The sequence below is a fragment of the Proteus cibi genome (genome assembly GCF_003144405.1).
Lineage (GTDB): Bacteria > Pseudomonadota > Gammaproteobacteria > Enterobacterales > Enterobacteriaceae > Proteus > Proteus cibi.
In genome coordinates, this window is sequence record NZ_PENW01000007.1 from 1 (window position 1) to 56,476 (window position 56,476).

General features: G+C 39.6%; 67 protein-coding genes, 1 tRNA gene and 1 pseudogene. 37 read left to right on the forward strand and 32 right to left on the reverse strand.

What is annotated here, in order from left to right; translation table 11 throughout:
* The 18 genes and pseudogenes from DK865_RS01880 to DK865_RS01965 form a co-directional block, all read right to left on the reverse strand.
* Positions 1–501: tail assembly protein (locus DK865_RS01880; protein ID WP_228407711.1), on the reverse strand; the 501-nt coding region annotated here is incomplete at its 3' end.
* Positions 405–1,133, reverse strand: coding sequence for a C40 family peptidase (locus tag DK865_RS01885; RefSeq protein WP_109391036.1), 729 nt, complete (start codon positions 1,131–1,133; stop codon positions 405–407). The genes DK865_RS01880 and DK865_RS01885, both read right to left, overlap by 97 nt.
* Before the next feature lie 21 nt (positions 1,134–1,154).
* Positions 1,155–1,859 carry a phage minor tail protein L gene (locus DK865_RS01890; RefSeq protein WP_109391037.1) on the reverse strand — a complete coding sequence of 235 codons (705 nt, stop codon included), beginning with the start codon at positions 1,857–1,859 and terminating at the stop codon, positions 1,155–1,157.
* Between the two features lie 53 nt (positions 1,860–1,912).
* Positions 1,913–2,284: a superinfection immunity protein gene (locus tag DK865_RS01895; protein ID WP_109391038.1), complete on the reverse strand. Its 372-nt coding sequence runs from the start codon at positions 2,282–2,284 to the stop codon at positions 1,913–1,915.
* A 98-nt stretch (positions 2,285–2,382) separates the two neighbouring features.
* On the reverse strand, positions 2,383–2,712 hold the full coding sequence (locus tag DK865_RS01900; RefSeq protein WP_109391039.1) for a phage tail protein: 330 nt from the start codon (positions 2,710–2,712) through the stop codon (positions 2,383–2,385).
* Complete coding sequence (locus tag DK865_RS01905; RefSeq protein WP_109391040.1) at positions 2,713–5,727, reverse strand: phage tail tape measure protein; 3,015 nt, start codon at positions 5,725–5,727, stop codon at positions 2,713–2,715. It abuts the gene before it with no gap.
* Complete coding sequence (locus DK865_RS01910; RefSeq protein ID WP_267128406.1) at positions 5,696–5,971, reverse strand: phage tail assembly protein T; 276 nt, start codon at positions 5,969–5,971, stop codon at positions 5,696–5,698. The genes DK865_RS01905 and DK865_RS01910 overlap by 32 nt, the downstream gene beginning before the upstream one ends.
* 65 nt (positions 5,972–6,036) lie before the next feature.
* Entirely contained in the window at positions 6,037–6,426 is a 390-nt protein-coding gene (gene gpG / locus DK865_RS01915) for a phage tail assembly chaperone G (protein ID WP_109391042.1), read from the reverse strand.
* Positions 6,427–6,497: 71 nt separating this feature from the next.
* Positions 6,498–6,959, reverse strand: a pseudogene (locus tag DK865_RS01920) (phage tail tube protein); the annotation flags it as partial.
* An 11-nt stretch (positions 6,960–6,970) separates the two neighbouring features.
* Positions 6,971–7,366: a phage tail terminator protein gene (gene gpU / locus DK865_RS01925; protein ID WP_194295170.1), complete on the reverse strand. Its 396-nt coding sequence runs from the start codon at positions 7,364–7,366 to the stop codon at positions 6,971–6,973.
* Positions 7,366–7,929: a phage tail protein gene (locus DK865_RS01930; protein WP_109391107.1), complete on the reverse strand. Its 564-nt coding sequence runs from the start codon at positions 7,927–7,929 to the stop codon at positions 7,366–7,368. The genes gpU and DK865_RS01930 overlap by 1 nt, the downstream gene beginning before the upstream one ends.
* Positions 7,930–7,938: 9 nt before the next feature.
* Positions 7,939–8,211 (reverse strand): ATP-binding protein, encoded by a 273-nt coding sequence (locus tag DK865_RS01935; RefSeq protein WP_109391045.1) that lies wholly within the window; start codon positions 8,209–8,211, stop codon positions 7,939–7,941.
* 11 nt (positions 8,212–8,222) lie between these two features.
* Entirely contained in the window at positions 8,223–8,573 is a 351-nt protein-coding gene (locus DK865_RS01940) for a DUF2190 family protein (protein ID WP_109391046.1), read from the reverse strand.
* An 88-nt stretch (positions 8,574–8,661) separates the two neighbouring features.
* Positions 8,662–10,653, reverse strand: coding sequence for a ClpP-like prohead protease/major capsid protein fusion protein (locus tag DK865_RS01945; protein ID WP_109391047.1), 1,992 nt, complete (start codon positions 10,651–10,653; stop codon positions 8,662–8,664).
* Positions 10,619–12,109 carry a phage portal protein gene (locus DK865_RS01950; RefSeq protein ID WP_109391048.1) on the reverse strand — a complete coding sequence of 497 codons (1,491 nt, stop codon included), beginning with the start codon at positions 12,107–12,109 and terminating at the stop codon, positions 10,619–10,621. The genes DK865_RS01945 and DK865_RS01950 overlap by 35 nt, the downstream gene beginning before the upstream one ends.
* On the reverse strand, positions 12,106–12,321 hold the full coding sequence (locus tag DK865_RS01955) for a hypothetical protein (RefSeq protein ID WP_004247869.1): 216 nt from the start codon (positions 12,319–12,321) through the stop codon (positions 12,106–12,108). The genes DK865_RS01950 and DK865_RS01955 overlap by 4 nt, the downstream gene beginning before the upstream one ends.
* Positions 12,318–14,423 (reverse strand): phage terminase large subunit family protein, encoded by a 2,106-nt coding sequence (locus DK865_RS01960; RefSeq protein ID WP_109391049.1) that lies wholly within the window; start codon positions 14,421–14,423, stop codon positions 12,318–12,320. Before DK865_RS01960 ends, DK865_RS01955 begins: the two co-directional genes overlap by 4 nt.
* Positions 14,423–14,923 carry a DUF1441 family protein gene (locus DK865_RS01965; protein ID WP_109391050.1) on the reverse strand — a complete coding sequence of 167 codons (501 nt, stop codon included), beginning with the start codon at positions 14,921–14,923 and terminating at the stop codon, positions 14,423–14,425. Before DK865_RS01965 ends, DK865_RS01960 begins: the two co-directional genes overlap by 1 nt.
* Before the next feature lie 283 nt (positions 14,924–15,206).
* On the opposite strand from DK865_RS01965, the gene DK865_RS01970 reads away from it, so the two are divergent.
* Entirely contained in the window at positions 15,207–15,701 is a 495-nt protein-coding gene (locus DK865_RS01970) for an ECs1072 family phage-associated protein (protein ID WP_049202027.1), read from the forward strand.
* Positions 15,702–15,737: 36 nt separating this feature from the next.
* On the opposite strand, the gene DK865_RS01975 is transcribed toward DK865_RS01970, so the two are convergent.
* The 9 genes from DK865_RS01975 to DK865_RS02020 all read right to left on the reverse strand — a co-directional run bounded on the left by DK865_RS01975 (position 15,738) and on the right by DK865_RS02020 (position 22,902).
* Entirely contained in the window at positions 15,738–16,115 is a 378-nt protein-coding gene (locus DK865_RS01975; protein ID WP_109391051.1) for a hypothetical protein, read from the reverse strand.
* Between the two features lie 806 nt (positions 16,116–16,921).
* Entirely contained in the window at positions 16,922–17,374 is a 453-nt protein-coding gene (locus DK865_RS01980) for a lysis protein (protein ID WP_109391052.1), read from the reverse strand.
* Positions 17,371–17,763, reverse strand: a complete 393-nt coding sequence (locus DK865_RS01985) for a M15 family metallopeptidase (RefSeq protein ID WP_109391053.1) — start codon at positions 17,761–17,763, stop codon at positions 17,371–17,373. Before DK865_RS01985 ends, DK865_RS01980 begins: the two co-directional genes overlap by 4 nt.
* Entirely contained in the window at positions 17,756–18,073 is a 318-nt protein-coding gene (locus tag DK865_RS01990; protein WP_109391054.1) for a phage holin, lambda family, read from the reverse strand. The genes DK865_RS01985 and DK865_RS01990 overlap by 8 nt, the downstream gene beginning before the upstream one ends.
* 784 nt (positions 18,074–18,857) lie before the next feature.
* Complete coding sequence (locus DK865_RS02000; protein WP_109391056.1) at positions 18,858–19,640, reverse strand: antitermination protein; 783 nt, start codon at positions 19,638–19,640, stop codon at positions 18,858–18,860.
* Positions 19,640–20,614, reverse strand: coding sequence for a DUF7146 domain-containing protein (locus tag DK865_RS02005; RefSeq protein WP_109391057.1), 975 nt, complete (start codon positions 20,612–20,614; stop codon positions 19,640–19,642). The genes DK865_RS02000 and DK865_RS02005 overlap by 1 nt, the downstream gene beginning before the upstream one ends.
* The gene (locus DK865_RS02010) at positions 20,611–22,176 is read right to left on the reverse strand and encodes a DEAD/DEAH box helicase family protein (protein WP_109391058.1); all 1,566 of its coding nucleotides are present in this window, start codon (positions 22,174–22,176) and stop codon (positions 20,611–20,613) included. The genes DK865_RS02005 and DK865_RS02010 overlap by 4 nt, the downstream gene beginning before the upstream one ends.
* A 260-nt stretch (positions 22,177–22,436) precedes the next feature.
* Positions 22,437–22,685, reverse strand: coding sequence for a hypothetical protein (locus tag DK865_RS02015; protein ID WP_083629123.1), 249 nt, complete (start codon positions 22,683–22,685; stop codon positions 22,437–22,439).
* Positions 22,678–22,902, reverse strand: a complete 225-nt coding sequence (locus DK865_RS02020; RefSeq protein ID WP_020946099.1) for a Cro/CI family transcriptional regulator — start codon at positions 22,900–22,902, stop codon at positions 22,678–22,680. Before DK865_RS02020 ends, DK865_RS02015 begins: the two co-directional genes overlap by 8 nt.
* A 95-nt stretch (positions 22,903–22,997) precedes the next feature.
* On the opposite strand from DK865_RS02020, the gene DK865_RS02025 reads away from it, so the two are divergent.
* The 18 genes from DK865_RS02025 (at position 22,998) to DK865_RS02110 (ending at position 31,081) form a co-directional block, all read left to right on the forward strand.
* Entirely contained in the window at positions 22,998–23,705 is a 708-nt protein-coding gene (locus tag DK865_RS02025; RefSeq protein ID WP_109391059.1) for a LexA family protein, read from the forward strand.
* Positions 23,706–24,012: 307 nt separating this feature from the next.
* Entirely contained in the window at positions 24,013–24,972 is a 960-nt protein-coding gene (locus DK865_RS02030; protein WP_109391060.1) for a hypothetical protein, read from the forward strand.
* 14 nt (positions 24,973–24,986) lie between these two features.
* A complete protein-coding gene (locus DK865_RS02035; protein ID WP_109391061.1) occupies positions 24,987–25,574 on the forward strand; it encodes a hypothetical protein in 588 nt (195 codons plus the stop codon).
* A gap of 223 nt (positions 25,575–25,797) precedes the next feature.
* Entirely contained in the window at positions 25,798–26,004 is a 207-nt protein-coding gene (locus tag DK865_RS02040) for a hypothetical protein (protein WP_109391062.1), read from the forward strand.
* Between the two features lie 2 nt (positions 26,005–26,006).
* Positions 26,007–26,204 (forward strand): hypothetical protein, encoded by a 198-nt coding sequence (locus DK865_RS02045; protein WP_109391063.1) that lies wholly within the window; start codon positions 26,007–26,009, stop codon positions 26,202–26,204.
* Entirely contained in the window at positions 26,191–26,595 is a 405-nt protein-coding gene (locus tag DK865_RS02050; protein WP_109391064.1) for a hypothetical protein, read from the forward strand. Before DK865_RS02045 ends, DK865_RS02050 begins: the two co-directional genes overlap by 14 nt.
* Positions 26,595–26,894: a hypothetical protein gene (locus DK865_RS02055; RefSeq protein ID WP_109391065.1), complete on the forward strand. Its 300-nt coding sequence runs from the start codon at positions 26,595–26,597 to the stop codon at positions 26,892–26,894. Before DK865_RS02050 ends, DK865_RS02055 begins: the two co-directional genes overlap by 1 nt.
* Positions 26,891–27,313 (forward strand): hypothetical protein, encoded by a 423-nt coding sequence (locus tag DK865_RS02060; protein ID WP_072070106.1) that lies wholly within the window; start codon positions 26,891–26,893, stop codon positions 27,311–27,313. Before DK865_RS02055 ends, DK865_RS02060 begins: the two co-directional genes overlap by 4 nt.
* A gap of 74 nt (positions 27,314–27,387) precedes the next feature.
* Positions 27,388–27,741, forward strand: a complete 354-nt coding sequence (locus DK865_RS02065; RefSeq protein ID WP_109391066.1) for a hypothetical protein — start codon at positions 27,388–27,390, stop codon at positions 27,739–27,741.
* A complete protein-coding gene (locus tag DK865_RS02070; protein WP_109391067.1) occupies positions 27,728–27,934 on the forward strand; it encodes a hypothetical protein in 207 nt (68 codons plus the stop codon). The genes DK865_RS02065 and DK865_RS02070 overlap by 14 nt, the downstream gene beginning before the upstream one ends.
* The gene (locus DK865_RS02075; protein ID WP_109391068.1) at positions 27,931–28,413 is read left to right on the forward strand and encodes a hypothetical protein; all 483 of its coding nucleotides are present in this window, start codon (positions 27,931–27,933) and stop codon (positions 28,411–28,413) included. Before DK865_RS02070 ends, DK865_RS02075 begins: the two co-directional genes overlap by 4 nt.
* A gap of 9 nt (positions 28,414–28,422) precedes the next feature.
* Positions 28,423–29,124, forward strand: a complete 702-nt coding sequence (locus DK865_RS02080) for a hypothetical protein (protein ID WP_228407712.1) — start codon at positions 28,423–28,425, stop codon at positions 29,122–29,124.
* Positions 29,124–29,732, forward strand: coding sequence for a hypothetical protein (locus DK865_RS02085; protein ID WP_094959992.1), 609 nt, complete (start codon positions 29,124–29,126; stop codon positions 29,730–29,732). The genes DK865_RS02080 and DK865_RS02085 overlap by 1 nt, the downstream gene beginning before the upstream one ends.
* Positions 29,732–29,959, forward strand: coding sequence for a hypothetical protein (locus DK865_RS02090; protein WP_109391069.1), 228 nt, complete (start codon positions 29,732–29,734; stop codon positions 29,957–29,959). The genes DK865_RS02085 and DK865_RS02090 overlap by 1 nt, the downstream gene beginning before the upstream one ends.
* Entirely contained in the window at positions 29,956–30,207 is a 252-nt protein-coding gene (locus DK865_RS02095) for a hypothetical protein (RefSeq protein ID WP_109391070.1), read from the forward strand. The genes DK865_RS02090 and DK865_RS02095 overlap by 4 nt, the downstream gene beginning before the upstream one ends.
* Positions 30,194–30,592, forward strand: coding sequence for a hypothetical protein (locus tag DK865_RS02100; RefSeq protein WP_080047932.1), 399 nt, complete (start codon positions 30,194–30,196; stop codon positions 30,590–30,592). The genes DK865_RS02095 and DK865_RS02100 overlap by 14 nt, the downstream gene beginning before the upstream one ends.
* The gene (locus DK865_RS02105) at positions 30,579–30,896 is read left to right on the forward strand and encodes a hypothetical protein (RefSeq protein WP_109391071.1); all 318 of its coding nucleotides are present in this window, start codon (positions 30,579–30,581) and stop codon (positions 30,894–30,896) included. The genes DK865_RS02100 and DK865_RS02105 overlap by 14 nt, the downstream gene beginning before the upstream one ends.
* A 32-nt stretch (positions 30,897–30,928) precedes the next feature.
* Positions 30,929–31,081: a helix-turn-helix transcriptional regulator gene (locus tag DK865_RS02110; protein WP_323368335.1), complete on the forward strand. Its 153-nt coding sequence runs from the start codon at positions 30,929–30,931 to the stop codon at positions 31,079–31,081.
* A 76-nt stretch (positions 31,082–31,157) separates the two neighbouring features.
* On the opposite strand, the gene DK865_RS02115 is transcribed toward DK865_RS02110, so the two are convergent.
* Positions 31,158–31,234, reverse strand: a tRNA-Arg gene (locus DK865_RS02115).
* A 189-nt stretch (positions 31,235–31,423) separates the two neighbouring features.
* Between DK865_RS02115 and folD the strand changes: the two genes are divergently transcribed.
* The 4 genes from folD (at position 31,424) to DK865_RS02135 (ending at position 34,787) form a co-directional block, all read left to right on the forward strand.
* Positions 31,424–32,296 (forward strand): bifunctional methylenetetrahydrofolate dehydrogenase/methenyltetrahydrofolate cyclohydrolase FolD, encoded by an 873-nt coding sequence (folD, locus tag DK865_RS02120; protein WP_075673948.1) that lies wholly within the window; start codon positions 31,424–31,426, stop codon positions 32,294–32,296.
* 3 nt (positions 32,297–32,299) lie between these two features.
* The gene (gene ybcJ / locus DK865_RS02125) at positions 32,300–32,512 is read left to right on the forward strand and encodes a ribosome-associated protein YbcJ (RefSeq protein ID WP_023582608.1); all 213 of its coding nucleotides are present in this window, start codon (positions 32,300–32,302) and stop codon (positions 32,510–32,512) included.
* Between the two features lie 652 nt (positions 32,513–33,164).
* Positions 33,165–34,106 (forward strand): 1-phosphofructokinase, encoded by a 942-nt coding sequence (gene fruK / locus DK865_RS02130; RefSeq protein WP_023582609.1) that lies wholly within the window; start codon positions 33,165–33,167, stop codon positions 34,104–34,106.
* A 237-nt stretch (positions 34,107–34,343) separates the two neighbouring features.
* The gene (locus tag DK865_RS02135) at positions 34,344–34,787 is read left to right on the forward strand and encodes a hypothetical protein (RefSeq protein ID WP_023582610.1); all 444 of its coding nucleotides are present in this window, start codon (positions 34,344–34,346) and stop codon (positions 34,785–34,787) included.
* Between the two features lie 89 nt (positions 34,788–34,876).
* Here the strand turns inward: DK865_RS02135 and cysS are convergent, their stop codons facing one another.
* On the reverse strand, positions 34,877–36,268 hold the full coding sequence (gene cysS / locus DK865_RS02140) for a cysteine--tRNA ligase (RefSeq protein ID WP_023582611.1): 1,392 nt from the start codon (positions 36,266–36,268) through the stop codon (positions 34,877–34,879).
* Positions 36,269–36,643: 375 nt separating this feature from the next.
* On the opposite strand from cysS, the gene ppiB reads away from it, so the two are divergent.
* From ppiB to DK865_RS02175, 7 genes are all read left to right on the forward strand, one after another.
* Positions 36,644–37,138, forward strand: a complete 495-nt coding sequence (gene ppiB, locus DK865_RS02145; RefSeq protein ID WP_006533972.1) for a peptidylprolyl isomerase B — start codon at positions 36,644–36,646, stop codon at positions 37,136–37,138.
* Positions 37,139–37,150: 12 nt separating this feature from the next.
* Positions 37,151–37,873, forward strand: a complete 723-nt coding sequence (gene lpxH, locus DK865_RS02150) for a UDP-2,3-diacylglucosamine diphosphatase (protein ID WP_109391073.1) — start codon at positions 37,151–37,153, stop codon at positions 37,871–37,873.
* Positions 37,874–38,007: 134 nt separating this feature from the next.
* Positions 38,008–38,529, forward strand: a complete 522-nt coding sequence (purE, locus tag DK865_RS02155) for a 5-(carboxyamino)imidazole ribonucleotide mutase (RefSeq protein ID WP_023582613.1) — start codon at positions 38,008–38,010, stop codon at positions 38,527–38,529.
* Positions 38,526–39,593 (forward strand): 5-(carboxyamino)imidazole ribonucleotide synthase, encoded by a 1,068-nt coding sequence (purK, locus tag DK865_RS02160; protein ID WP_109391074.1) that lies wholly within the window; start codon positions 38,526–38,528, stop codon positions 39,591–39,593. The genes purE and purK overlap by 4 nt, the downstream gene beginning before the upstream one ends.
* 123 nt (positions 39,594–39,716) lie before the next feature.
* Positions 39,717–40,976 carry an MFS transporter gene (locus DK865_RS02165; protein WP_023582615.1) on the forward strand — a complete coding sequence of 420 codons (1,260 nt, stop codon included), beginning with the start codon at positions 39,717–39,719 and terminating at the stop codon, positions 40,974–40,976.
* A 67-nt stretch (positions 40,977–41,043) separates the two neighbouring features.
* A complete protein-coding gene (locus DK865_RS02170; protein WP_023582616.1) occupies positions 41,044–42,069 on the forward strand; it encodes a mechanosensitive ion channel family protein in 1,026 nt (341 codons plus the stop codon).
* A gap of 175 nt (positions 42,070–42,244) precedes the next feature.
* Positions 42,245–44,407: an ornithine decarboxylase gene (locus tag DK865_RS02175; RefSeq protein ID WP_109391075.1), complete on the forward strand. Its 2,163-nt coding sequence runs from the start codon at positions 42,245–42,247 to the stop codon at positions 44,405–44,407.
* Between the two features lie 84 nt (positions 44,408–44,491).
* On the opposite strand, the gene ybbP is transcribed toward DK865_RS02175, so the two are convergent.
* Both ybbP and ybbA read right to left on the reverse strand, forming a co-directional pair.
* Positions 44,492–46,933, reverse strand: a complete 2,442-nt coding sequence (ybbP, locus tag DK865_RS02180; protein WP_109391076.1) for a putative ABC transporter permease subunit YbbP — start codon at positions 46,931–46,933, stop codon at positions 44,492–44,494.
* A complete protein-coding gene (gene ybbA / locus DK865_RS02185; protein ID WP_023582619.1) occupies positions 46,930–47,616 on the reverse strand; it encodes a putative ABC transporter ATP-binding protein YbbA in 687 nt (228 codons plus the stop codon). Before ybbA ends, ybbP begins: the two co-directional genes overlap by 4 nt.
* Here ybbA and tesA point away from each other — a divergent pair.
* From tesA to DK865_RS02210, 5 genes are all read left to right on the forward strand, one after another.
* Positions 47,587–48,216: a multifunctional acyl-CoA thioesterase I/protease I/lysophospholipase L1 gene (tesA, locus tag DK865_RS02190; RefSeq protein ID WP_036913724.1), complete on the forward strand. Its 630-nt coding sequence runs from the start codon at positions 47,587–47,589 to the stop codon at positions 48,214–48,216. The genes ybbA and tesA overlap by 30 nt on opposite strands.
* 50 nt (positions 48,217–48,266) lie before the next feature.
* The gene (locus DK865_RS02195; RefSeq protein WP_023582621.1) at positions 48,267–49,052 is read left to right on the forward strand and encodes an SDR family oxidoreductase; all 786 of its coding nucleotides are present in this window, start codon (positions 48,267–48,269) and stop codon (positions 49,050–49,052) included.
* Positions 49,053–49,136: 84 nt separating this feature from the next.
* The gene (locus tag DK865_RS02200; RefSeq protein ID WP_023582622.1) at positions 49,137–49,994 is read left to right on the forward strand and encodes a co-chaperone YbbN; all 858 of its coding nucleotides are present in this window, start codon (positions 49,137–49,139) and stop codon (positions 49,992–49,994) included.
* Positions 49,995–50,031: 37 nt separating this feature from the next.
* Positions 50,032–50,955 (forward strand): SPFH domain-containing protein, encoded by a 924-nt coding sequence (locus DK865_RS02205; RefSeq protein ID WP_006533996.1) that lies wholly within the window; start codon positions 50,032–50,034, stop codon positions 50,953–50,955.
* Positions 50,956–50,957: 2 nt separating this feature from the next.
* Entirely contained in the window at positions 50,958–51,446 is a 489-nt protein-coding gene (locus tag DK865_RS02210) for an NfeD family protein (protein ID WP_109391077.1), read from the forward strand.
* Here the strand turns inward: DK865_RS02210 and cueR are convergent.
* A complete protein-coding gene (gene cueR / locus DK865_RS02215) occupies positions 51,400–51,813 on the reverse strand; it encodes a Cu(I)-responsive transcriptional regulator (RefSeq protein WP_036913728.1) in 414 nt (137 codons plus the stop codon). The genes DK865_RS02210 and cueR overlap by 47 nt on opposite strands.
* Positions 51,814–51,944: 131 nt before the next feature.
* On the opposite strand from cueR, the gene copA reads away from it, so the two are divergent.
* Together copA and DK865_RS18775 are read left to right on the forward strand one after the other, a co-directional pair.
* Positions 51,945–54,887, forward strand: a complete 2,943-nt coding sequence (gene copA / locus DK865_RS02220) for a copper-exporting P-type ATPase CopA (RefSeq protein WP_109391078.1) — start codon at positions 51,945–51,947, stop codon at positions 54,885–54,887.
* Between the two features lie 376 nt (positions 54,888–55,263).
* On the forward strand, positions 55,264–56,454 hold the full coding sequence (locus tag DK865_RS18775) for a YadA C-terminal domain-containing protein (protein WP_228407713.1): 1,191 nt from the start codon (positions 55,264–55,266) through the stop codon (positions 56,452–56,454).
* Positions 56,455–56,476: the final 22 nt, after the last annotated feature.

Here is a 56,476-nt window from a genome sequence, read left to right on the forward strand (position 1 = left end):
AAAATAGGTATTGCCTTTTTCCTCATCGCCACGAGATAAATTAGGGGGTTTAGGCGCGGGGATCAGCATTTGAGCGACACCACCAATCATCATGGCTGCACCACCCGCCATCAAAGATGTGGCAACGGTTGCGGAGATCCACGCAGGTCCCCACCATCCCAATGAAAATAAGGCAGCACCCGCAACAAACTGAAAAACACCGACGGTTTTAGCCCCTGATAATTTCGGCACAATATGGACGACCGCATTATCAGGTAAGGTTTCATTGAATTTTTGGTGAATTTCTTGCGGGGAAATATCAGTACCCGCAATGCGGACTTGATACCAACCCTCACGAATGGCGAGGCGTAATGCGGGGATTTGAATAAAAAGCGCGTGAAGCCCTTCAGAGGCAGTATTTACATTTAAATCAAAGCGACGTCCAAATCGTTGCAAATTCCCGTAAAGTCGGAAGGTTGCCAATCGCGGTAACGCCAGATTGAGTGCGTCATTCGTTGCCATCGTTCGTTATACTCCTCGCGTTTGCTAAGTTGGTTTGGAATGTGGTGCAAAATTGTTTGATTGCCTAAATAGATCCCCGCGTGGTTGGCGCGAGAGCTGGCATAACAACACAAAATAATATCGCCGGGTTGGGCTTCTCTTTTTACCTGCCGAAAACCACTGCTTATCATATTATCGAGATATAACTCTTTGCCTTGTCGCCACCAATTATCGTGACGCTCAAAATCAGGCAGATCATGTCCTGCCAAATGATAAGCGTCTCGAAACAACCCGTAACAATCTATTGAGCCATGAATAAATTGGCGACCTAATAGATGAGGCACTGGCTGATAGCAGTGAATTTTTTCATCACAGACCACCCACCACGGCAATGCGCTGTTCACCTGCAGTTGTCTATCTAATGTGCTGAGGTACTGTTGGCCTTCAGGATGACTGTGCACAACCGCGATCACCTCGCCCTGCTGTTCGGCGCGAATAAAATCATCAAAAGAAATCGTAAAGTGGTTTTTCGGATCGGCATGCTGATTAACGCAAGGTAAATACTGTTCACCCTGCGCGGTACTTATTAATAAACCACATGCCTCCGATGGCGCTTGCTCTTTTGCCTGCGCCAAAATTGCTTGCTCAATCATAAGAAACACCTTAGAAGGGAATTAACTGTTACCAATGCGGGACGTGGAGACAAACGCGCCTATACGTGACTCATTTTTTCGTAACTTACAGTCACTCAGACGCTTACCGCATTTATCTTTTAACGGATCGGTAGTTGGATTTCCCCATTCATCGGCAACAGGAGCACCTTTATATCCGCACTCTTCTGAGCGATATCCCCAAGGGCAGATATCCGACAAGATCACGCGACCAGGAAGCATTAACCCGTCGGTTTCACTGGGTGTCGCCAACATAAAAGTAGCGGCCACTGAATTTAAACTGGTCATCTGCTCAATGATCCAGCGTGTCACAATCTCTTGTGATGGGTCGGCATTAGGATTGCCATGAGGAAAATTGACCGCATCTAAAAATTGGGTACTGACAATGCGACGTACCACCAGCCCACCAATTGCACTATCTAGCTGACTGGCAATCCCTGTAATCAGCCCGAATAAATTCGATAATGTAATGGTGGGTCGCCCTGAGGGGCCTTTGCCATTAAAGGTAAATCCTTCGCCTTTCACGGGGTAAGGCTCATAGGTGTTTCCTTGCCAGATTAACGGTTCTTTACGCTGATTGAGTCCATCAAAAAAGCGGTACCGAATACCACCTATTTTGGTTAAATCAAATTCGTAAAGCTCAAGTAAGGCATCAGTAGAGGAGAGTTCGGTAACACTAATTCGCATTTCAGGAGGAATATGTTGCATATTAACTCCAATAAAAAAACCACCCGAAGGTGGTTTGTTAACAGAAAGGTTATTTAATTTTTATTATCTTTAATTGGTAGATCACTACCGCAATGCTTGCATTTTATTGCGGCCTCTAATACATCTTCCGCACAATAAGGGCATTGTTTAGTTTTTCTCTCTACTTTAGATGAATCAGCTTTATCATCATTTATATCTGAATTTTTTTCGTTGTTATTCCCCAAAGCCCAAACATAACTAACAATCCAACCAATAAACGTCCAGCCAGCTAAGACATTTAATGCCAGTATTTGATTGCTGTTTTTTTTCTTGCGAATTTTAGATTCGATGAAAGGTAAGATGTATAATAAGGGAGCAAAAATAAAAAATGATAATGATATTAACTTACCAAAATCATTTAACCCAGCAGAAGGTATTTGTCCCATTGAGTAACTATAAAAAACTAAAAAAATTAAGACCAGCAACCTCAATATAAACATAATATCCTCGCTATTAAAATATTTGCTAAAGCCACAAAAACTAATCAAGACGCAACCTGTTCAAACTCAGCCGTTATTTCAGTTCTTATCATCCCTACTGAAGACGACCATTTTCGACATAGTACCTTAATTAATTCTGATTGATGAGGTGGCTTCCATAAAAATGCAGTAACACCAGCATGTTTTTCTAAAAATGATTCAATCTGCAAACTTTCACTATTTATATAGATCAGCGTTACATTGTATTTTTTTAGATTATTATTAATACCGTCAGGGCGACGCTGTTCATAGCCGTCGCCAAATTTCACTGATTTTACTCGAGGCTCAAACTCCTTTTTCATATCAGGTTTAACTTTCCACTTAAATGTTTCCATCTACATAGCTCCACCATCCCGACGTTGGCTCATAATATAGTCCTGAGCACCTCGCTTACTGATTTCATAAACTTTTTTCAATGCTTCAGGCCCTATCTGACCATTGCTACCGTCATTTTGAATATTAATATGATAATGCTGAGTAACACCTCCTCCCTGATTAGGCATTTTCGCAATAACACCCAGCTTTCCATCAGCACCACGTCGTAGAGGGAAAATACCTTCTGGGCCTGCCTCTCCCATCAAACCCGCACCTTTTGCAAAAGCAAACATGGTGGGCTTATGCACAATCTGTCCACTGTAAGCACTTAAGCTGGCTGAGTTGTAAACACCACCATCCGCATTAGCAACAGGAGCACCAAAACCAAAGCCCATCGCCTCTATTCCTTTGACTAAAGACATTTTAATTAAAATATCAGTTAGCATTTTGAGGATTGATTTTGTAAAATCTTTGAAATTGGCTTCACCTTCAAATAACACGTTGGTTAACTGGCTACTAAACCCATTGAGTGCCATCGATGTTGCATTTTGCACTTGAGAGTTAACATCAAGCGCGGTGTCTTTATAATTGCCCCATGCTGTTTGGGCACCCGCTAACCAATCAGCACGCTTCTGATCTTCAACTTCATAGGTTTTTTGTTGCTCGGCTAACATATTGTTTAGCTGTGGGTTCTCTTTTTGACCTGCAAGAAGTTGAGCGCGTTCTAAGTAACGTTGTTGCTCTCTTGCTGATTTACCCATACTTTCTTCAATCGCTTTACGTTTTTCCGATTGTTGAGCAATGTATTTATCAGCCTGATCTTGCATCTTATTTAAACGCTCTTGCAAAGCAACTTCATCACCCACTAATGCAAGTTTTTCCTTTTGAGCAAGAATATTTTCTTTATTTGATAATAAAGATTTTTCGGCGTTAGTTAATCGGCGCGTCAATTGCGCTTCTTCTAAAATTGCAAATTGTGCCTGCTCTTTTTGAAGATCCTTGCGTTGTTGACTGATAACATCATTAGCGCTTTGATGTTTTTTAAGAATTTCTAACTGGGCTTGTAATGAGAGTAAATCACGAGAAGCTTTTTCCTCTTCACGATCGCCAGCAGGTACAACATATCCCTTGCCTTTACCAGTACCCGGCATTTGACGATCTCTTAAGCGAAAATTAATCATCGCCTTAGCTTCTTCATACTGTTCCTGTGTTAGTGCATGTTTTTCTTTTTCTAATTCCGCTAATTTTTGTAACCTTTGAGTCTCCCAACTATAAAAACTTCGCCATTTTTCTTGTAACCTGATTTGGTTCACTTCTAATTGCTCATTGTTTTTTATAGCTTGAGATTCTTTTTCAGGTTTCTCTAAATCATAGAGTTGATCCCTTAGTTTGCTTAAATTAGCCTTAACATCCTCAACAGTTTGCCCAGTTCTATCGTAATGCAGTTTCTCAGTAAATGGATTTAACTGGAAACTGACCAACATTTCTTCATGTTCACGTATTTCATCCTTTAGAGTCCTTTCTCTCCCTATATTAAGCATGGCGTCCCAGCCTTTTTTTGCTTCATTTTGGATGCGTACCCATGCAGACTCTAATATTCCTAAACTACTCGAGATATCATTAGCACCATCATTGATAGATTGCGCATAAGCATCAATTGCCAATCGTGCTGCTTCGGTTTTATTACCTTGCAATTCGAGCGTTCTGATTTGCTCTAATTGGGATGCTGTGAGATGGTGATTCGCTTTTTCTAATTCAAGCGACATTTGAAGCGGTTCATCTTGCAAGCGTTTAAACTGATCAATCGTGGTATCAATCGCCTGCCCTGTGATGTAATTCATCTGTGCGGCCGCTTTTGAAACACGGGAAATCTCATTATTTGAAAATACGCCTGTACCGACAACACTCGAAATGGATGATGCCATTTCACCACGCGTAATACCGCCACCAGCCAGTGTCCGTGCCATTTCATTTAATTGGCTGGCTGACTTATTGGCGTAGTTACCTGTTAAGATCAACTGCTTATTAAATTGAGAAAACTCTCTTTCTGCATCATAAGCTAATTTTGCCACGCCCGTTAGACCGGCAGTAATTCCTCCCCAAATACCACCACGAACCAGTGAGCCCATATTAAAGGAGTTGGCAATACCTTGAAGACGACCAGATAATGACTTGCTGTTTTTATCAAACTCTTTAGTTTCTTTGTTCGATTCAGATAATCGACGAATATAGATCTCGGCTGAAGAACTGACGCCAAGTTGAGAAGCTTGATAACGCAACATCTGTTCACGACTTAAATTTTGAGTGGCAACCTGTTCTTTTAGTCGCTGAATAAACCGTGTTTTTTGTTGTGTTAGAGACTCTTCTTCTCGGCGTAACTTCATTGACTCTGAAGTAATAGCAGAAATAAGCACCTGATAATCGCGCTGATGGATAGTGCCTTTTTTCACTTCTTGGTTTAACTGAGCCTGAATCGCTCTTAACGCCGATTCACTGCCGGATAGGCCTTTAACGGCTTCAATTTGTTTATAATATCTCTCAGTATTCGCGTCTTGCTGATCTTGTATTGCCCTTATTCTTGATTTAGTGACATTCTGAATTTCGGCAAACTGCTCACCTGTAATTTTGAGCTTGTCATAAGCCTTTGTTGATTTATTTAAAACCTCAGTGAGTTGTTCGAGTGCATTTCTCGTTTGCCCAACACTTTGAGCTTGCTCTAAAAAAGCATCGGCTTGTTTGCGTGATTCAATAGCTGCACGCGCTTCTTCCTGTGCGATCCGCTGATAATAATCCGCTCGTTGTTGCTGAGAAATTTCTTGTTGATTGTTAAGTTCTTGAAGAGATTGCGCAGTACTCTCTGCAGAACTGCGAGCAGATTGCACTTGCTGTTCAACCAGTTGAGCCATGCGTCGTTGACTGGCTTCGGCTTTTTCTGCGGTTTCTTGCAGTTGACGTTCAACACGCCCCATTTGCTGGCTGAAATCTGCTGTCTCAGCGCCTAAGTTAATCGTGAGATCGGCTATTTGTTGGCTCATATCGTACTCCGCCCGCTATCCCTTCACTGACCGCCATCATGGTTTCATCGTCCATATCAACAGCGGGTTTTCGTAACAACACGCTAAAATCCTCTGGCGATAAATTATCACTGCCACCAAAAATACTGGCGACAGTGAAGTTAAGTCCAGAAAAAGCATGATCAATGAGTTGGAGGGTGAAGGGAGTTTCATTAAAGAAGTGTAACCAATCAGCGAGTTCAGTCGCTGTCATTTCGCTGAGCATCCTGCGCCAATCAGCACGTTTAAATTCATGTGACAAACGCAGGATAAATTGATGTTCACGGGCGACTACTTTTCCAGTGACTCTTCCTGTGCATCACTGTGAATATTTTCATTTTCCGTGTTTTCAGTTTGCGCCATTCCGCTAATCACCAGCACTTCTTTAGCTGCAAGACCAAGTGCTTCCGGATTCCATGTAGAAAGAACATCATTGTAAATTTGCTCAACATCATCTGATCCACCGTGCGCTAATGAACGAGACACTAACCAGGCATTCGATTCTGTGTTTGCACGAATAATCAGGGCGGTTTTTTTAACGCCTTCTACTTTTTCAATATCGTCGTTTTTTTCTGCTTGCTCGACTAAAAAATCAAAGTATTCAATGCGTTGTAGTGCTGATAACTCATATAACGCAACAGAATTACCACCATAAGTAAACTCTTTTTTCTTTAAAAACATACTGTTACCTTTTATTCATTGTCTTTTTTAATAACGGGAGCACTTTTTCCTTGCTCTGACGCTGATTTAATTTCTTCAGCAAGAGCTGGACGACCACTATTAGTGATCTTAATCGTGCGGGTGATTACTTCTTTTGCGGGCACTGTTTTTCCCAGCGAACTAACCCAGCCACGATAAATATCAACCGCCCCATTCGGATAACGAATGCGATAGTGACGAACATCACCCAGTTGGAACCAATCAACCAGATCTTTTTGTCCTTGCTCACCCGGCTTCCATGCCAGCGTAATATTGGCTTCACCTGCTGATTTTTCCCCCTGAGCAGTCGCTTTCCAATCTGCATCTTCATCGTCAAGATAGGTATCGTCATAACTGTCTGCGGTAATTTCACCCGGCTGTAACTCTTTAATTTTCGCCAGTCGCGTCCAATCTGTATCATCAAACGGCGCTTTTAATGGATCTTCGGTACCGCTATAAATCCAAAGCGTGGTACCAGCACCTTTTACGGGTGCCAATGGGTTTGGTGTAGGCATAATGATTCCTTTTACATTGAGTAACTAATTTGATAATTGAGATCGACTGAACCCCATAACCCCATTTCTTCATCACGATGGTAGTCGTAGCCATTAGGAGTCATATTTTCGATAAGATCGGACAGTGCGGGAATGGAGGTCAGTGCGGGATAAATCACAGCCTCAATCCATTTATCTAATTCAGCATCAGGACTATTCGCACTGAGAAAAACTTCTATGTGAACAATCGCTTGCCAGCTGTCTTCATCGAGGTTTTCACCTGTTGAAATAGCATCGGTGATATACACAGCAATCGCTGGGAAGTCGTTTTCATCCACAAAAAAAGTGCGACCATCAAATACTGTCGCCCCATTGGCATGAGGCTCAATCGCCTCTTTAATTGCGTGTCGGATCTGTGTGTGTTTGATCACCAAACCCTCCCTTTTATATAAAGCCGTAATTGTTGCTTTAATGCTGATGCCATTTCTTTAGGCATATCAGATTCAATAAGCTTCTCTGACTCTTCGGTGTAAGCCGTTGTTAACGGTGTGACGAGCGGAATTTTAACCACTTCGATGGGATAACGGCTTTGACCAACGCGCTGAAGAATATGCCAGCGCCCATTATCAAGCTGTTGAATAAAGGCATTAGGAAAAGAAAATTTGCCCACTTTCAACACACTCCCAGCTCCTTTCTGATTACCTCGTTTTCTTGATAGTTGAACGCGAGCACTACCCAAAGCAATGGCGGGTAAATTACCCCGGTTTATCACTAATCTAGCACGAGGCGTTTTATAGCGACTGCTCGCTCGACTAAGTCGAACACGTTGACGGATCAGGCGTTGAGGCACTTTAGTTTCAGCTGAAACCCGTTTAACACTATGGCTAATGACACGGCGAGCAACACGGTTGATCGCCATTGCCGTTGCTTTCGGTACCATTTCATCATTAATGCTATTCAAGTTTTTGATGGCTTGCTCTAACCCTTTCATATCACCCACCTATTTAATCCAAATATGTGGCTTACCATTAAACTTTTGATATCGAGTGATTTGGTAAGTTTTGCCCTCAATTTCAACAGTATCCTTACGGTCAGGTTGATAGGTTGACGAAAAAATAACATAACTCACCCCATCACCACTCATCGGTCCCAATTCAGGGATAAAGTGAGATTCGAGTGCTTGATAAAAAACACCATTTATACGGATGGGAATCCCCATCCGTTCTTGGGTCACGTTATCCATTCTTTTTACCAACCGTTCAAATGGATTCATCGGTATTGACCTTAACTTTGAGGGGAGGCAGTTGATGGCACAAAGACATTGAGTTTAACGGTGACATTTTCACTCGATGCATCCGCATCATCCCAAACCACACCGGCAGGTGTACCACCTGTATCCACCACGACATTGTCTTTAACGGACGCCGTCGCACCGGCTTTTAAGGCAATACCGGCTTTCTTGTTCAGCAAGAAAACACCTTCTGCAAAACCATCACCGGTTTCGTTAGGTTGAATATCCGTGATCGCAACACAAGCAATAGTGCCAACGTGTACCAGTTGACCACTTTTAATGATCTCTTTTGTGCTGTTAATTAGGGCAATCGTGCCACCCTGTTGTACATAATTTTTAGCCATAAAAACTCCTTCCGATGCCGAAGCACCGGATTTTAGATATAAAAAAAGCCCATCAGGGCATCAGGATAAAACGAAGAAAAAAGACGTCTTACTTACCCGTTACTTTCAGCAGACCGCGATAATCAACTGGCGCTACACCCGCATCAATACGCACTTTTGTGGTAACACCGTCTGAGGTAAAACCTTCAAGCTGATCAATATACGGCACATCAATCCCGTTTAAGTACGCCACCTCAATGGTGTCGCTACCTTGACGTGAGGCCATATACCAATCTTTTGTACTCGCTTCATCTAAACGAGGTTCAGCAATAATTTCCGCTAAATCACGGACTGGATTAATGATATTGGCATTAACATCTGCGCCTTTCACACTGCCTGATTTAACCACTTGGATAGCTTGTGTTTCCAGTGTGGTCGGTACCAACATAAACGCAGGACGAATATTGAGTGTACGCTCACCTTCTTTTTGTTGACGCATAGCGGTTCGCCCGGTACTGATGGTTTCTACATCCATCCCGCCGGTGATCATGTTTTTATGATCGGCACTAAATAGTGCTTTTTTATCGCTCATTTTTTCATTGTCGATAAGCACCGCATACACCAAATCACCGACAGTGGCTTTCGCTGCACGACCGAACTTCATTGGCACATCCGTCAGCATATTCATGTCATCATTGATGATGGCTTGACGGGTAATACTAAATAATTCACCGTAAGTCGCTAGCGCAATGGTTTCACCTTTATCGTTCAACGTAACGTATTTATACTCAGCACCTTCACGCACTTCACGTAATGAAGGGAATGCCCCCAACCCAACACGATGTGCGGTTTTAAAGTCACTGAGTTGCCCTTTTTTCGTCCATTTTTCAAAGGTTTCGTCATTTTCTTCCCAACCCAGTAAAATCGCTTTATTCGCGACATCCAGCAGGATATTACCGAAGTCAGACGTGCTGTGCGTAAATGCCATTCCAATCATTTGCATTGGATTATACGTAGCCACACCGATGCCACGCTCCGTCAGTGATGCGCGTGCTAACTCACGCAATGTCATGCTATTAAAGGCGTTATCTTTTTCATAATCTTGATAACCCGCACGCGCCATCACAGAGGCACGCACACTGTCACCCACGATATTGCCGTTTCCAGCGTAAATATGCGCATTACCTTTATTTGATGGTTCAGGATTTTGTTGTTGTGCAACCGTGTTAAGTAATTGCTCACGCGCTTTCTCAATAGAACAGCTCGCATCCGCTAAACAAGTAATCATCAAATCATTGTGACGACCACCGAACATGGCAAATAAATCTTTAATCCCATTTAATCGCGCTTGTTCGTCAGCATAGGTGGCGCTAGGTTGTGGCTCCGGTGCTGGCACTGGAGTTGGATGAGGTTGTGTAGGACTCGTGGTGTTTTTAGGGGTAATTTGATTTTTAATTGCACTTGGCATAGATGAAAATTCCTCAATTCGTTTAGATGTAAGACTTGCCATTGCTTTTACTGGCTCAATCACTTTATCGGCGAAACCGTGTTCAACACACTCGTCACCATCCAGCCATGTTTCCTGCTCTAACATGGCAGTAATTTCTTCTGTTGTTTTTCCTGTTTTAGCCACATAAGCAGGAATAAGTACGTTTTCTAACTTATCGAGCAAGTCAGCATATTCACGCATATCATTCGCATCCCCCCATGAAACGCCCCACGGTTTGTGGATCATCATCATGGCATTTTTCGGCATAATGACCGTATCCCCGACCATCGCAATGACTGATGCCATCGAAGCCGCTAATCCATCGATATAAACCGTGATTGTTGCCGAATGGTTTTTAAGTTGGTTATAAATGGCGATACCATCAAACACCTCACCACCAGGAGAGTGAATATGCAGATTGATATGACTGAGATTACCCAGCGAGAGTAAATCTTCCGTAAAGCGTCTTGCGCTAATTCCCCACCCACCGATTTCATCATAAATATAGATATCCGCAGTTTGGTCTTCTTTAGCCTGCATGCGAAACCAGCTTTTTTGATTTGCTGGTCCCGACATTTTAGGCATCGTCATCGATTTCTTGTTGTTTAGCATCTTGTGCCCCTTTGTCATTAGCAGGATCAGTATCAAATACCAGTCCTAATCGTTTATTTTCGTCAATTTCGGTTTTACGACGACGCTTCACATCCGCAGGGTTGCCCCCTTTGGCACGTATCCAGTCGCTTTCTGTTGACGCACCACCGCGTAATAAGGTTTTCCATGCCTCAGACTCTTTCTTCGGATCAATCCACGGCATCACAGGGCCACTGTAAACCGCATTAAACAGGGATTTAGCATCAACATCAGGAGGCACAGCAACCACACCACTGGCTATCGCCATTTTTAACCAATTGCGATACATCGGACGGCTAATGCCCGCCACAAAGGTGTCTTGAAAAATGTTATAGCCTTCAAATGACTCCACCAGCTCTTGTCGTTGAGCGCTATATGTGCCGTTATAGTCACGGGCGATACTGGAATAACTACCCCGACTGCCCGCAGAAACCGCACGTAATTGACCATTGCGAAAGGTTTGTAGATTAGGGTTGGGGCGGTCTGATTTGATCATGCCCACTTCTTCACCCGGCTTTAAACCGTCGTAAATCATGCCCGGCTGAATATCAATATTACGTTGCTCATCTTCGTCGTAGTCACCTTCAGGGAAAGAGCCGGCATCCCCTTTTTTGATGTACATCCCCAATGAAGCTGCAATACGTGCGGAGGTCAATTCCGCATCTTCGTAATCTTTTAACGCACTTAAGCGCATTAAGATCCCCGAAAACAAACTGACACCCCGCGCTTGATGAAGCCGACGAGTGAACTTCAAGTGCAACATATTTTCAGCATCGATGGTTTTGATATCCCCCAAATTGGCACTGAATTGGGGGAGGTTTTTATATACCTGATACCCTGTGGGTCGCCCCCACTCATTGAACTTAATGCCTTGGATAATCTTACTTTCTGGCATATTCATGTGAATAGGCACAAAGTCAGGCTCTAAGGCTTCGAGCCAAAAATAGATATTGGCTTGAGGATCTAACCCCTTGGCTTTACCTTTGACGAGCTGAGCAAAGACTTCACCATCACGTAGCCACGTTCTCACCAATAAACGTTCTAATACAGGGCGACTAAATTGCCCTGTCACTTCGGGTAACACGGACCATTCCACCCAGGCTTGACGAATTTGCGACGCTAAATCCTCATGGATTTGCCCAGCGCCATCTAAGGGCTGAGGCTCAACAATAATGCCTTTTGCCCCGACAATGCGCTCTTCCATCTTATCGAGAATGCCGATAGAGATATCATGATTGTTATCTAGCCATCGCGCTTGCTCCCGTAATGATGTGCCACCAAATTGAGTCAGTTGGTTACCATTACGATTTTCACGTTTAGCGGGATGAGTACGAGTGGGTAAAACGGCTTCATAGGCTTTAATTTGTAAGCGAGAGCGGAGGCGCGAAGCTTGCCAGTTTGGGGCGAAATAACCAATGGCGCTGTCTAATAATGTCATCTAAACCTCGCTAATTTATACATTGGATTACCTCGTTTTCGTGATATCAACGCCGATAAACGAGATTCCCAACGCTCACGACCTTTGATGATCTCGTTGAGATTTTCCATTGTCATGGCTTGCCCATTAAAGGTGATGGATTTGCCTTTTAATACCGCCTCTTCCGCTAAACGGTATTGCTCAATCATGTGTTCAATTTCTTCTTTCGTCATATCCAGCCTCCGCTGTTTGATACCGGTGCCCATGCTGATACGGCAGGCGTTTCCTGTTTTTGGGTTTCGGGTGAGGGTTTTATTTCAGGCTCTGTGGCGATATCGGCAATTGGCGGGGATGAGGAAAGCATTACATCAGGCAATCTCGCCCATTTAGGCGGTTTTTCCCAATTAATATTCTCGTACCCTTTTAATATCACCAAGGCATGAGCGTAAACCATCAGGTCAAATGCCTCATTAGCGCCTCGCCCCGGCTTTTCCCAATGCCCTTTTTCATCACGCTCTTCATACGTCAACTCGTCATAGAACGATTCATCCAGCCAATCAGGGAAATGAATATAATTAGGTCCGACGGTATCGCGCGATAACGCAGAACTGATCCGGTCTTTGAGTTGATCCGTTTGCAGTAAATAAAGAGGCACATCCCCTTTCGCTTGGGCACGCCGTTCAGAACGACTGGTGTTATCAGGGAATGATTTAGTAATTAACTTACTGCGTTTATGCCCGTCGCCCTTAAAGAGATAGACTTTACGGTGTAATCCCTCTTTTCGACAGCGACGCCAAAATTTATAAGCATTATCAGTAACGCCATCTTCACCACCAGAGTCCACGCCCAACATCATGATTTCCATTTCATGATGAGGATAATGTTGCAATGGATAGGTTTTCTCTAATACATCCGTGATTAATACTTGCCAATCCTCAGGATAAGAGCCCGGATCAATTCGACGGCATTCACCGTTGTTGTCATAACGTAGGGATTGGGTTATTTCAAAGCGGTCAATCACCCAGCGTTCGCCTTTTTCACCATAACCAACCACCTGAACCACAAAGCGTCGTTTTTTACCGCCCTGTACGTCAACTGTGGCAACCAAGAACCGCACACCATCTGGTACGACTGACTCTTCCCAGTTTTCTACGCGATTAATCAGTTCATCACTCTGACGCTGTTCTTGTGCAACTTTCGGCAGATAAGGCAACCCCCAGTCTGTATTAGTCACTGACTTTAATGTTTCTTCACTGCCGGTTAATTCGTATTCTTGCTCTGCACCTACAAACTTATTCACTAATTGAGCCCATGTTTGATAAGCAGCTGCAGGTCCTTCCATCCAAAATGAGGCAAACCTTGAGTAGCGAGGATTTCCCGTTATTTTCCCTGTTTTATCAATTGACTGCCCCTCTATTAGCCATACGCCTTTATTGTTTAATATTCTTTTTTGGTCATGTTCTATCTTTGATAAACAGTGAGGACATTGAAGATAGGCGTTTTTACCTGCTTCAAAGGGATCGTCCGTTAATGAAAACCCAACCATGTTATCTTTTATAGGTTGAAAATATTCACCACAATGTGGGCAAGGCCAATACCAACGACGACGATCTCCTCGGTTATAAAGTGATAAAATCCCTGTTGTGGGTGGTGCCTCATGAGGCAATGTTCGACTCCACTTTGTATTTGTTATTTCACGACCAGGAGAGCTTTCCACCAGCGTCATGCCAGCAGACATAAAGGTGGTTGTCCGTTTTGATGCTAGTGAAAATGCATCACCTTCACCGTCAATGTTCTCAGGAAAGCGGTCATAATCCGTTAAAGCAACAAAACGATAATCTGATGACGACATAATATTGACAGTTGGCCATCCTATTTTTAGGTAATTTCCCGCTCTAAATGTTTTATCGTGAACGTTATTATCGTTTGTGCGAGGACTTAACCGCTTTGATACCTCTTTACTTACTCTAAATGTTCTATCCAGCCGTTTTTTAGAGTGCTCTCTGGCTTTATCCTCTGTCATTTGAATTAATAAAAAATCAGCAGGATCACAGACAATGGTGTAAACAATCCATCCATCAATTAATGCTAGGGATTTACCTGTCCGAGCTGGGCCTACAAAAATAACAGCATCATATCGCCTTGATGTTAAACAATTCATAGGCTCAATAATATAAGGTGTTAACGTATCATCCCATGGTAATGAACTACCACCATCAAGAGGAACACGCATATATTTCTTAACAGCTTCGGCAACAGGTAATCTATTGGGTGGTTTTAATAGTGTGGATACATCACGCCGAATGGATGAAGCGGAAGCAAATCTTACTGTCATTATTCCTCCATCGCTTCTGCATTATTCACTTCACTTGATAGCAGCTCTCTCATTTCATCAATAACAATTTGAACCTGTACTAATTGTTCTGCACTCCATCCGTGATCTCGCTCTAACCTGTCTGGCCACGTTTCCAGAACCTGAGCAATAGCCTTGACAATAACCGCCATTTCTCGATGAACTTCTGATGCTGGGATAAGTTGTTTTAATGTAGTTTCAAATTTAATTCTTTCATTTTCAGACTGATACCAATCTTTTCTATCTTTAGGAAACATAAGGTCAGGATCTTGAATCCCTTCCCCACCTTTACTGTCATCTGCAAAAATTATCGGCCCAACATCTCGCAATGCATAAACAGGGTTTCCTCTGACTGTATTAGCAATGGGAACATTAGCTTCTAATAATCTCTTTTTAACTGTGCCTCGGTTTAGCCCGAATGCCTCAGCAATCTTTGCAACACTCCAGTTATAGGCGTCTCCCAGATTGCTGACATTAGACATCGACACCTCACTTGGTCAGGTGATTTTCTTGTTTTGTAATAAAAATCAATACGATAAATAGCATTGAGGTGACAACAATTAAATAATATTGTCACCTCAATACTGTTTATATCTATATATATCAATCAATTATGAGACCTGTTGCTGACACCATGAAAATCAGAAAACTAGCCGTTTCCCGCGTGCGCGCCGCCCCGTGGAGAGGGTACCCCGCTGGGAGTACCTTTTGACTTTATATTAAAGGCTACTATCATTTTCTCTTTATACTTAAAGGAGAATTAACATGTTAAATATCCATAGTATTCATAAAATCAAAGATATTATCGAAAAAGGAATAATAGAATCACATAATATTGATACTGATAATCTTAGCGCTTTAACAAAACTAAAAATTGCTAGACGAGTAAACCAAATGCTCAGACTTTGTCTTTATATTGAATTATACAGAAGACAAAACGCCACTAATTTTGAACCATTATTAGAAAGAAAGGCGTTATATCACGCAATGCATACTTTGTTTTCTATAGATCCAGTAAAATCACAACTGTATCAATTAAAAGATATCGTCATTCTATTTCATAGCGAAATTAAAAATCTTTCCCTTACTCGTGATGCCAAGGATTGTATTGAAAACTTGGATGAATCAGTGGAATATCAAACTTCAGTAACAAGGGGATTTTGGGAAACCACCGCCATTGACAAAAGATACATGTCAGAATACTACTGGGATGAATTCCCTATCGAAGAAACTCATAGGCTTCTCGGCGAAATAATCTAACGCTATAAATTATGAATAAGGTGAGAAACCTCACCTTTACTTCTGACTACACCACGTTCTGTTATTTAACTCACTCACAGCTTGTGACCATGCTTGTTGCTGAGTTTCCATTACTCTTTTTAATTCAGTGATAGCAGCATCTTGTCGAGCAACTTGCATGCGTAAATCTGCCAACTCAGCCTTAGCGTCCTGCTCTAGCTTATTACTGACAAGCACACCATTGAACACAGCCGAATTAATAAGGGCATCTTTAATAAAAAACTCACCTGAGGATTGAATGAAGAAAGGTGGAATTGATTTAGGTTTCATACCTACATCTTGCATCAGTTGTTTAATGCGAGTGAGTTGTTCTTCTAACCTATCTAACTCAGTGGTATCTACTGAGACTTTTAATTGAATAGTGTTATCTGACATATCTATCTCCAATAAAAAAGCCACCAGCTATTAACTGATGGCTATCTATATAAACTCTATCAACGCCACTCAATGAATGACGTTTGTAGATGATGTCTCTCCATCGTCACGCCCCTTCTTCTACCTACAGCTGACGTTGCTGATAATGACCGAAAATAGCTAAGGCGGTGGTATTCATTGTTTTTGACTCTCACTATGCGCTATCTGTCGAGAATAAAACAGGTCATGGCTAACATAGGAGACAACGACAACGCTACGTTTTCTTCTATTGGCACGAAATAAAAATAGCAGTATGATTAATATGTATTTATTTTTGCTTAAATTCAGCCGCCCTGTGAAATCAAACTCACAGGGTTATTTTTATATTACGCTGTTTATTTAGGTAGGAGATAGATAAGAATAATCAATCTGGTATATATATTTACCTAAGCTATACTAAGTAAACATCGCTATACTTTGATTGATATCTTGCTAGTTTGCCCTCGTACCCTACGTAGGGCTTTTTTTATTTCTTTTTATAGCAAATCCTTAATTCTTTGACTAGTATCATTATTTAATATCTCGCCCATGTATATTCTGTATATGAAATTTGACTTTATCTATTCAGTCATTTGATTAGCCATTATTGTATATAAACTTTTTGCCTATTTTTATTTTGCGCTCCATTTCTATGTGAGCGCATTTTTATTGAGGTAGCACAAAGACAATGGATAGTCTCCTCGTTATACTACCTCTACTCTTATAACAACAATCCTCTCCTCTAGTTCAATACCTTACTTTTCAGCCCATACCTCACATGGGCTTTTTTAATTTACACACTCCGTTCTAATGTAATCCTGCAAATACAAAGTTTGCTGTTCGTTCTCGACTATCATTTCTCTGAGACGTAAATAATCTTGTTCAACTGCTTTGTTAAGTCGTGCGGAAGCTTCATTGCTTCCGCTTTCGGTGGAATTCTTGGTGACTGCTGGACACTCGGCTTTGACGTACACCCGCTTATTGCCAGAGTTAACAGCATCACGAAGAGTGCTGATTTCATTCTTTGCACTAGCTAACTCCTGTGAATGACGAATATCGAGTTGGTTTAATCGAGTGATACGTGCTTGATAGTCGTTGTTGATTTCGACTTGCTGTGAAAGTTGCTCAGTGAGTGATTGGTTTTTTTTACTCAGGTCAACAACTTCTTTCATGGCTAGCACTGAAAAGAACAGCATTGCGCCCCATAAAATCACAGGAACCCAAGGTGTTAATTTACTCATGCCGGATATGCCTTGTGGGTTAATTGGAAATGAGGACCATCTTTAAATGTTTTCCAGTTACCGCCCCACTCGATATCGACACCTAGCTCTTTCGCCGCTTGCATCATGGCATCAGCTACTTTTTTAAAGTATGACCAATCGTTCCAAGGGATCTGATTATTTACCAGCGGAGCACAATCAACAGCGTGGCCGGTTAAGTGACGACTATTCATCGTTTGGCTTTTGCCACTTGCAACTAATTGTCGCTGCCTGGCTTCGTTGCGCTTACCTTCAATCACCATAAAATCAATATCGGTAATTTCTAATGCTCGATGTACTACTTTAACCAAATCAGGGTGAACGCCACGGAGGTTTTCTTCGCTACGCCTGCTTAATCTAAACTTACTCACTTTTCACCCCCACTTTATTTTTAATCATATTGCTTGCCTTCTCTACACCCCAATAACCAATCATCACGCTGGTGAAATAAGCTAAGTCTGGGTTCATACCAAGAAGAGAGAGTAGGTCTTTAGCGAACCAACCTAAGAAGGCGCATAAGAATCCATCTAAAAGCGTCTTCTTCCACCCACCTCCGTTATACATCCCTCTCAATATCGCGACAGTTCCAGCCAAACCAGCAAACATTCCTTGTTCTTTATATTGAGATAGATAACTAAATACCTGATCCCAAAATTCAGGGGTTTCTTTCATATGATTCATACTCACCCCCTATTTGGAGGAATTAGTTAATAGAACGCCGACTCACAGCTCTTGTGTGAACGTGAGGTGTTGTGATTGATTTTGTGGTCGGCATATACGAAGACATTTCGAAAGTGTGTTCGATATGGTAGAAACAAAAAAAAAGGCCACGCAATGCGTAGCCCTTAAGCAATTGATAGTTGCTTAATTAATAACCTCTTTTATATATTTGCCGGTCTATTTGCACCTTCTGACTAGCTTTAATACTATTTAGCGTACTATCAGCATAGGGGTCATCTTTAGGTTTTTCCTTGCTAAAATCCTGTCCAGAAGACGCACAAGCAGAAAGCATTACCGCAAAAACTAATATAAACAGCCTCATGTTATACCTCATAATCATATTTATGTTAGGTTTTAGACCTGTCGAAGCCTGTAAGTTCAGATCAGTAACTAAACTAAATCTAAACGTTAATAAAATTAGAAGTATCATCGAGGCATACGCTGAGAGTGTATGCCTTCAGGTTCCCTATGGCGTGTGTGCTTCTATCCTGATAAGTACAGATACCCCATGCAAGTTAGCCAATCAGCCTTGGCATTCTCCACAATGAAAACCCTACTCGCTTTAATGCCGCTATGTGCAAGATAGAAGCTAGCAAATAGAGTTTTCATTGCCTAGAAAGCAAAAAACCCCGCAGATGCGAGGTCTTGATAAAATTTAGTGTGGTTGAGTAATAAATCGCCCACTATTTAAAGATGATAAGGCAATCTTATTCAAAATGCAAGCTTTCACTGTTTGTATAACCAGTTATTTTGTAACCTTGTTGAATATTGCATCCGCGCTACTCTCTTCACTAAAACATTTGCTGATTAACTTCTCATAGAACGGTTTCCAGTTACGAGACCATGTTGGTTGGGTTAACTCAGGTACTATGTGTCTTATTGCCTGATATGCGACTGAAGAGGGCATTCTCTTATAACCCCTACCAGAGCAACGAGGGCAATCTTTAAATACAGGTACTCCGCCTTGTAACTCTGTTTGCTCTTCATCTAAAACCTTTCCGCGCCCCTTGCAACGACAACGATAGGTTAGTTTTCCTTTTCCATTGCAGATTTGGCACAACTCCCCAACAAGCTCATTTTTTACTTTAGGCTCAACAATAACATCGCCATTAAAATTGATAATGCCTGAATGCTTAACAACATCTTTACAGTTGTAAACCACGCCTTTACCTTTACATACTTGGCATTCACAAACCGAACCGGCTGAACGGGCATAATCTTCAAACGCCATTTTTGCGAGGATCACTAAACAGTAACCCAACTTATTGCCCGCCGATTTCGCCACCAGCTTGGGTGTTACTCTAAGTGCGTATTGCGTTAACTGCTCTACGGTGCTGAACTTGTCCTCTTCACTCACGTCATTCTTAGCAAAAAACGCAGACATGCCAAACTTAGCTCGTTGCTCTGTCATACCTAGTGCCCCAGCGCTATCCATCCCTTTTAATCTGTCAGGTGAAGTAGAGCAAGAGCTATCACTGAATGTAGGTGACTTCGGATAAAATTGCTTTAGTGCTGATTCTAATTTCATTACGCCACTTCCTTATGTTGTCTTGAAAATACTAACTCTCTTACCTCACAAGCTTCTATTAGCATGTCATTAAAATCACCATTATCAGGCCATCTCACACTGACCGTTTCTACATCATTATTAGAAAGTAGGTTTTTATGTGCGCACTCCATAGCTGCAGCATGACCTGCCGCGCTCCAATCCATATCGGTAAAAATAACAAGATGAGTGACACCTTTCGGGGCTTTGAATTTCTTCATGAAATTAGTATTGATGACCGACCAAGTATTTACGCCATAGAGTTGTTTACAGGAAAGTGCTGTCTCGATACCTTCAGCAATGCCAAGCGTGGTATCGACAGGAAACATTCTTATCGCAACGGACTCTGCATACTCTAAATAATTATCTTCCTGCACAGCTGTCATTTTCTTCACAATATCAAGGCGAGCTTTTTTATCCCCTTGCAAATACGTTCTATGTAAATAACAAAGTTGTCCTTTTGCATCTGTGGCTAGTGACCAAATAGCTTGAAATTTGTCAGAACTATTACGAACAGGTTGATGAGCACAATAACGAACATTATCCGTAGGTAATTCAAAAACGCCTCGGTTCTGTAAATACTGCATGGCGGGTGTATTTTTCAGTGTTGGTAATTTGGAATAACAGCCGGTGATGCGTTGAAATAAATTCCCTTTTGGTTTCTCTTTTGTTGTTGGTACTTCTTTTTCTCGGTGATTACCAATCAACACATCAATTTCATCTGCTAATGTTTTAAAGTCTTTACCCTGTGTTCTTTCCAGTAATTGGAATCCATTACCCGAACCACACGTACAGATGTAAGTTCCTCGCCCGTCCTTATCATCAATACGGAATTTTCCTTTTTGTCCGCAGATAGGGCACTTTCCTTTAAAGTGCTTACGCCCCGTTATAGGAGGTAATCCATAATGTGCAAATATTTTTGCCCATAGCCCTTTTACGGCATCAATTGTATTCACAGTAAACCTCCTTGCTGTGGCTGGTGGCTAATTTGAGTGCGTAATTTTTGAATATTGACTTGTGCCTTCTTGCGAGATTTAGCAAAGGCAATTTGTTTGTATTTAATAAAGTTGCTCACTTCGGGTGTAATTTCTTGTGGTGTGTCATGAAAACCTTGTGGCCATACACCAAATTTGTCTTTGAAAGTATTGGATACCCAACCATCGCTGATCGGCTTACCCTGTGTCGCACGTTGATTCTGGTAGTATTTCAATTGAGACCACCAGCTTTGCTTATCTTCACGGGTATAAGTGCGCTCTTTTTTATTCAACTTTTTGATGTTTCGGCTAGTATCAACATCGATATCTTCACCCACTAAAGGTTTAAACCCACATTTAGGGCAAACATAAACACCTGCAGGTTTCATGTAATGGCAAGAGGAACATTCTTTCGGTTTCTTCTCTCGTTTTTCTTGCTCTCTGCTAGACGAAGATTCACTCATACCGTCGTTTTTGGTAGGCAGTTCGTCATATTCAATATCATCGGGATAACCTAAACGGTGAACAGAACCGGAGTGATCGAAAATAAGGCAAGCCTCTTTTCCTGGTGCGGTACGCAATCCTCTACCAATAGCCTGACACCAACGAATTTCTGATTTAGTCGGACGAGCGTAAATAATGCAACGGACATCACTATCAAAGCCGGCAATCAATGTTCCTACACTTACAAGCACCTTGGTCGCGCCCTGCTCAAACCTGTGAATAATAATTTGACGCTCATCATGTGGCGTATCTGCAGTGATCACCTCGGCATTCACACCTGCACGGTTAAACTCAACAGTGACAAAATTGGCATGACTGACTGTGACGCAAAAGCAAATCGTAGGTAGGTTTCGACCATTCACCAGCCAGTTATCAACAATATCTCCCACCAAATCAGCACCACTCATGATTTCAGCAATTTCAGCTTCTTTGTAATCACTGCCGAACTCTGCGTTGCTGGACGATTTTACTTTTGATAAGTCTGGTTTAGTTGGTGCATAGAACTCGTATGAGCTTAAATCACCACGCTTGATTAACTCTTTCATGGTGGTGGGCTTGATTAGTGTTTCGTAGTAATGACCAAGAAATGGCGCAAAAGGCGTACCGGACAAACCAATTACCTTGAATTCACTTTCACTGATCACTTCTAATATTTTCTTACGGCGTAAATGCGCCTCATCGATAATGAGTAAATCGATGTTGTCTGGAAAATCTCTACGAATAACGGTATCTGCTGACGCTATCTGAATAAAACGGGTCGGATCGTAATTAGGATGATCGCGCCATACATAGCTAATCTCTTCGGCTGGCAACCCATACTCAATAAAACGGCTGGCTGTTTGATCAATCAAAATTGTGTAAGGAACAAGAAACATCACTCTCATTCCACGCTGAATATGTCCGTCAGTAATAAACGCGGCTAATGCCGTTTTTCCGCTTCCTGTTGGGCTATAAATCATGAATGTTCTATTTTGCTTCCATGCCTGACGTAACATCGTCAATCCGCGTTCCTGTGCAAAATTTGGTGTGATTGTTAACATCGGTTTCCTCATTTGATAATTAGCACTGCCAAAGGAAGGGATTTATTTTTATTTCTTTGGACGTCTAAACGGCTAGTGGCTTTTTAACACCTATAGAGATCTATATTTAAGATCTACTCACTCCCTTGGCTGTGCCTTCCCTAACACCCCTTTCAAAGATCAACCCCCAAACCCCCTTAGAAAGTTTTCCCCTCTTCCCCAGAAAACAATCTAGACGGCTAAACGTCTTAACCTCCAACACCTCCTAAATCTAATTACTGCTAAATCGATAACGGCTTTGCTGTATACCCTTGCATTGCTCTCTGATAACGCTTTATGAACTCTCTTAATCTGACGTTAGCTTCATGGCGAGCTTTGTTGTCTTTACGGTAGGGAACTTGTTCTCGTTCCCATTCCGTTTGATACACTTCTGAATATTTAACTAATGCCTTCTGCCTCATGCTTGGGCTTAACTTTGTAAGTTGTTCCTGAATCCACTTAGCATCATCAGGGAAGTAATGTTCAGGCATCGGCATGTTGATTTGGTGCACCTAATTGCTCCTTGATTTTGTTTGGAAATGGCTTTATTTCTTCAGCTTCATACCCTCCTAAGCCATTAGTGGAAATGTAAATAATTCGCCCTTTTCGTAAAGCTTGGCTAATTGCAGTTTGATGTACGCCAAGTAGCTCTGCAGTTCTTCCTTGCCCATTTTTTCTAACAAACTCGGATAAAAGTTCTTTTTGCATTTAATACCTCCATAAACAGAATAATACTATAGATATTATTATAATCAATACTTACGGTATTGGAATATTAATATTAATAGTATTAGGATGTATTCATGAAATTAGAGAAAAAACTGACGACAGAACAGCTTGAAGACTGCTATAGGTTGAAAGCTTTGTATGAGTTAAAGAAAAAAGAGCTTAATCTAACTCAGCAGCAAATAGCTGATGAACTAGATATTAGTCAAGGAGCCGTTGGCCATTATCTTAATGGCCGAAATGCTCTTAACTTACAAATTGCCTCTGTTTTTGCTAAAAAACTACAAGTATCAATATCTGAGTTTAGCCCATCCTTAGCTAAAGAAATAACAGAGTTATCAAAAGGATTTGATGCAAATGTTAGTAATCCAAGACCTTATAGACCAGCCCCTAAATACCCCGTTATTAGCTTTGTTCAGGCGGGGAATTGGACCGAGGCCTGTGAACCATATACGTTGAGTGAGATTGACGAATGGTACGAGTCTGAAGTCGCTGTTCAGGGATCTGCTTTTTGGCTTAAGGTTGAAGGTGATTCAATGACAGCCCCAGCTGGAGTAAGTATTCCAGAGGGATCGCTAGTTCTTGTTGATACAGGAAGAGAGCCTATAAATGGAAGTTTGGTGATAGCTAAACTGACTGAAACAAATGAAGCAACATTCAAAAAACTTGTTATGGATGGCGCTAAATATCTTAAAGCACTGAACCCAGCTTACCCAGTTATTACGATCAATGGCAACTGTAAGATCATTGGTGTTGTTGTTCAGATGATGATGCGTTTTGTGTAACACAATGGCCTGACGACACGTTTTAATGAAACATATAAATGATTTTTTTCAGGCTTTAGTGAATTTGGATACAGCAATCTGGAATCTAATTTACCTATTGGTAAAAGGTGCATTCTGGGTATTTGTACTTTATATCGCCGTTAGCATAGCGTGGTTTTGATACCTGACGACACGTTTTAGTGTGTGGTTTTAAACAAACATATACCTTAGTTATCACCAGGTAAATATGTTATTTACATGAAAATAAAAGCATAGTTCATCTGGTGATCTGCTTGTTTATACGGTTTTACTTAATTAAGGATTTTTTATGCTCCTCGGTGATAATGAGCGATTTGTTATAAAATGCGTTATCAGCATTAACAGTTATCCTGCAGATGCTCCCAATATTCCATTAAAAGAATGTATACCTTTACTTATTAGGGAGCACAAGGACAGCGCTGAATCAATAAGTGGTCGTAAGGATATGATTTATGAAATGAATAAGGGGAGATCTGGAATTAGGTTATTATCAATAAAAGAGGATGATAACTACTTATTTCTGCTATTTCAGTATGCTAACAAAGATGTTTCAGACCCTGCTTTCACAAATATAAAAACAGGGGGTAGGAGAGTTGCTAAAAAACAAGAAGGCGAAGGTTTAGGTTGTACAGCGCACTTGATTATAAAGAAAGAGCCTAATAACAAGGCATTTCCAAACCATTATGATGCGATGTTAGAAGAGATACCAGGAATCACTCGTGCGATAATAGGGCAAGCATTGAATAGCTTTTTATCTGATAATCATTTTGGATTTCATCGTGGCAATAATAAAAAAGAGCTAAAATGCCGACCTATGTTTAAGATTGATTTTGCGGCAGAGAAAACATTAGGAAAACAGTTGTCCGCAGGTAAGGTATGTGGACTAGTAGCAGTTAGAAGCTATAAACAAAAATACATTGATAGTAATAATAAAATTAAAATTGAAGAGCAAACACTGAGGCTATCGACAAATATTGGCATTGGTAACAAAGCTTTACAATACTTGAAGGATATATGTGATACACTACGAGGTATGGAATATACTACTTTGCGCATCTCACATAGAGATATAAATAGAAGAACTTCAACCAATTTTGTGAATATAGATAAGGCTCTCAGCCTTCAAGATATTGCAGCTGCGCAGCTAGCAGAAAGAGACAAAGTAATTTTAGCTACACCTATAGAAATCTGCCAAGAGAAATTCCATGATGAGCTAATCAGTAAAATGGTTGGGTATTTTAATAAGTAAAAATTGGAGGGGTTATGTATGTTATTTCAAAGCTGTTTACACCAATATCATATGTTCGCATAAGCCACCCTGAAAAACGTTACTTTGATTTTGTATTGCCAATAATTACTTCAGTACTAATAACTCTAGTTATTTGTTTTTTACCTAACAAAGTAAATTTGATAGGTAAAGATAGCTTAGTTTCCGTCGTAAATGGGATTTTACAAATATTATCAGGATTTTATATTGCATCTATGGCCGCTGTATCTACATTCCAAAAAGATGGTATGGATGATGTAATGAAAGGAGATCCCCCAACACTGAAAGGGGATGAGTTAACTAGAAGAAAGTTCCTTTCTTATCTATTTGGTTATTTAGCCTTTATGAGCATAATGATGTATTTTGCTGGCGGAGCTATACAACTAATCCAAGGTAACTTAGGGCAATTTGAATTATTAAAGGCTTCTTGGTTGAAAATAGGTCTAGTGTTTATATATATATCAGTTATATGCAATATTATTTATACAACAATTCTTGGGATGTATTTTATGATAGATAAAATGCATAGTGCTCCAGAACGATTGGTTATACACAATAAAAAAAACAATAACCAAGATGATTAAGCTTTATGTATAAAACAACAACAGCCCTCCCCGCGAGGGCTTTTTTGTGCCCTCTCCCCGCCAAAGAAGTGATCTGCATTCCAATCTGAGATTTATTTGAAAATAAATTATCTGAAATATCAATAGCTTTTATACTAAAAACAACATTCAATACTTTAAGTATTGAAATAAAATAATACTTAAACTATTATTTATCATGTCAATTGAAAATAAAGGTACAAATATGACCAATGTACATTCTACCGCAACCACTAATTTATCGAAACCTGACATACATACAGGCGTAATGCTACCTATGTTCTTGTTTCGTTTCTGGACTAAAACAGAGTGTCCAGAGAAAAAAGAAGTTATGGCCACCAGCGCTGAACAAGCTAAAGAATTACTTGGTGGTAATGTTGTTTTCTCTGCTCAATTTCCTTGCGAGGCTTAATTATGGCTCACGAACTCAACTTAGAAGCTGTTACAAAAAAAAGCTCTCAATTAAATGCGCTTTTATTTCAACTGAATAATCTTCGAGTTCCTGAAAGCCCTGATGTTGAAACTTTAATAGAACTAGCGCATGAATTATCTGGTGATGTTGTTAACTGGATTCTTGAAGAAAATGCACAGAGAGATAATGGCAATGAATAACACTGAACTAAAGCAATCCGCTTGTGATGAATTACTTTATGCGACTTCTATTTTAAATCTCATTATCAACGATAACGTAACACCTAGCGATAATATGTTTAATGCGATTGAATCTGCAGTAGCCAATATAGAAAGAGCTAAAGAAAATGTATCAAGCATTAATATTGACAAATCACCAAAGCCTATCGGTGAAATTAAAATCAGTAATAACGATACAATTGAAACGGCTGTCGGGTGTATTTTAAATACATTAGAAACTGCAATTAATTTAAAAGTCTCTGAAGAAAGCGGTCACATTAAAAATTACGATATTCAAATTACAAATTTAATCCAGTCAGCCAAATTAAATTTAGAAACTGTTTATGAAAAAGTAAGTTTCACGGAGGCTTAATGAATATTGATGACTTAGTTACTCTTCCTGATTTAAGTAAATTAACAGAAGGTGAACTGGGTAACTTAAGAGGTAATTTAGATTTAGCTATCGATTCACTTGTTACAGGAATGAATATATTCGGTGAGTTTATGTTTTGGGCTGATGCTAATGAAAATTATCCCGATGGTAAAGATCATCTTGGGGATGTGGGATTATCTGTAAGTCAGCTATCGTCATTTATATCAATATTAAATGACAGACTTGGTGGAATTGAATACGAAATATCAAATCGAAAAATAAAAGGAACAAGAAAATGAGCAGACAACACGAAGCTATTGAGAAAGCAACTGACAATCAAATTACTATTGCTATGCGCCCTGTTTATATTATTTCAGGTGCTAATCGTGCTTACTTAAGTGAGCGTTCAGCATTAAATAAGCTAGCAAATATCCTCACCGAGCGTGAACTTCATAAGGAAGGCATTGAGACTAACTATGAAGGTGAACAATGCGAACTTGAAAATGGCACAATCGCTTTTAAGCGTGGCGAACCTACCGAACACTTTATGGATCGCAAGGAAGCTAAACTAACCGAACTCCAAGAGCGATTAAAGCAAGAGCGTAATATTGAACGATTACAAAAAGAATATGCTAAAGCTGTCGCTAAATATGATGATGCAGAAAAAGAAGCTGATAGACTATATTACGAATTAAATAATGCTTTAACCAATAAATAAATCATCCACTAAATAAAAATTAATTATAGCGTTCATGCTAGGGATTGCTGCGCTCTAAATCAGGAGTAAGCAACATGGATAAAGTTAATTTACTTGAAATAAGAAGAAAGCGTTTTATCAACTCAGTGCTTATTTATATTAAACAAAATGGAAAGAAAGCTGAGTTTAAATCAAAGGTAAATAATAAAAATATTATTACAAAAATTAGCTTTGAAAATTTAAATAACTTCTTCCGTGATATCTATGAAGAAAAAGATTGCCGTCAACGTTGTAAGTGGAGTGATAAAGATATCTATAACACCTATGAACGTTTATATAAATCTAATGGTTCTATTTCTGAAATGGGAAAATTCATGATTGATTATATTGTTGAATATTTACCACCTTACTTAAATGGAGAGGAATATAAATATCATGACGTATTCTGAATTCATGAAAAAAGGCAAGCAGTTAGAGGGAAAAGGATTTTATAGACGCGCACTAGAGCAATATAACCAAGCTTTTATTATCGCAGATCCACCAGCTAAAGGCGCAATGAGTTATCAACAAAAAATAAGTAATCAATCGTCAAAGCGTTGTTTAGATAAAGCCAGAATTAAAATACCGGGAGGGTTATTGTGAATAGTAAAAAAATGACACCAGATGAAATCATCGAATATTTAAAAGAAAAAGGTTTCCCAGCCTATTTATTAGATAAAAAAGCGATGAAATCAAATCGTAAATTAACACCAGAAGAACAAGAGATATTTGTTAAGCACATTGTTGATAATTTAAGAACTATTGAAGCAAATAAATACTTAACCTCTTGCCTAGTACGATTTGGACCAGGGATCACCAGCACCTATGCATTTCGTCATGAGAATAACGTTATTGCAATTGATGAAGAAATTATTGAAACGCTCCTGATTCATCAAATTGAAAATATGATCTTAGAGAAGCGCCCTAATGATGGCTACTCGGCTATATGGAAGTTCTATATCAGTAATGACCAACATGAAAAAGATACTGGTGAAAAATGGATGCAGAACTTCATTGATGAAGTATTTATCAAAGGCACTCAGTTTTTAAGCGCTACTGTCTCAAATAATCTAATTCATTAAGGGAAATATATGAATAATTTAATTGGAACACAAAAAGATATTGTTATGTCTAGTTTAGACTTTCTCAATAACATAATAAACCCAGCCAGAATCGAATGCGGTGAACCAGAAGTAAAAAACACACACTTCATTAAACGTATAGAAGATGAGTTGGACGATTTACCAGCGGTAAAAAGTTTTTACCGCTACGGAAATGAAGTGAAAACTTATGATTTGAACATGGATCAGTTAATGCTAGTTGGCATGCGAGAATCAAAAGCGGTTAGGCGCTCGGTACTGGCAACATTAAAGTCGCTTAGTCAACCAAAACCAAAATCACAAGCAGAAATTATTGCTGCTATGGCATTGGCTAACTTAGAAAGCGAACGCCGTATATCTCATGTAGAGCAAAAAGTTGAACAAGTGAATGAAGTCGTTGAGCAAATAAAACAAGGAACCATCCCTGCTGGCTGGATCGGGTACTCTCTGGCTAGAACTAAATCAGGCATGACGGTGGATAAATGCAAAACACTCACCAAACAGTTCAATGTTCGCAGAAATAAAATAACTATTCTTACGCCCGAAGGTATGCCTAGACCGATGGCCATTATTCATGAGGCTGATTTTATATCTGCATTCAAGACAATGATGAATGAAGCCGAGAAACGTGGCACTCGCTGGCATCACCCTAAAATGGGACTATTTCAAGCTATTGGGTGGGAGGATAAATAATGAAAGTAAAATTACCACTCATTGATGCTGACTTAATCCGCGCTGCTTTAGCCTTAATATCCGCGAATGATGATCCTCGCATAGTCACAAAGGTTGTTCACATTAATAACCTATACATAGAAGCAACTAACGGGCATGCATTAATTAAAATGAAACATAATGCAGAGTTCAACCAGGATATTGCTGTTCAGTTTGTATATTCAGTACCTGATGAGGCTGAGTTTCTTGATATCAATAGCCATGATGATGGAAGTCACACTGTTACCTATTACCGTTATGATCAAGATGAGGAATTTAGGCCATTTGAGAAGTCAGAATTAATTCTCATGCGAGGGAGTTACCCCAATTTTGGCGACTTGCTGGACCGCAAATATAAAAAAGGAAAAACACCTTATATAGCATCAGTCTATTTAGCTCTTCCTTATTTAATGTTTGGCAGAGGTAGCGTGGATATTTTGCCTAGCGAAGACGAGCTATCCGTGATGTTTGCCATGGATGCCTTAACATCGGAAATGTATGGGGAGCCTATCTTAATCGCCATGTCCATGAAAAAGGATGTCCACAAATTATCTCAATCCTTACGAGACCAAATCATAGGGAATGACTAATGAAAATTGAATATATTGTGAGTGAAAAGCGGAACGTGGCAAAAGTGGTTATTTTTTCCTTCATCACTGAGCGCAGAAAACTAAATCAGTTAGTTGATCGGGCATTACTTTTTACCCCCGTTCACGAAAGCACTATCGGGTTCTTTTTTCGTGTCACCACTCTTTATGGCAAACCGAGTCACGTATTACGGGCTTACAAGATTATTTGCAAGGAGGCAAACCAGTGATTGAGAAGAACAACACTGATCATGAGATTAATGAATATGACGATCCGCTTATTAAGGCAATTCATCATTTTGATGATGGGCGCTGTTATATCGAGCCTTATCTTCATGACTTAAATTTTAGGCGGTTTATCCATGACGGGGTATATAAGCCCCGCCCTAACCCTAAACAAATTACTAAGCCAAAGTTAACACCGAACATTAAAAAGAAAAAACGTAAATCGAAAGGAGCTCGCCATGCTGAAATTTGATAAAGATAACCGCTTAATTTTAGATGAACTAAAAACACTTGAAGATTATCTGCGGGCTTTGGCTTATTGCAACTCTTCTATTATGCGTATCGATGCGGAGCTTGACAGAAAAGAAGAGAGATACCCTGAATGGGCTACTCGCGCAAAAACAGCCCGTAAATACTTGAACTGGCAACGTCGATATATTTGCGATCAACTGGCTATTTTAAAGCGCCAACGTAAAGAGGTCGATTATTCACGCCGAATACTCAGAAATGAAATTTTAGTTGCTGAGCTTAAAAAGCTCATTACTCACGAAGAGTTTATGCAACTTGTTAATAAAGCTGAAACAGAAGCTAGCGCGCAATTAGTCTCTGTCTTGGAGGTAGATCATGACTACGACTGATCCTGTTTTAATTAAATTAATTTCAGACAACATTGCTGATCCCGGTGATATAACTGATGCCGTCTGGAAAGCTGGTTATCGTAAAACAGATTTTACCACTGAGCAGATCATTGATATTACGGTGAGTATGACGGGTGACTCTATCCTTTTAAAGCTACCTCATGACACCTTGCCTAAGACATTGGATGACATTAGCAAATATCATTTAAACGATATCATTTTTGATGCTCATTGGGATAACCCACCAGCGACTATCGCACAGGCTATTATGGAGAACGGGTATAGGGAAGGAAATAAAAAATGACAACTGTGACTCGATACATTAAGTGGAAGGAAATGATCCAGTTAACTGGCAAAAGCAAACCTACAATTTGGAGAATGTACGCAAAACGAAATGAGTTTCCCAGACCAGAAAGAACAAAAGGTGGTACGTTTTTAGGTTGGCCAGAACATGTCTATGAAGAGTGGGTTAGAAGTGGAAAACTGTAATGCTAACTTGACCCGTTACTTGACCCGCATCTCTTGCGGGTTTCTTTTTAAAATCGTCTAACTTGCTGATTTTAAATGGTACGCCCTACAGGATTCGAACCTGTGACCTACGGCTTAGAAGGCCGTTGCTCTATCCAACTGAGCTAAGGGCGCCTAGAAGAACTTAGACGTCAGCAAGACTGCTGATAACGGGTGTGAATTATACGTTCAACATTCTGAGAGTCAACGCTTTTTCAACGATATCAAACTATATGGTCAAAATATGGCAAGTATTCGACTGACAGATTGCTCTTGATCTGACAAAATAGACCAATACCGTAATTGAATAATTTGGATGTATAGATGTCAGCAAGAATTATAGATGGGAAATCGATTGCGCAGACCATCAGAAGCGAAGTTGCAGAAAAAGTAAAACAACGTATTAATGCAGGAAAACGAGCACCTGGTTTAGCTGTTATTTTAGTGGGTGATAACCCAGCATCACAGATTTATGTTGGAAGTAAACGTCGCGCTTGTGAAGAAGTTGGCTTTATTTCTCGCTCTTATGATTTACCAGATACTACCAGTGAAGCTGATTTATTAAATCTGATCGACCAGCTGAACGCGGACAATACCATTGATGGTATCCTCGTTCAGCTTCCTTTACCTGCTGGAATTGATAATGTTAAGGTTTTAGAACGTATTCATCCAGATAAAGATGTCGATGGTTTTCACCCTTACAATATCGGTCGCCTATGTCAACGAGCGCCTAAATTACGCCCTTGCACACCTCGTGGTATAGTCACGCTACTAGAGCGTTGTAATATTCCTATGAATGGCTTAAACGCCGTGATTATTGGCGCATCAAATATCGTTGGACGCCCAATGAGCTTAGAGCTATTACTTGCGGGTTGTACTACAACGGTTACTCACCGTTTTACTAAAGATCTGCGTTTTCATGTTGAACACGCAGATTTAGTCGTTGTGGCGGTAGGTAAACCTAACTTTATTCCTGGTGAGTGGATCAAACCGGGCGCAATCGTGATTGATGTCGGTATAAACCGTCTTGAAAGTGGTAAAGTTGTCGGGGATGTTGATTTTGAAGCCGCCTCTCAACGTGCGGGCTGGATTTCTCCCGTCCCTGGTGGCGTAGGCCCAATGACAGTCGCTACACTTATTCAAAATACTTTGCAAGCATGCGAAGAATACCACGACCCTGAAACAGGAAATAATTAATCGATGGAAACATTTCAATTAGATGGGCACGACTATGTCGAGCTTTGTGATTTATTAAAACTTCAAGGTTGGACTGAAAGCGGAGCTGCTGCAAAAAGCGTCATTGCTGAAGGTTTAGTGAGCGTTGACGGTGAAGTTGAAACCCGTAAACGCTGTAAAATTGTTGCAGGAAAAGTTGTCACCTTTGGTGAGTTTTCCGTTAGCGTCAGCAAATAATCAGCAAATCAATTAATATTGAAAAAGCGTCGCTATCTCAGCCTCGCTTTTTTTCTTTTTAATCCATTTTTACCTTCAATATCGCTTTTCTTCCTCTTTTTTCTTATTTAATCATATTTAAAAAAAAGAAAACCATATAACCAATTGAATAAAAACAAAATTATTAAATTTAGTTTAATCTATTTAAATTTAGTTCATCATTTTTAAGCTTATCTATGGTTATAATCTCCTTTCGTCGTTCAGCAAATTGTACATTTTATAAAAAAATAGATAAAAAGAAGTGCTATAAGTTATTATTTTATATATGGATAACACTTTTTAACCATTACTGTAAAACTTCAGCAACAAACCTTTTTATTGATACTTTTATCCGTTTATTCATGTTTAAATGCACTAAAATGTGATTTAGATCTAATTTATTTCTCCTTTTATTAGGCAAAAGAACATTGTTTGTACTAAATTAAAGGTTATAATTTGAAACGATTCAGCCTAATGATACAATTTCAGCTGTTATTTTGTGATATTTAAGTCTTTTTTGCCTTTTATCTAACAGGAGATTTTATGCTCGACTTACCCACTCAAGGTATCTCTGTTTTTGCTAAATTACAGCAAAAATTGATGCCTGTTCTTTTATTTAAGGTAAGGAACTAGCATGAAACGCAGAGTAGCAACCATCACACTTAATCCTGCATATGATCTTGTTGGTTTAAGCCATCCTATTGAGCTCGGTGAAGTCAATCGTGTTAAAACAGCTGGCTTCCATGCTGCAGGTAAAGGCATCAATGTGGCTAAAGTTTTAAAAAGCCTTGGTGTTGATGTCACTGTTGGTGGTTTTTTAGGTAAAGAAAACCAAGATGGATTCCAAAAAGAGTTTAGTGACACGGGTATCGCTAACCGTTTTCAAATGGTTGAAGGCCGAACTCGTATTAATGTTAAACTCACGGAACCCAATGGCAAAGTCACTGACTTCAATTTTTCTGGTTTTGAAATAACAAAACAGGACTGGACGCGCTTTGTTAACGACACGCTAAGTTGGGCGGGTCAATTTGATATGATTTGTGTTAGTGGTAGCGTTCCACCTAGCGTTGATCTCAATGATTTTACTGCATGGATGACACGCTTACGTAGCGAATGTATGTGTTTAATCTTCGACAGTAGCCGAGATGCCTTTGTCGCGGGATTAAAAGCCTCCCCTTGGCTGGTTAAACCGAATCATCATGAACTAGAGATTTGGGCGGGTAGATCCTTACCTACGCTTTCTGATGTTGTGCAAGCAGCGCAAGCATTACGCCAGCAAGGTATTGCTCATGTTGTTATTTCATTAGGTGAGCAAGGTGCAATGTGGGTTAATGCCTCTGGTGCATGGATGGCGAAACCCCCTAAATGTGATGTTGTCAGCACCGTCGGAGCTGGAGATTCAATGGTTGGTGGTTTAATTTATGGTTTAATGATGCGACAAACCAGTGAACACACCTTACGTCTTGCGACGGCTGTTTCTGCACTCGCGGTGAGCCAAACCAATGTTGGTATTCATGATCGCGAACAATTAGCAAAAATGATGACAGAAGTAGAATTAACCCCTCTAAAATTATAAGTAATAACCCTCAGTGGTAAATTGAATAATATTAAGTAGAATTACCACTGCCTCCATTAAATATATTAACGCTAATATTATAAAACATCCAAAATAGAATCTCTTTAATTGATTAATGTTTTTTATTATTAGATCAAACTTTATTTTTTCTGTTTATTCGATAAACTTCACTTTAATAAAATTTAATAAAGATATTCTAAAGCCAATAAAAACTTATTTCTGTTTTTAGGAGAAGTTATGGAAAGGCCCATAGTACTTTTATGGATACAAGTTATTTCAGTATTATTTTTAGGTATTAGTTTATTTATATTAGTTGCAGGCGCACCGATTTATTTATTAGCAATGGCAATGGGTGGCGGTCAAACAATGCTAGTGGGATTGTTTATGATGCTGTGTCTAATTATAACGATGATAATGCAAGTTACAGCATGGATAAAATTAGCTAGAAATAGTAGAAATGCTTACTCTTTTTTAAAAATCTCATGGGTGTGTTTATCTATTTCGCTCTTTTTTATACTTAGTATTTCGATGTCATTAACGAATATATCTGAAGTTGGTTTTATTGTTTTTTCTATTATCGTTATCTTAACGCATCGACTTTTTTTCTCTGAGAATGTACTTATTTATTTTGAAGATAAACAAAAAGAGAGAGAAAGAGAAACGAACATTATTCGTCAATAGGTTAATCATCAGACAAAAAAATATCGGATATAAAATATCCGATATTTTAATATTAAACTCGTATTAAGTATAATTACTCAATTACTATATTAATTATTACGACGCCAAATTGTTCCTTGAGGACCATCTTCTAAAACAATTCCCATCGCTGTTAACGCATCGCGAGCAACATCAGCAGCAGCCCAATCTTTATTTTTACGAGCATCGTTACGCTGTTGAATTAATGATTCAATTTTTTCAACTTCTCCAGCATCATCCGCTTTCGCACCACTTTGTAAAAAGTGCTCAGGCTCTTGCTCTAACAAACCTAATACTTTAGCAAGTTTACGTAATACGGCGGCTAAGCCATTCGCTGCATTCATATCAACCGATTTTAGACGATTGACTTCACGCGCTAAATCAAACAAGACTGAATAGGCTTCTGGTGTATTGAAATCATCGTTCATTGCGTCAATAAATTGCGCTTCAAACGCTTCACCACCCACAGGTTGTACATTTGCATCAGTACCACGCAATGATGTATAGAGGCGTTCTAATGCGGTACGAGCCTGTTTTAAGTTTTCTTCAGTGTAGTTAAGCTGACTACGATAATGACCTGATAATAAGAAGTAACGCACTGTTTCAGCATCGTAATAAGCCAACACATCACGGATAGTAAAAAAGTTATTAAGTGATTTAGACATTTTTTCTTTGTCTACCATCACCATACCAGAGTGCATCCAGTAATTAACGTAAGGACCATCATGGGCACAAGTAGATTGCGCTATTTCGTTTTCATGATGAGGGAACATTAAGTCTGAGCCCCCCCCATGAATATCAAAATGATGTCCTAACTCTTTACCATTCATCGCAGAACATTCAATATGCCAACCTGGACGACCGTCTCCCCATGGAGACTCCCAGCTTGGTTCACCTGGTTTAGACATCTTCCATAAAACGAAATCCATTGGGTTGCGTTTTACGTTAGCCACTTCAACTCGAGCACCTGCTTGTAGTTGCTCTAAATCTTGGCGAGAAAGTAAGCCATAATCAGGATCGGTATCAATCGCAAACATCACATCGCCATTATCAGCAACGTAAGCGTGTCCACGTTTAATTAGTGCTTCGGTTAATTCAATAATTTCAGCAATATGGTGTGTTGCTCGCGGCTCTGAATCAGGGCGAGCAATATTTAATGCATCAAAATCTTTGTGCATTTCAGCTAACATACGAGTCGTTAATTGCTCACATGTTTCATTATTTTCAATCGCACGTTTGATGATTTTATCATCCACATCCGTTACGTTACGAACATAATTAACATCGTATCCTAAATAGCGTAGATAACGGGTTATGGCATCAAAAGCCACAAAGGTACGTCCATGACCAATATGGCATAAGTCATAAATAGTGATGCCACACACGTACATACCTATTTTTCCTGCATGGATAGGTTTAAATTCTTCTTTTTGGCGAGTAAGAGTATTAAAAATCTTTAGCATCAGTGGACGTTCCCGTTTTCAACTGTACGTGTTTATTACGTTTATATATAAAAGAAAATAACAACTACTATAGCATGATATCAATTAGGATATTGGATCTTGAAGGCAAAGCAAACTCAAGATTAAGGTTTTTATTTTACTCTGCTTAGCGCTTATTTTCACTGTTCAATCGTTGATAGTGAACAATCAAACTTCTGTTATCTGTTCGAATTTTGGCGAAAAGTGTGTTTTTTCTTATTTTAGTCTTTTAAAAAGAAATAAAAGTAGAGCGAGAAAAAGATGCATACTGACTAAATTAGACAACTGTGATATAAAAACGAGACTGTTGTTTATGCCCAAATCTGGGTAAAGCTAAAATTATATTAGGATCTGAATATGGTTACTTTTCATACCAATTACGGCGATATCGTGATTAATACATTTGCAGACAAAGCACCTGCAACCGTAGAAAATTTTTTAGACTACTGTAAAGAAGGATTCTACGATAACACTATTTTCCACCGTGTCATCAATGGTTTTATGATCCAAGGTGGTGGTTTTGAACCAGGTATGAACCAAAAAGCGACCAAAGCACCTGTAAGAAACGAAGCAAACAATGGTCTAGCAAACAACCGCGGTACATTAGCAATGGCTCGTACAAACGATCCACATTCTGCTACTGCTCAGTTCTTTATCAACGTTGCAGACAACGATTTCTTAAACTTCCGTGCTGAAAACGCAAATGGTTGGGGATATTGTGTCTTTGCTGAAGTTGTTGAAGGCATGGACGTTGTTGATAAAATTAAAGCGGTTTCCACAGGTCGTAGCGGTTTCCACCAAGATGTCCCTCGTGAAGATATCGTCATTAAAAGTGTAACGGTTAGCGAATAAGCCTCACTTTTTATGTGTACGCTTTTTATTGCAGACCTGCATTTAAGTGAACATGAACCGGCAATCACTGCCGGTTTTCTTCGCTTTTTAAAAGAACAAGCTATTCATGCAAAAGCACTTTATATCTTAGGTGATTTTTTTGATTTTTGGATAGGTGACGATGATCCTAATCCTTTACATCAACAAATTGCTCAAGCACTAATGACGCTAAAAAATGCTGGAGTGCCTTGCTATTTTATTCATGGAAATCGTGATTTTTTAATTGGCTCTCGTTTTGCTAAAGAGAGTGGTATCACCTTACTTCCACAAGAGAAAGTGCTCGAAATTGAGAAAAATCGCATCTTGATTCTACATGGCGATACACTGTGTACGGATGATGAAGCGTATCAACGCTACCGTAAAAAAGTACATAATAAATGTATTCAACGCTTATTCTCACTGCTGCCTCTCTTTATTCGATTACGTATCGCTGACAAAATGCGCTCACGTAGCCAGCACGAAAACCAGTACAAATCAGATGCCATTATGGATGTTAACCCGCAGGCTGTGATTGATACTTTTAAACATTTCAATACAGAATGGATGATCCACGGTCATACACATCGTCCAGCAATTCATACTGTTAACATTGATGATAAAATACATTATCGTGGTGTATTAGGTGCTTGGCATACAGAAGGTTCTATGTTTAAAGTGACGGCTGAAAAAATAGAACTTATTCATTTTCCTTTCTAAGTTATTTTGCTTACTTTCTTCATAAAAAGGCTATTTTTTCTCTACGCAAACGTTTTCCTATGCGTGTTAGCGTGATACTATCATGCTCAGTTTATTAGGCTATATCCGTTTATGCTTACAGGAGCAGTTAAGTAATGTCTTCTCAAGTTGGTCTAAATACCTCTTCCGCTCGTATCGCCATTGTAATGGGCTCTAAAAGTGACTGGGCAACAATGTCTCATGCCACTGATGTACTAGACGCACTACAACTTCCTTATCATGTTGAGATTGTCTCTGCACACCGCACCCCTGATAAGCTATTTAGCTTTGCAGAACAGGCAAAAAGTAATGGCTTTGATGTCATTATTGCTGGCGCAGGCGGTGCTGCCCATTTACCTGGCATGCTCGCAGCAAAAACACTTGTTCCTGTCTTAGGTGTCCCTGTTCAAAGTGCAGCATTAAGCGGTGTTGATAGCCTTTACTCTATTGTGCAAATGCCAAAAGGTATTCCTGTAGGAACATTAGCGATTGGTAAAGCAGGCGCTGCCAATGCTGCTTTATTAGCCGCTCAGATTTTAGCGTTACACTCTCCTACTCTTTTTGAAACACTAACAGCATGGCGTGCAGCACAAACTGACGATGTATTAAATAACCCTGATCCAAGGGAGGCACTATGAAGCCAGTTTGTGTTCTTGGAAATGGTCAATTAGGGCGAATGCTAAGACAAGCCGGAGAGCCTTTAGGCATTGCGGTTTATCCCGTAGGATTAGATGCCGAGCCTGAAGCGGTACCTTATCAAAAAAGTGTCATTACAGCGGAAATTGAGCGCTGGCCTGAAACCGCACTTACCAAAGAGTTAGAACGTCATACTAACTTTGTCAACCGTGATATTTTTCCATTGCTTGCGGATAGATTGCCTCAAAAACAGCTTCTCGATGAACTGGGCTTAGCAACAGCACCTTGGCAACCATTAACGTCACCAACACAATGGGCTGATATTTTCACTCAACTGGGTGATTTTATTATTGTAAAGCGCCGTGTTGGTGGTTATGACGGTCGTGGTCAATGGCGTATTCATCCTGGTGAAGAACAGCAGCTACCCGCTGAGATTTATGGTGAATGTATTGTTGAACAGGGTATTCCCTTTTCAGGTGAAGTGTCATTAGTGGGAGCAAGAGATTGTCGTGGAAACTGTGTTTTCTATCCTTTAACTCACAATCTTCACCAAGATGGCATTTTACGCATGAGTGTCGCACTACCAAACCCAGTATCAGAACTACAACAATCAGCAGAAAAAATGCTGACCGCCATCCTTAATAAGCTCAATTATGTTGGTGTAATGGCGATGGAATGCTTTATCGTGGGTAATAAATTGCTTATTAACGAATTAGCTCCTCGTGTTCATAATAGCGGTCATTGGACACAAAATGGTGCCTCAATTAGTCAGTTTGAGTTACACCTACGTGCAATTTTAAATTTACCTATGCCAAAACCAGAAGTTTGCCAACCGGCAGTAATGGTTAATTTGATTGGTACTGATGTCAATCCTCAATGGCTTTCATTGCCATTAGTGCATTTACATTGGTATGAAAAAGAAGTTCGCCCTGTTCGTAAAGTGGGTCATCTCAATCTTGTTCATCGCGATAATCAACCACTAAAAGAAACACTCCAATCATTAAGCACCATGCTTGATGATGCCTATCAGTCCCCTATCAAATGGGCTTTAGAAAAATTAAGCTAGCAGTCCGACTCATAAAGTTAGAGAATAATAGCCTTTAAACGAACAGACCTTAAATAAAGAGGTCTGTTATTCGCTATTTTCTCCTGATTATTCAGGTTACTGCACCCATTTGTTGGAGTCAGGATGCAAGTCACGCAACAGGTTTTTGGGCCCGTTTATCAGTGGAGTATGCTGATATTATTGGGCTTTGTGTATTTTTTAGCTACCGCAACCACATTTACCTCTTTAGGGGTTGTTCTTCCTAGTATGATAAATGAACTAGAGTGGAACTGGACTCAAGCAGGGCTTGGCTTTACGTTATTAGGGTTAACCTGTGGCCTTGCAAGTTTTTTACCTACCTTACTGATCCGTAAATTAAGTGTTCGTCTTACACTACTGATTGGATTGAGTATTTTTGTCAGTGGTTTTTATTTTCTTTATGAAACATACACCATTACGCGTTATTTTTTGGGTACTGCACTGTTAGGCATTGGTTTTACGCTATTGGCTACCGTACCCGGTACTTATGTTATTTCCCGCTTATTTGAAAAACAGTCCTTTGCCTTTGGCGTCTATTTTACGATTGGTGGATTAGGGGGTGTTGCCGGGCCTTGGATCTACTTTTTGGCAACCCACTTTTGGCATACATGGCGAATGCATTGGCTTATTTCAGCGGTCACACTTACCATTGTTACGCTTATCACCCTTTTATTTTTACGCGAAGGCAGTAAAGAGCAAGAACACGCAAAAAAAATTAGCCAACTTCAAACCACAAAACGTATCTATCAAACAAAAGAGATTTGGACAGCTCGTCATGCTTTAAGAACATGGCAATTTTATGTTATTGCTGCGACTTATACGGCTTTTTTATGGTGTGGGATCACGGTCAATAGCTTTGCTGTTGCACATATTATTGAAAATGGTTTTGGTGAAACTATTGCCGCGACACTATTAAGTAGTATGGCATTTATCAATGCTTTTTCACGCTTAGCCGGTGGCGCTATTGGTGAATGGTTAGAACCTAAAAAATTACTTATCGCAAGTTTAAGTATTATTATCATTGGGTTACTCGCGCTAAGTATGGCTAATTCTTGGTTTTACCTAATCTTATTTACGGTGTGTGTCGGTATTGGTTATGGCATGACGTTCTTAGCATCAAGTATATTACTTGCTAATTATTTTGGTCGTTCCCCTTACCTTGAGCTATTTTCTGTAATGAATTTAATTTCAACTCTAGCTTGTTTAGCACCATTCTTTGCTGGGGCAATCAAAGATATTTCAGGTAGTTTTACACCTGCATTCTTGATTTTAACCCTACCTGTTTTGCTGATTTTAGCGGTCACTCTGTTTATGAAACCACCGGTTTACCCTAAATTTCAGCATGCCAGTGAGCAAGAAAAATAGCCATCAAATAAGCAAGATAGCGAGTTTCGTATTATAAAAACGCATTTTCTAAGGAGACGTTAAGCTGATGAATGATGCATTAATAATAAAATACTCAATAGGTGTTGGCATAGCTTTAGCCTGTTTTGTTGGTTTTGTCATCGTATCTCTTTTTCATGACAAAAAGAAAAAACGTCGCAGAAATATTATTATTCATATCAGCCAAGCTATCTTGCTTTGTAGTCTAGTGTTTATCTTAAGCCAATATTGTGAAATGGCTGTGGTCGATTTTAATCTCCATTTTATCTCATTTAGGATGATTAATTTTTTCACCTATATCGGCATTGCATTAATTTTAATGAGAAAATTTTTCTTACTGATTAACCGGTTAGAAAAAGCTCAAATTAAAAAAGGCAGTGATCCTACTTCTGCTCGTATTATTTCGCGTATATTCAAAATCACGTTATTTGTCATTATTGTTTTATTGTTTGGTGAGCATTTTGGTATGAGCTTATCCGGCTTAATGACATTTGGAGGATTAGGTGGTATCGCCATTGGCATGGCAAGTAAAGATGTATTAAGTAATCTTTTTTCCGGTGTGATGCTCTATTTCGATCGTCCTTTTAATATTGGTGATTGGGTGCGTTCTCCTGACCGTAATATTGAAGGTACCGTAGTCGAAATTGGCTGGCGTATTACTAAAATCATTACTTTTGATCATCGACCACTTTATATTCCCAACTCCATTTTTTCCTCAATCAGTGTGGAAAATCCGGGAAGAATGACGAATAGACGTATCCAAACTGAAATTGGCTTACGTTATGAGGATTCCGATAAAATGAGTGTTATCGTTGAAGATATTCGCACTATGCTAATGCAAAATGACAAAATCGATACGCAACAAACATTATTAGTCTATTTTAATCAATTTGCCGACTCTTCACTCAATATCATGGTGTATTGTTTTACCAAAACAACGGTATGGGCACAGTGGCTTGAGGCTCAGCAAGAAGTCTATTTAAAGATCATTGAAATTGTGCATAAACATGGTGCCGATTTTGCCTTTCCATCTCAAACAGTCTATATCGAAAAACCGTCTCCAATTACCCAATAATAGAAAGTGGATAAGTTTATTTTCTCATAGACTTATCCATTTACTCGCGCATTAAAATGGTGTTTATGCAGTTAAAATGCATAAATCACCTTACTCGTCGTTTAATTTATTTCAATCACATTCACAACCAAGTATATTGTTCGCCAATTCTTCTATTGATAAAAACGCGAGTATAATGAAAAAAATGAAGTTGGCGTGTCACCCTACTCTTTCACACTATTTTTATTGTGAACGTCCGATTGTTGATCTTGTTGATGCAAATTTAACGCAAGTATCCGCAGTAGTGTTGTCGTTGTCAGATATTGAGTCTGGCGAATTAGATCGCATTCATCAAACAGGCTTCCAACTTCCTGTATTTATTGCTGTTAATCTTAATAATACAATCAGTGCTGAATTACTTAATCAAGTTTCAGGAATTGTGATTACGGATAAAAGTGCACATCAAAAAAATAGTACGTTAATTAATAAAGCAGCACAGCAATATGAAGAGAGTCTGGCAACCCCCTTTTTTTCACGCTTAGTGAATTATGTTGCCGAAAAAAACGTCGCTTTTGATTGCCCAGGTCATCAAGGCGGTGATTTTTTCCGTCGTCATCCTGTTGGCGAACAGTTTTATCAATATTTTGGTGAGAATCTATTTCGCGCTGATCTCTGTAATGCTGATGTGGAAATGGGTGATTTACTTATTCATGAAGGAGCGCCTTATGATGCCCAAACTTTTGCAGCGCAAGTGTTTAATGCCGATAAAACCTACTTTGTTTTAAATGGAACCTCCTCTTCTAATAAAGTTGCCTTAAATGCCTTATTGGCACCAAATGATTTAGTGCTGTTTGATAGAAATAACCATAAATCCAATCATCATGGTGCTTTAATTCAAGCAGGGGCAACACCTGTTTATTTAGAGACAGCCCGCAATCCCTTTGGTTTTATTGGTGGTATCGATGCTCATTGCTTTGAAGAACACTATTTACGCCAACAAATTGCAGAAATTGCACCAGAACGCCAATTCGCTAAACGCCCTTTCCGTTTAGCGGTTATTCAACTAGGCACTTATGACGGTACGATTTACAACGCAAGGCAAGTTGTCGATAAAATTGGTCATCTTTGTGATTACATTTTATTTGATTCTGCATGGGTGGGTTATGAACAATTCATTCCAATGATGAAACAATGTTCGCCTTTGTTACTAACACTGAATGAAGACGATCCCGGTATTCTCGTTACTCAATCCGTTCATAAGCAATTAGCGGGATTTTCACAAACCTCTCAGATACATAAAAAAGATGCTCACCTTAAAGGGCAATCACGTTATGTTAATCATAAACGTATGAATAATGCGTTTATGATGCATGCCTCCACCAGCCCATTTTATCCCCTTTTTGCGGCTCTTGATGTCAATGCAAAAATGCACTCAGGCAAAAGTGGTGAAGCCATGTGGATGAGTTGCGTAAAGCAAGGCATTGAAGCTCGTAAATCATTATTAAAACAGTGCCAGTTTATTAAGCCATTTATTCCTGACGTCGTTGATGGAATAGCTTGGCAAGATCACGACACAGATGAAATTGCCCACGATCAGCGTTTTTTCAATTTTATTCCTAATGATCGTTGGCATTCATTTGAAGGTTACACCACCCATCAATACTTTGTTGATCCTTGCAAATTAATGCTGACAACGCCGGGAATCGATCCTCATACAGGGGAATATGGATCTTTTGGTGTACCTGCCTCTATTTTGGCAAATTATCTACGTGAGCACGGTGTTATCCCTGAAAAAAGCGATCTCAATTCGATCTTGTTTTTGCTGACTCCCGCAGAGCATCAAGCGAAGTTTGATCGCTTAATCTCTTTGATTGTTCAATTTGAAAAACAGTTAGTTGAAGATGTGCCATTAGAACAAATACTGCCTTCTGTGTGTCGTCACTATCCATCTCGTTATCGGGGTTATACATTACGACAACTCTGTCAGGAAATGCATGATATTTGTGTCAGATACAATATCAAGTTACTGCAAAAACAGATGTTTAGAAAAAGCCATTTTCCTAAGCGAGCACTAAGCCCGCAACAAGCTAATATTGAGTTTGTTCGTGGTAATGTTGAATTGTTACCTTTAAATAAATTAGCCGGTCGAATTGCCGCTGAAGGTGCTTTACCTTACCCACCGGGTGTTTTATGTGCTGTACCTGGCGAAATTTGGGGTGGTGCTGTTTTACGTTATTTTCAGGCGCTTGAAGTCACTATTAATCAGCTTCCTGGCTTTTCCACTGAACTCCAAGGGGTTTATATTTACGATGAAGATGATGGTAGCAAGCAACTTTATGCTTATGTTATAAAAGAATAATTATCTTTTCCCATAAAAGAATGCTGATGTTTCATGACATCAGCATTTTTATTTAACGCTATTTATAAGCCTTATTTATTTCAACTATTCGCCTTGAATTCGTCGATACTGCCCTTTATCTTGCAATAACCTAACGCCTAAGATACTGCCACATAATGAAAGTAATAATGCCGCAACAATAGGTACAGTGATCCACATTCCCCATTGAGGTTGCCAAGGAAAATTAAACACCGATATTTGTAATAAGCTTAATGCGACTTCAGCACCAATCGCCGCAGCTAATCCCGCCATTAAACCTAATAATGCAAATTCAGCCCAAAGAGTCCGTCTTAATAATGATTTACTGGCGCCTAATGTTCGATACACCACCAGCTCAATGCGTCGTTGTGTCATTCCTACCTGAATTTGAGCAACTAACAATAACGCACCGCAGATCATGACCAATCCAACCATAATTTCCAAGGCTCGACTGACTTGTTGTAAGATCTGTTGAACTTGCTGAATTAATGCACCTGTATCTAATACACTTACCGTTGGAAATTGCCGATTAAGTGCCGTAATTAACCCGCCCTCGCCATTGTAATAAAAACTACTCATCCATTTTTCTGGCTGATTACTTAACCCTTCTTCTGAGAAAATAAAGAAGAAATTAGGGCGCATGTTTTCCCAATCAACATGACGAATACTCGTAACAATGGACTTAAACTCACGAGTATCCCCCACAAATGTTAATTCATCACCCAACTTAATATCGAGTTGTTCAGCAACACCTTGATCAAGTGAAACGCCATTCCCTATAGGTGGCCATGTACCCTCAATAATCACGTTATCTTTTGGCAATTCGCTATGCCACGTTAAGTTAAGCTCTCGGCGAACGGTGTTATTACCTGCATCACGCTTATCTGCCCACTCTTTAGCATTATGCTCATTAATTTGTGTTAAACGTGCTAATACCACAGGGAATGCATCCGTAGGTTCAACATGATACTTTGCCAATAAAGTATTAATTTCTTGAACTTGAGGTGCAGACATATTGATTAGAAAATAGTTAGGGCTATCTTCTGGTAATTGCTTTTGCCATTTATCGAGTAAATCACCTTGAATAAGGACTAAAAGCGTTAACAACATAAATGAAAGCGCAAAAGCTGCAAGCTGAGTCATCGTTTGAAAAGGTTGTCGTAATAAACGAGTGACGGCTAAGCGTGCACTGAGCTGGCTGAATGTAAATTGTTTTAATACCCATAATCCTAACCAGCCAATTATTCCAAGTAAAAAAGCAATAACAACAACACCAAATAGAATTGACCAGAGTAAAACGCCTGTTCCCGCAAAAAGCGTTAAAGCGCCAACAATAATTAAGCCTACTATCGGTAAATAATAACGAAGAGGCCATATGGGTGCCGTAATATCACTTCTTAATACGCGAGAAGGTTGTGTTGCCATTAATTGATAGTAAGGTCTTAACCCTGTTAATAACGCGATTAACAGCAAAGAGCCCACAGACCATATCCATGGCAAGAAACTCGCCTCAGGCAGACTTTTAGGTAAAACTGGCGCTAAAATTTGTAGCAGTATTGCCTCAAAAACCAGCCCTACTAATGAGCCAACAATAATAGCGCCAACCAAGATCACGCCCCATTGCCCAACGATCCACTTTCTCAATGCACGTTTATCTGCACCTAACGTTTTTAATACCGCAATTAAGGTATGACGACTACGGCAATAATGAGCCATTGAAACAGCAACCGCCGATATAGCAAGCAATAACGTTAATAGAGCGGAAAGCAAAAGAAAGTTTTTCGCACGCTCCATTGATTGTGAAAGTGCTCCACTATCTTGTTTTAAACTATTCCAACGTTGATCGGGTTTTAATAGTGGATCGAAGCGTTGCTGATAACTATCAATAACGGACTCGTTACCTGCAAACATATAGCGATAAGTCAGGCGACTTCCGGGTTGCACCGCACCGGTTGCTTCAACATCATCAAGACTAATTAAAATACGAGGGGCGATTTGAAAAGGATTAAATCCACTGTCTGGCTCTTGAATTAATACACCACTAATCGTAAATGAGGCATCGCCTACATCAATTTTGTCGCCAACTTTTATATCCAGTAATTCAAGTAATCTGGCACCAACAAGTGCAGTTCCTTTTTCCGGTTTTAACCCGGCTGGCTCTGTTTCTAACTCACCATACAATGGATATAATTCATCCGCAGCTTTCACCAAAGCAAGCTGTGGCGTATCGCCTTCTGGAGCATAAGACATCGTGGTAAATTGCATTTGGCGACTGAGCGTTAACCCTTCTTTTTTCGCCGCTGCAAGCCAGTTTTCATCAACGGGATAAGACGCTCGTAAGACTAAATCACCCGCAATTAAATCACGACTTTGAGCATAAATGCTTTTATCTATGCGATCACCTATACGCCCTAAAGCAAGCACACAAGCAACCGCAAGCGCTAAAGAAAGCCAAACAATTAATAGTGCAGGAGAACGCCATTCACGCCAAAACCAACGCCAAATCATGACTCCTCCTTAAGTTGTCCATCGACTAATCGTAATCGTCTTTGGCAACGAGCAGCCAGCTCGTTGTCATGTGTCACTAAAATCAATGTTGTTGCATAATCTCGGTTAAGAGAGAACAACAAGTCAGCAATTTTATCGCCTGTTTTACGATCAAGATTCCCTGTTGGCTCATCAGCAAAAAGAATAGCAGGCTGAGTACAAAATGCTCTTGCTAATGCAACACGTTGTTGCTCACCGCCAGAAAGTTGTGCTGGCATATGGTATAAACGTTCACCTAATCCTAACAGTTTAAGTAAATCAACGGCACGTGCATGACTGTGCTTTTCTGACTCGCCTTTTAATAATGCGGGCAACTGCACATTTTCGAGGGCATTCAATGTTGGGATCAACATAAATGATTGAAAAACAAAACCAACATGTTGGGCTCGCAACTTAGCTCGTTCTTCTTCATTCATTTTGGTGAGTTCTTCCCCCATTAAATGCACACTGCCAGAGCTACCATCATCTAATCCAGCAATGATCCCGAGCAGGGTCGATTTTCCCGATCCTGACTCACCAATTAACGCAATTGTTTGTGCAGACTCGACAACTAACTCAACACCCTGCAATATAGAGATCTGACTATCACCTTGTCCTACTTGTTTGGTTAACTGATGAACTTCAAGAACCTTTTCCGTCGACATACATTTTTCCTTATCGTTATGATGATGTTTAGCTTTAAGGCAATTGCTGCTGATACCTTTTTAATCTTTGGTGACAGCTTGAGTGCAGGATATCGTCTTCCCATTGAAAGTGCATGGCCACAACGCCTTGCTGATAAATGGAAAACGACCAACCCTGAAATTAATGTTATTAATGCAAGCATTAGTGGTGAAACTGCCTTTCAAGGGCAAAATAGGCTTCCTGATTTATTAAAACAGCATCAACCACGTTGGGTTTTAATTGAATTAGGTGCAAATGATGGCTTACAGGGATACCCTGTTGCACAAACAAAAGAGGCATTACAAAACATCATTACACAAGTAAAAGATGCCGGTGCAACGCCACTTTTTATGCAAATAATGATTTCACCTAATTATGGTAAACGTTATACACAATCATTTTCAGCGATCTATCCAAAACTCGCTGAAGATAATGCGCTTCCTCTGCTTCCGTTTTATATGGAGCAAATCGCTGATAAGCCTGAGTGGATGCAAAATGACAGCATACACCCCAATGAAGATGCTCAGCCTTTTATCGCGCAGTGGATGGATGAAACATTATCCCCTTACTTAACACGTTAGACTATTCTGACAGTAGTTGACGTAGATTAAACGAGATTAATTGTAAAATTATGCAAAAAACGGTATTGATTACAGGAAGTTCCAGTGGAATAGGACTCTGTGCAGCAAAAACACTAAAGAAAAGAGGCTATCGTGTTCTTGCTGCTTGCCGTAAAGGTGAAGACCTTGAACGCATGGAAACGCTGGGATTAGAACCTATTCATCTTGATCTTGATGATCCAAAAAGTGTTGAAAATGCGGCACTAGAAGTTATTCGCCTAACAAACGGTCGTTTATATGGATTATTTAATAATGGTGGGTTTGGTGTTTATGGCCCATTAGATGCTATTACTCGCCAACAAATGGAAAAACAGTTTTCTACTAACTTTTTTGGTTTACATCAGCTAACTACATTACTTCTACCAGCTATGTTACCTCATGGTGAAGGCAGAATTATTCAAACTAGCTCTGTCATGGGGATTATTTCAACACCCGGTCGAGGTGCTTACGCTGCTAGTAAATATGCAGTAGAAGCATGGTCTGATGCGCTAAGAATGGAAATAGCACATACAGGTGTTAAAGTGAGTTTAATAGAACCAGGTCCAATACGCACTTGTTTCACTGAGAATGTTGCTCAAGCCGAAAAAGATAAACCCGTAAAAAATCCAGGGATTGCGAGTCGTTTCACATTAACGCCTGAAGATGTTGTGAAAAAACTCATTCATGCTTTAGAAAACCCAAAACCTAAGATACGTTATCCCGTAACCTTATTAACTTACGCCGTCAGAATACTAAAACGTTTTCTACCTGATACTTTAATGGATGCTATTCTTAGTCGCCAAAGTGGTAAGGCTTGATTTTTCAGGATTCACCCTTACTTATTAATAAAATAGCGTTATAAATCGCATCTATATTTAAAACTCTCAAAAAGGGGCAAGTTAATGTTAGCAACTGCACATATTGTTGATGTAAATGAATCAAATATTCAACAAGTTATAGAACAATCCATGACTAAACCCGTCATGATGTATTTCTATTCAGAACGTAGCCCTCATTGTGCAGAGCTTGGCGCAACATTAGATAAACTAGCTGCCGAATTTGCTGATCAATTTATTTTGGCGAAATTGGATTGTGATGTTGAACAAATGATTGCCTCACAATTTGGTCTACGTGCTATTCCAACAGTTTATATTTTGCAAGAAGGTCGCCCTGTTGATGGTTTCCAAGGTCCTCAACCTGAAGAGGCAATTCGCCAAGTATTAGCCAATGTATTACCCAAACCAGAAGAGTTAAAAGCAGCACAAGCGGCGCAATTACTTTCTGAAGGAAAAACCGAGGAAGCTTTACCTCTGCTTAAAGAAGCGCACCAGCTCGCACCTAAAAACAGTGAAATTACGCTTGCTCTGGCGGGTGCTTTAATTTCTTTAAATAAAAATGAAGAAGCCCAAACTCTGTTAATTACTATCCCATTACAAGATCAAGACAGTTACTACCATAGTTTGTTAGCGCAAATTGAATTACAAAAACAGGCTGCTGATACGCCTGAAATTCAACAATTACAAAATGATTTTAACCAACAGCCTGAAAATACCGATCTTGCCATTCAACTTGCACTAAAATTACATGAAGTTGCTCGTAATGAAGAGGCATTAGAGTTGCTATTTAGCTTTATCAAAAAAGATCTCAATGCAGGTGATGGGCAAGTTAAGAAAACCCTGATGGATATTCTATCAGCCTTAGGTACTAATGATAATTTGGCGTCTAAATATCGTCGCATGGTGTATTCTTTACTTTATTAATTTCATTTTCTTATTAAAGCAGACTTAGGACAGGTATATGGAAATAGTCATTGGTATTATCATCTTATTCGCTATTATTTTAGTTTTATGCGGTGTTAAAACCGTTCCACAAGGTTATCAGTGGACTGTCGAACGTTTTGGTCGTTACACCCGAACTCTAGCTCCTGGACTTCAAATTCTCGTGCCATTTGTTGATCGTATTGGTCGCCGTATCAATATGATGGAACAAGTGCTTGATATTCCATCTCAAGAAGTTATTTCTCGTGATAACGCCAACGTCAGCATTGATGCAGTCTGCTTTATTCAAGTCATCGATCCTGTAAAAGCGGCATATGAAGTTAATAATCTTGAACTTGCGATTATCAACTTAACATTGACGAATATCCGTACCGTATTAGGCTCAATGGAACTTGATGAAATTCTTTCTCAACGTGACCAAATCAACAGTCGCCTTTTACTGATTGTTGATGATGCAACGAACCCATGGGGTATCAAAATTACCCGTATTGAAATTCGTGATGTCCGCCCACCAAAAGAATTAATTTCGGCAATGAATGCGCAGATGAAAGCTGAACGTACTAAACGTGCCGACATTCTTGAAGCCGAAGGTATTCGTCAAGCGGCGATATTAAAAGCAGAAGGTGAGAAACAAGGACAAATACTTAAGGCTGAAGGTGAGCGTCAATCTGCATTCTTACAAGCAGAAGCCCGTGAACGTGCGGCAGAAGCAGAAGCCAAGGCAACACAAATGGTATCTGAGGCCATTGCAAAAGGTGATATGCAAGCCATTAACTACTTTGTTGCTCAAAAATATACTGATGCGTTATCTCAAATTGGCTCAGCTAATAATAGCAAAGTGATTATGATGCCATTAGAAGCAAGTAATCTTATGGGTGCGATTGGCGGTATTTCTGAATTACTCAATACCAAAAAAAGTGATTCTGGCAACAAGAGCAATTAATTATGATTGAATGGATTAGTGCTCAACCTGCACTTTTCTGGCTTTGTCTTGGTGGCTTGCTGTTAATTACAGAAATGTTAGGAACAGCAGGATACCTTTTATGGTCAGGAATGGCGGCTCTATGTGTATCGTTGATCACATGGATATTGCCTATTAGTTGGCCTATTCAAGGTATTTTATTTGCGATCTTAACGGTGATTAGTGCTGTATTTTGGCACCTTTGGCTTAAACGCAGAAAACTATCAAAAGAAGCTGAAAACTTAAATCAGAAAACGCATCAACTGATCGGTGTTCATGCTGTTTTATTATCAAATACTGAAAATGGTTTTAGTCGCGTAAAATTAGCGGATGGCAGTTGGCGTGTTTATTCAGACACGCCATTGCTTGCCGGAGATAAGGTAACGGTAACCGCAATTGATGGTATTACCTTACAAGTGATTGCGTTTAAACCGACTGTTTCTGATGATGACAACACCCTGACAAATGATTGATGATCGGGCAATCTGCGCCATCATCACCCGGACATTCGCTGGCTAACAAAAGTAATCGCTGGCGAATGGCATTAAGCTCATTAATTGTTTTCTCAATTTCAGCCACTTTTTTTAAGGTGGCTTCTTTCACGTCAGAACTATGACGAGAAGGATTTCTTAACAACATCAATAAAGCTCTACACTCTTCTAAACTAAAGCCAACCTCTCTTGCTTGGCGTAATAATGTTAACTCTTCAATATGTTGAGCCTGATAATAGCGATAGCCGTTTTCACCTCTTCCTGGTGGTGTTATCAAGTCTTTTTCTTCATAAAACCGAATAGCTTTAGCTGTTAATCCGGTTTTACTGGCGATTTCACTAATATTCAAAATTCCCCCTTGACCTTCCCCTTGCGGAAAGGTTTAGCCTTTATCTCGATAAGAAAAAACCTTTAAAGAAAGCAAGTTACCGAATATTGCGCAATAATAGAGGTAACGCTTTTATGATGGAGATAATTAACATGGCAAAAACTATCATACTCACATTGAAAGGACTCTCATGCTCCCACTGTGTGAACAGTGTAAAAAAAGCACTTGATGCTCGCAATGATATAGAGCAGGCGATTGTGACTATTCAATACGCTAAAATTGACAGCGATGCAACTGCGGAAAGCTTAATCAAAACAATTGAAGATGCAGGCTATGAAGCAAGTATTGCAACACAACCCAATGTAAAATTAAGCCTAAGTGGACTTAACTGCATGAAGTGTGTTGGTAAAACTGAAAAAGCCTTATTAGCTGTTGAAGGTGTTGTCGCAGTTAATGTGACAAAAGAGTCAGCTGAAATTTTTGGTGGCGCGACTGCAGATACTTTAATTGCAGCGATTACGGCGGAAGGTTTTCAAGCAAAGTTAGCGCCCACTGATAACGCAATTCATTTAACGCTATCTGGCTTAAATTGTGGTCATTGTGTCGCTTCAGTAAAAAAAGCGCTAGAAAATACTACAGGGGTTGAAACAGCTGAAGTTGAATTAACTCACGCAAAAGTAACGGGTTCTGCAACTGCTGAGACCTTAATTACCGCCATTACAGAAGCCGGTTTTGAAGCACAACAAGCAGGTACTGATTTCCCAAAAACTGAGCCGCTGACGCAAGCACATGCACAACTGGAAGCATCGTCAGCGGCTATTTGTGATATTCCAGTCGAAAATGCGGATATTGATAATGGCGCTGAAATCGATGCTGATGATGACAACAGTGTTCAACTTTTAATTGATGGCATGACCTGTGCAAGTTGCGTAAACAAGGTTCACAAAGCATTACAATCTGTTGATGGTGTTGAAAATGTGCGTGTAAATCTTGCTGAACGTAGTGCATTAGTAACCGGTGAAATCGATCATGATGCACTCGTAACCGCCATTGAAAAAGCGGGTTATGGCGCTGAAATTATTCAAGACGATATAAAACGCAGAGAACGGCAGCAAGAAGTTGCTGTTGCCAATATGAAACGTTTTCGCTGGCAAGCCGCATTAGCCTTAGTTGTTGGTATCCCTGTCATGATATGGGGAATGATCGGCGACAATATGATGCTTACAGAAGCTAATCACAACATCTGGTTAGGCATTGGTATTGCAACGCTGTTTGTGATGGTTGTTGCTGGTGGTCATTTTTACCGTAGTGCATGGCAGAGTTTAAAAAACCGCAGTGCAACAATGGATACTCTCGTTGCGTTAGGAACAGGAACAGCGTGGCTCTATTCCATTACCGTGAACTTATGGCCAGAGGTATTCCCAGCTCAAGCTCGACATCTCTATTATGAAGCCAGTGCGATGATTATCGGCTTAATCAATCTGGGCCATATGCTTGAGCAAAGAGCGCGCCAGCGTTCATCTAAAGCACTAGAACGGCTATTAGATTTAACACCACCAACAGCGAGAGTCATCACTGCAAATGGTGAAGTTGAAATGCCACTCGCTGATGTTAAACAAGGAATGACTTTACGCTTAGCAACAGGTGATAAAGTCCCCGTTGATGGTGAAATTACCCAAGGTGAAGTGTGGATGGATGAGGCAATGCTGACAGGCGAGCCCATTCCACAGCAAAAAACGGTGGGTGACACTATTCATGCGGGCACAACGGTTCAAGATGGTTCAGTGCTATTTAAAGCGGCTGCCGTAGGAAGTAAAACAACACTTGCTCGTATTATTAAATTAGTTCGCCAAGCACAAAGTAGTAAACCTGAAATAGGACAGCTCGCTGATAAAATATCAAGTGTGTTTGTCCCCATTGTCGTTGTTATCGCTCTTATTGCAGGTGCTATTTGGTATTTCTTTGGTCCATCGCCACAAATTACCTATGCACTGGTGATTATCACTACCGTTCTTATCATTGCTTGCCCTTGTGCTTTAGGTTTGGCGACGCCTATGTCGATTATTTCAGGTGTAGGTCGAGCGGCTGAATATGGTGTATTAGTCCGTGATGCAGATGCACTACAACAAGCGAGTAAGCTAGATACTTTGGTCTTTGATAAAACAGGAACACTGACGGAAGGTCTGCCCCAAGTCACCGACATTCATACTTTCAATCAAATAGATGAAACTCAAGCGCTTGCATTGGCGGCATCGTTGGAAAATGGTTCTAATCACCCATTAGCGAAAGCCATTTTAACGCGAGCTCACGACATTGATTTACCTGAAGTAAATAAGTTTCGTACATTAGCCGGTATGGGATTAAGTGGTGAAATTAATGGTAAAACCGTACTTTTAGGTAACCCTAAATTAATGGTCGAATCGGGTATTGATATTAGTGAAGTGAATTCATTGATTGATTCTCAAGCTGCCAAAGGTGTTACTCCTGTTTTATTAGCACACAACGGCAAAATTGCAGCATTACTGTCTATTCGCGACCCACTCAGAGAAGATACTGTAAGTGCATTACAACGTTTACATCATCAAGGTTACCGCCTAGTAATGTTAACCGGGGATAATCCAATTACAGCAAATGCAATAGCAAAAGAAGCCGGTATTGACCAAGTCATCGCGGGTGTTATGCCTGAAGGCAAAGCCCAAGCCATTACTGACCTTCAAGCCGAAGGACGCTGTGTTGCAATGATTGGCGATGGTATCAACGATGCCCCTGCATTAGCTAAAGCAGATGTCGGTATTGCGATGGGGGGAGGGAGTGATATTGCAATTGAAACCGCAGCTATTACGTTAATGCGCCATAGTTTGCATGGTGTCGCTGATGCGGTTGAGATCTCAAAAGGTACACTACGTAATATGAAGCAGAATTTATTTGGTGCCTTTGTTTATAACAGCTTAGGTATTCCTATAGCAGCAGGTATTCTCTATCCATTTACAGGCACATTATTAAACCCTGTTGTTGCAGGTGCAGCAATGGCGCTATCCTCAATCACGGTTGTCAGCAACGCAAACCGCTTATTACGATTTAAACCTAAGCAATAATACTTAAAAATGGATTAAGATATATTATATTAGAACCTCTTTTACTTATCGGTAAAAGGGGTTTTTTATTATCTTATTTTTAATGTTTCTTTGATGATTATTAGTATTATCAAAAGGTTAAAAAAAAGCCGACATTTCTATCGGCCAGTCAAAGAGGAATTTCTCATTATACAAGAGAGTCATCACTCCGCCCTCTTAGCGCTAGAATAGCAATATCTTATAAATATTTCATTAAAATTTATCACTCATAAAATAAATACAACATTGACATAACAATCAACCTAATAATATGGCTATTTATTTATATTAAATAGAGAATTAACATTCAAAATATACAAAGAAAAAAAACACGATTTTATTTTAAAAGGATTTAAAATTGAAATATAAAAGTATTTTTATTACAACAATATCTATTATTTACTCATCCTGTGCTTTTTCAAACATATTAAGCTCAAAATCGCCTTCTGACTTTATCATTTCTGAATATGAAGAACCTAAAATTAGAGAGCTATACTCATCATCAGATTTTTTTAATCAAATAGTCGATGATAACTTAATCAGAGTAGTAAAAGGAACTAATAAAGAAATTTATGGTATTGAAATAAATAGCAGTATAGTTAAAGATTTAGAAAAATATCTAAGGATTCATAAATTAACCAATTCGGCTGACCTTGTACAAAAGAATATTATTAATAAAAATGGTTATATTGAAATCCAACCTGATAATAACGATTTAAAAATAGGAATAGTGAATTACTTATCAGAAAAAAACTTATTAACAACAGAAAATAATAAAGAGGTCATTAATCAAATCCAACATAAAAAAACAATGATCTACAATATTCAAGATAGTCTATTATCATTAGGTGATCTAGGTTCACCTGAGAGGACAAATAAAATTATCAATAATACTAATGCAAAAAATCGCTCTTTATTCTTATTAGAGAAAAATACAAAACAAGATCTAGAACAGATAAGTGAGTTACAAAAGCAAGATTACGCATTACTTAGAAATTTAGTTTCGGATAATAATCAAAGATTATCAGAAAACCATCAAGATAATGCAAAAAAAATAAAAAACAATAAAACTGATATTGATAAAAATACTCATGATATTGAGCGTAACACTAACAACATAAGAGAAAATAGAACTAACATTAATAATATAAAAGAAAACTATATTGATAACCTCAATGTTAATGGAAATAATATTTCACTAAAAAGTCATTTTGCTACTCTTTATACAGAACAATCACTCTCAAGAAATGAATTTAAAACGCTAAAAAATAACTTTGAGCACTTTAAATCTGATACTCAAAACCGTTTTTACAAAGTTGAAAAACGTGCCAACCAAGGTATTGCTTCTGTTGCCGCGATGAGTAATTTACCTTTTACCGATAGCGCCACATTTAGTACCGCTATCGGTATTGGTAATTATCGTAACGCCACGGCACTTGCTTGGGGTATGCAATACCGAATTAATGAAAATGTTAAAGTAAGAGCTTCTACCGCGTGGAATGAAAGTAATAGCTGGGTCTCTGCGGGAGGGGTTGGCGTAAGCTGGTAAATAACGTAAAAACAGCGAAAGC

Excerpts from the sequence above, each read along its gene's own strand:
- fruK (WP_023582609.1), top strand. The coding sequence starts at position 33,165 with ATGAAACGCAGAGTAGCAACCATCACACTTAATCCTGCATATGATCTT.
- DK865_RS01955 (WP_004247869.1), bottom strand. The coding sequence starts at position 12,321 with ATGACGAAAGAAGAAATTGAACACATGATTGAGCAATACCGTTTAGCG.
- DK865_RS02175 (WP_109391075.1), top strand. The coding sequence starts at position 42,245 with ATGAAAAAAATGAAGTTGGCGTGTCACCCTACTCTTTCACACTATTTT.
- DK865_RS02135 (WP_023582610.1), top strand. The coding sequence starts at position 34,344 with ATGGAAAGGCCCATAGTACTTTTATGGATACAAGTTATTTCAGTATTA.
- gpG (WP_109391042.1), bottom strand. The coding sequence starts at position 6,426 with ATGTTTTTAAAGAAAAAAGAGTTTACTTATGGTGGTAATTCTGTTGCG.
- DK865_RS01990 (WP_109391054.1), bottom strand. The coding sequence starts at position 18,073 with ATGAATCATATGAAAGAAACCCCTGAATTTTGGGATCAGGTATTTAGT.
- DK865_RS02000 (WP_109391056.1), bottom strand. The coding sequence starts at position 19,640 with ATGAAATTAGAATCAGCACTAAAGCAATTTTATCCGAAGTCACCTACA.
- DK865_RS01885 (WP_109391036.1), bottom strand. The coding sequence starts at position 1,133 with ATGATTGAGCAAGCAATTTTGGCGCAGGCAAAAGAGCAAGCGCCATCG.
- ybbP (WP_109391076.1), bottom strand. The coding sequence starts at position 46,933 with ATGATTTGGCGTTGGTTTTGGCGTGAATGGCGTTCTCCTGCACTATTA.
- copA (WP_109391078.1), top strand. The coding sequence starts at position 51,945 with ATGGCAAAAACTATCATACTCACATTGAAAGGACTCTCATGCTCCCAC.
- DK865_RS02070 (WP_109391067.1), top strand. The coding sequence starts at position 27,728 with ATGACGTATTCTGAATTCATGAAAAAAGGCAAGCAGTTAGAGGGAAAA.
- DK865_RS01980 (WP_109391052.1), bottom strand. The coding sequence starts at position 17,374 with ATGAGTAAATTAACACCTTGGGTTCCTGTGATTTTATGGGGCGCAATG.
- DK865_RS01935 (WP_109391045.1), bottom strand. The coding sequence starts at position 8,211 with ATGAATCCATTTGAACGGTTGGTAAAAAGAATGGATAACGTGACCCAA.
- DK865_RS01970 (WP_049202027.1), top strand. The coding sequence starts at position 15,207 with ATGTTAAATATCCATAGTATTCATAAAATCAAAGATATTATCGAAAAA.
- DK865_RS01910 (WP_267128406.1), bottom strand. The coding sequence starts at position 5,971 with ATGCTCAGCGAAATGACAGCGACTGAACTCGCTGATTGGTTACACTTC.
- purE (WP_023582613.1), top strand. The coding sequence starts at position 38,008 with ATGTCTTCTCAAGTTGGTCTAAATACCTCTTCCGCTCGTATCGCCATT.
- DK865_RS01945 (WP_109391047.1), bottom strand. The coding sequence starts at position 10,653 with ATGCTAAACAACAAGAAATCGATGACGATGCCTAAAATGTCGGGACCA.
- DK865_RS02100 (WP_080047932.1), top strand. The coding sequence starts at position 30,194 with ATGCTGAAATTTGATAAAGATAACCGCTTAATTTTAGATGAACTAAAA.
- DK865_RS02210 (WP_109391077.1), top strand. The coding sequence starts at position 50,958 with ATGATTGAATGGATTAGTGCTCAACCTGCACTTTTCTGGCTTTGTCTT.
- DK865_RS02085 (WP_094959992.1), top strand. The coding sequence starts at position 29,124 with ATGAAAGTAAAATTACCACTCATTGATGCTGACTTAATCCGCGCTGCT.
- ybbA (WP_023582619.1), bottom strand. The coding sequence starts at position 47,616 with ATGTCGACGGAAAAGGTTCTTGAAGTTCATCAGTTAACCAAACAAGTA.
- DK865_RS01950 (WP_109391048.1), bottom strand. The coding sequence starts at position 12,109 with ATGACATTATTAGACAGCGCCATTGGTTATTTCGCCCCAAACTGGCAA.
- DK865_RS02205 (WP_006533996.1), top strand. The coding sequence starts at position 50,032 with ATGGAAATAGTCATTGGTATTATCATCTTATTCGCTATTATTTTAGTT.
- cysS (WP_023582611.1), bottom strand. The coding sequence starts at position 36,268 with ATGCTAAAGATTTTTAATACTCTTACTCGCCAAAAAGAAGAATTTAAA.
- DK865_RS01890 (WP_109391037.1), bottom strand. The coding sequence starts at position 1,859 with ATGCAACATATTCCTCCTGAAATGCGAATTAGTGTTACCGAACTCTCC.
- DK865_RS01965 (WP_109391050.1), bottom strand. The coding sequence starts at position 14,923 with ATGTCTAATGTCAGCAATCTGGGAGACGCCTATAACTGGAGTGTTGCA.
- purK (WP_109391074.1), top strand. The coding sequence starts at position 38,526 with ATGAAGCCAGTTTGTGTTCTTGGAAATGGTCAATTAGGGCGAATGCTA.
- DK865_RS02065 (WP_109391066.1), top strand. The coding sequence starts at position 27,388 with ATGGATAAAGTTAATTTACTTGAAATAAGAAGAAAGCGTTTTATCAAC.
- DK865_RS02170 (WP_023582616.1), top strand. The coding sequence starts at position 41,044 with ATGAATGATGCATTAATAATAAAATACTCAATAGGTGTTGGCATAGCT.
- DK865_RS02050 (WP_109391064.1), top strand. The coding sequence starts at position 26,191 with ATGGCAATGAATAACACTGAACTAAAGCAATCCGCTTGTGATGAATTA.
- DK865_RS02030 (WP_109391060.1), top strand. The coding sequence starts at position 24,013 with ATGCTCCTCGGTGATAATGAGCGATTTGTTATAAAATGCGTTATCAGC.
- DK865_RS01975 (WP_109391051.1), bottom strand. The coding sequence starts at position 16,115 with ATGTCAGATAACACTATTCAATTAAAAGTCTCAGTAGATACCACTGAG.
- DK865_RS02010 (WP_109391058.1), bottom strand. The coding sequence starts at position 22,176 with ATGTTAACAATCACACCAAATTTTGCACAGGAACGCGGATTGACGATG.
- DK865_RS02060 (WP_072070106.1), top strand. The coding sequence starts at position 26,891 with ATGAGCAGACAACACGAAGCTATTGAGAAAGCAACTGACAATCAAATT.
- DK865_RS02035 (WP_109391061.1), top strand. The coding sequence starts at position 24,987 with ATGTATGTTATTTCAAAGCTGTTTACACCAATATCATATGTTCGCATA.
- DK865_RS02015 (WP_083629123.1), bottom strand. The coding sequence starts at position 22,685 with ATGCCTGAACATTACTTCCCTGATGATGCTAAGTGGATTCAGGAACAA.
- ybcJ (WP_023582608.1), top strand. The coding sequence starts at position 32,300 with ATGGAAACATTTCAATTAGATGGGCACGACTATGTCGAGCTTTGTGAT.
- DK865_RS02195 (WP_023582621.1), top strand. The coding sequence starts at position 48,267 with ATGCAAAAAACGGTATTGATTACAGGAAGTTCCAGTGGAATAGGACTC.
- DK865_RS02080 (WP_228407712.1), top strand. The coding sequence starts at position 28,423 with ATGAATAATTTAATTGGAACACAAAAAGATATTGTTATGTCTAGTTTA.
- DK865_RS02025 (WP_109391059.1), top strand. The coding sequence starts at position 22,998 with ATGAAATTAGAGAAAAAACTGACGACAGAACAGCTTGAAGACTGCTAT.
- DK865_RS02040 (WP_109391062.1), top strand. The coding sequence starts at position 25,798 with ATGACCAATGTACATTCTACCGCAACCACTAATTTATCGAAACCTGAC.
- folD (WP_075673948.1), top strand. The coding sequence starts at position 31,424 with ATGTCAGCAAGAATTATAGATGGGAAATCGATTGCGCAGACCATCAGA.
- DK865_RS02045 (WP_109391063.1), top strand. The coding sequence starts at position 26,007 with ATGGCTCACGAACTCAACTTAGAAGCTGTTACAAAAAAAAGCTCTCAA.
- DK865_RS01905 (WP_109391040.1), bottom strand. The coding sequence starts at position 5,727 with ATGAGCCAACAAATAGCCGATCTCACGATTAACTTAGGCGCTGAGACA.
- DK865_RS02105 (WP_109391071.1), top strand. The coding sequence starts at position 30,579 with ATGACTACGACTGATCCTGTTTTAATTAAATTAATTTCAGACAACATT.
- DK865_RS02020 (WP_020946099.1), bottom strand. The coding sequence starts at position 22,902 with ATGCAAAAAGAACTTTTATCCGAGTTTGTTAGAAAAAATGGGCAAGGA.
- ppiB (WP_006533972.1), top strand. The coding sequence starts at position 36,644 with ATGGTTACTTTTCATACCAATTACGGCGATATCGTGATTAATACATTT.
- DK865_RS02110 (WP_323368335.1), top strand. The coding sequence starts at position 30,929 with ATGATCCAGTTAACTGGCAAAAGCAAACCTACAATTTGGAGAATGTAC.
- DK865_RS01930 (WP_109391107.1), bottom strand. The coding sequence starts at position 7,929 with ATGAAAGGGTTAGAGCAAGCCATCAAAAACTTGAATAGCATTAATGAT.
- DK865_RS02165 (WP_023582615.1), top strand. The coding sequence starts at position 39,717 with ATGCAAGTCACGCAACAGGTTTTTGGGCCCGTTTATCAGTGGAGTATG.
- DK865_RS01900 (WP_109391039.1), bottom strand. The coding sequence starts at position 2,712 with ATGGAAACATTTAAGTGGAAAGTTAAACCTGATATGAAAAAGGAGTTT.
- DK865_RS01940 (WP_109391046.1), bottom strand. The coding sequence starts at position 8,573 with ATGGCTAAAAATTATGTACAACAGGGTGGCACGATTGCCCTAATTAAC.
- DK865_RS02055 (WP_109391065.1), top strand. The coding sequence starts at position 26,595 with ATGAATATTGATGACTTAGTTACTCTTCCTGATTTAAGTAAATTAACA.
- DK865_RS01895 (WP_109391038.1), bottom strand. The coding sequence starts at position 2,284 with ATGGGACAAATACCTTCTGCTGGGTTAAATGATTTTGGTAAGTTAATA.
- DK865_RS02200 (WP_023582622.1), top strand. The coding sequence starts at position 49,137 with ATGTTAGCAACTGCACATATTGTTGATGTAAATGAATCAAATATTCAA.
- lpxH (WP_109391073.1), top strand. The coding sequence starts at position 37,151 with ATGTGTACGCTTTTTATTGCAGACCTGCATTTAAGTGAACATGAACCG.
- DK865_RS01960 (WP_109391049.1), bottom strand. The coding sequence starts at position 14,423 with ATGACAGTAAGATTTGCTTCCGCTTCATCCATTCGGCGTGATGTATCC.
- DK865_RS02090 (WP_109391069.1), top strand. The coding sequence starts at position 29,732 with ATGAAAATTGAATATATTGTGAGTGAAAAGCGGAACGTGGCAAAAGTG.
- tesA (WP_036913724.1), top strand. The coding sequence starts at position 47,587 with ATGAACTTCAAGAACCTTTTCCGTCGACATACATTTTTCCTTATCGTT.